The organism is Streptomyces sp. BA2, assembly GCF_009769735.1.
In the GTDB taxonomy this organism is placed as follows: Bacteria; Actinomycetota; Actinomycetes; order Streptomycetales; family Streptomycetaceae; genus Streptomyces.
Genome location: NZ_WSRO01000002.1, coordinates 7,089,338 through 7,147,008, shown reverse-complemented (window position 1 = coordinate 7,147,008; position 57,671 = coordinate 7,089,338). Strand labels below are relative to the sequence as shown.

Sequence of the window (57,671 nt, the reverse complement as noted above, 5' to 3'; positions counted from 1 at the left end):
AGCGGGTGAGCTCCTCGGCCAGTACCGGAGGTTCGCGGCGCCCGCGGTGGACCGGGGCGGCGACTGGGGGGCGACGGTGCGGCGCGCCGCGTACAAGGTGCTCACCCATGAGCTGGCCGCCGAGACCGACCGCCTCACGCGCGAGGCGACCGCGCTCTGCGCCGCGGACCCCGCGCTGCGCGACCACGCGCCATGGGCCCTGCGCACCGCGCTCCTGGAGCTGCTCGTGCGGCTTCCCGTCTACCGTCCGTACGTCGCCGGGGGCGCCGAACCGGCTTCGGTGCTCACGGTGGGTGCCGCCGAGGAGGCGAAGGCGGCCTTCGCGGTGCGGGAGGAGGCCGAGGCGGTCGATGTCGTACGGGACCTGGTCCTCGGTCGTCTCGGGTCCGGGCCCGCGGTGGACGGCTTCCGCGCGCGGTTCGCGCAGACGTCGTCGGCGCTGCGGGCCAAGGCGGTCGAGGACACGGCGTTCTACCGGCACGCGCCGCTCCTGTCGGCGGCCGAGGTGGGCGGCACTCCCGAGCGCCCCGCGGTCTCCCCCGAGGACTTCCACGCCTACTGCGCGCGCGTGCAGCGCGACTGGCCCTACGCGGGGACGGTGCTCACCACGCACGACACGAAGCGCAGCGCCGACGTACGGGCGGGCATCGCCGTCCTCACGCAGTGCCCGGAGCGGTGGGCCGACCTCCTGGTCGACGTGACCGAGCAGACCGCGCGCGTGGGCGGCACCTGCGCGCCGGATCCCCAACTGGCGTGGGCGGCCTGGCAGACGGCCGTCGGCTTCGGCTTCCCCTACGACGAACGGCTGCAGATGGCCCTGCTCAAGCACGTGCGCGAGGCGGGCCTGCACACGAGCTGGACCGAGCCGAACGAGCCGTACGAGAAGGCCGTGACGGCGTTCGTGGAGGCGGGCCCCTGCGGGCCGCCGCTCTACACCGTGGCGGAGTTCGCGGGCAGCCTGCGGCCCCACATGCGGGCGAACGTCCTCGGGGCCACGCTGCTCCAGCTGACGATGCCCGGGGTGCCCGACCTCTACCAGGGCACGGAGGGCGAGTACCGGGCCCTGGTGGACCCGGACAACCGGCGGCCCGTGCGGTTCCAGCCGCACGTCCTTGAGTACCTGGAGCAGCACCGTGACCGCTGGGACCTCTCCGAGGAGAAGCTGGCCCTGACGGCGACCGCGCTGCGGCTGCGCAGACGGCGCCCGGAGCTGTTCGGCGGCGCGGCGACGTACGAGCCGCTGGCTGCGCGGGGCCCGGGAGCGGCGCACTGCGTGGCCTTCGCGCGCTCCGGAGAGGTGATCGCTGCGGCGACCCGGCTCTCCTCGCGCCTGGCGGAGGCAGGTGGCTGGCGCGCTACGGAACTGGAGCTTCCGCAGGGGCGGTGGGCTGATCTGCTCACTCGGGGGCGGGAGTTCACGGGGCACGCGCGCGTGGAGGAGCTTTTCGGGGAGCTGCCGGTGGTGCTTCTTGAGCGGGTGCCGACGGGTCCGGAGCAGGTCTCAGGAGGGGCGGACGAGTAGCAGGCGTGGCGCCCGCGCCATGAGGCCCCGGGGCGCGGGCCTGAAGCCGGGGGCCCAGCGCAGGCCCGGCATGGCGGCGAGCAGGGCCCGCAGACCGCACTCGGCGGTGAGCGCGGCCAGAGCGGCAGCCGGGCAGAAGCTCTGACCCGCGCCGAACGCCAGGTGCGCCGGGTCCGCCGGATCCGCCGGGCCCGCGCGGAAGATGTCGTAGCGGTCGGGGTCGGCGAAGCGGAACGGGTCACGCCCCGCGGAGCCGACGAGGCAGGCCACGACGGCTCCCGTGGGGAGCGTTGTGCCGCCCAGGGATATCGGCACGAGCGCGCGGCGCAGCACGACGGGGGCGGGCGGATCACGGCGCAGGGACTCCGCCCAGGCGCCGGGTATCAGCTCCGGGCGGGCACGCACGAGGTCCAACTGGGCCGGGTGGTCGAGGAGGTTGGCGAGGAAGGAGGCCAGGGCGTGGGCGGCGGCCTCGCCGCCACCGGTGAGGAGTGTCCCGGCAAGACCGGTGACGGTGTCGTCGCGGAGCGCCTGCCCGTCCACCCGGGCGTCGCACAGGACGGAGAGCAGGCCGGTGCCGGGATGGGCGCGCCGCCGCGCGATGTGGCGGCGCAGAAGTCCGCCCAGCTCCGGGTGGCGACCGCCGGGGTGTGCGGGCCCCGTACGGCACCATTCCCGCACCCGCGCGGCGTCCTCCCAGGGCAGCCCGAGCGCGGCGACGGCGGCGGCCGCGGGCAGCCAGGCACTGAACTCGGCGACGAGGTCGACCTCGCGCCGCCCGGCTATGCGCCGTGCGAGGACGAAGGCGGTGCGCTCGGCGGCGGCCCGCAGCGCGGGCTCCAGAAGCCCCTGGCAGGCCGGGCTCGGACCGGCCCCCGACGCGCCGAGCCGGGCGTCGACGAGCGCGGCACGCACATCCGCGTACCGACTGAGCAGCCAGGCCCCGAGGAGTTCGTCGCGGACGAGGGGGAAGCCTTCGCGGAGAGTGCGGTAGAGCGGATACGGATCACGCTCCACGCCGGGGTCCAGAAGACTGGGCATCTCAGCCCGTCCGGCGTTCGAGGACGAGCTCGGCGGAGCCGGTGACAGACGGTGCCCATGAGGGGCCGAGCTCGACGACACGGTTCTCGAGGACACGGACTCAGAGCATCACCGAAGGCCCGTTCACGCAGTCCCCATGCACCCATTCGGGTGACGCTGTCGGACAAGGCCGACGTGGGGTGACATCCCTTGGGTCGCACGCTTGACACGTGCCCGACCGCGTGGCGTACTGCGGATTGCGTCAGCGGACAAGACGGGGGTGAGTCAACTGGCGGATCAGCGCTATCCCAATGTGGCCGAACTCGTGCTGTCCGCAAGGGGGTTGGCCGCCCACCGCCCCGATCTCAGCACCCTGCGCCAGGTGGGCGCCTCGCGCGCAGGAAGGCCTCTGCACCTGCTGTCCGTCGGCCGCTCCCCGCGTGCCGTCCTGGTCGTCGCGGGCGCGCACTCGAACGAACCGACCGGCGGCTCGACGCTGCTCCGCCTCGCGGAATGGACCCTGCGGGACGAGACCCTGCGCGCCGACACCTCCTGGCACTTCCTCCTGTGCGCCGACCCGGACGGCGCGCACCTGCACCGCACGCCCGCCCCGCGCACCTTGTTCGACTACCACCGGCACTTCTTCCGGCCGGCGGGACCCGAGCAGCCTGAGTGGTCCCCCTCCGTACTGCCGGCCGATCGGCTCCCTCCGGAGACGCGCGCCCTGACCGGCGTCATCGACGAACTGCGGCCCTACTTGCAGGTGTCGCTGCACGGGACCGATCTCGGCGGCAGCTGGGTGCAGTTGACGCGGGACATCCCGGGGCTCGCGGAGCCGTTCGCCAAGTCCGCCGCGGAGCTGCACATACCGGTGGAGGCGGGGGCTTCGGACGCCGCGGGCTGGCCGGTGTCGGGGCCGGGGGTCCATGTGCTGCCGGGCCCCGGTTCGGCGGCCGCCTATCCGAGCCTCCCCGAGGACGCCCGGCACACCACCTGGCACCACGCCCACCGGTACGGCGGTCTGACCGCCATCGTCGAGGTCCCCATGTGGGCGAGCGACCTCGTGGACGACGCGGCCGTCCATCCCTCCCCGGTGCTCGCGCTGCGCGGCTTCTCGCAGCGGCTGCGGCACGACGCTCGCCTGGTCGAGGACATCCTCAGCGAGGCGCTGCCGCGGCTCCCGGAGGCGCAGGGGCCGCTGCTGCGCGCGGCGCGCTGGGCGCTCGACCTGGTGCCAGGCCTCGCCCACGACTGGGCCCGGCTGCCGCCCGCGGGGACGTCGATGGCGTACATCGGCAGCGTCGACGCCTTCGGGCGCCGCCTTCCGCTGCGGGCCGCCGCGATGCTGCTGCGGGTCCTCGACGCGGCGGGCGACCGGGCAGCGCCCCGCCTCGAACGGCTCGTCATGCACTGGAGCGACGCGTTCGCCGAGCGGTTCAGGGCGCGCTGGGTGCCGCTGGAGGACCAGGTCGAGCACCAGTCACGGACGACGGTCGCGGCAGCCCGCCACGCGCGCGTGGCGGGCGACTGACCACACGCACAGCACGCGTTCTTTTCGGAGGGGCTTCACGAAGCCGAGAGCCGGAAGCCCATCTTCCCGAAGCTGACCTGATCGCCGTCCTGGACGACGGCCGCACCGATCACCCTGCGGCCGTTCACGGACGTGCCGTTGGTCGACCCGAGGTCACGCAGCACCCACATGCCGCCCTGCCTGCTCAACTCCGCGTGGACCCGGGAGACGGTCTCGTGGCTGAGCCTGAGCCCGTTCGCCGGGTCGCGGCCGATCCGCAGCGGATACGGGTTCGTCGGCACCGGCAGAAGCAGCTTCGGCAGCTTCTCGGCCTGCCAGGCCCTGCGCAGCCTGACCGTGAACCCGGAGACCGCCCCGACGGTGCCGAACACCGCACGCGAGAGACGTCCCTCGGTCCGCAGATCGGCGGTGAGCGCGGCGAGTTCGTCGGGCTGGCGGGCGGCGAGCGCCAGCTCCATGCGCCGCACGAACGTGTCGTGCGACAGCTTGCCGAGGGCAGCGCCCTCCCTGAGCACCTTCAGCGCCCTGTCGCGCTCGGCGTCGGTCAGCCGCGCGGGGTACGTGTGGATCTCAAAGGACGACGTCACCCTGGTGATTGTCGGTCAGCTCGGCCGGGGTGTCCAGAAAACGCGGAACGACCGCGAACCGATCACTTCTGCCGCACGATGGAACGGACGTCAGCGGATGTCGGAGAAGGGGGAACTGTCAGTGGAGTTCGAGGTGTGGGCCCCGGGGGCCGAACGCGTCGCCCTGCTGTGCGAGGGCGACGCGCGCGCGATGGAGCGCGCCGAGGGCCGGGCCGGGTGGTGGACGGTGCGGGCGGAGGCCGCCGACGGGGCGCGGTACGGCTTCTCGCTCGACGAAGGGCCTGTGCTGCCCGATCCCCGCTCACGACGCCAGCCGGACGGCCCCGACGGGCTCAGCGCCGTCGTCGACCACGACCGGTACGCGTGGCGCGCGCCCTGGGCGGGGCGCGGAGTGCGGGACGCGGTCCTGTACGAGCTGCACGTGGGGACGTACACACCGGACGGCACGCTCGACTCGGCGGCGGGGCGGCTCGGCCACCTGGCCGAGCTCGGCGTCACCCATGTGGAGCTGATGCCGCTCTGTCCGTTCCCGGGGCGGCACGGCTGGGGGTACGAGGGTGTCTCCCTGTGGGCCGTGCACGAGCCGTACGGCGGCCCCGATGCGCTGAAACGATTTGTCGACGCCGCGCACGCGCACGGCATCGCAGTCGTCCTCGACGTGGTCCACAACCACCTCGGCCCGTCCGGCAACTATCTGCCCGCGTTCGGGCCCTACTTCACGGAGACCCACCAGACTCCGTGGGGCGCGGCGGTCAACCTCGACGCCCCCGGCTCGGACGAGGTGCGCGCGTATCTGATCGGCAGCGCGCTCGCCTGGCTGCGCGACTACCGCCTGGACGGTCTGCGCCTGGACGCGGTGCACGCGCTGCGGGACACGCGCGCGTGCCACTTCCTTGAAGAGCTCTCGGCGGCCGTGGACGAGCTGTCCGACGAGCTCGGCAGGCCGCTCTCGCTGATCGCCGAGTCCGACCAGGGCGATCCTCGCGTCGTCATCCCGCGCGCGGACGGCGGTCTCGGCCTGCACGCGCAGTGGAACGACGACTTCCACCACGCGCTGCACGCCACGCTCACCGGTGAAGCACACGGCTACTACGAAGACTTCGCCCGCGCGCCCTTCGCCGCGCTCGCCAAGACGCTGACGGGCGGCTTCTTCCACGACGGCACGTACTCGACCTTCCGGGAGCGCCGGCACGGCCGCCCCGTGGACCGCGCCCGGACACCCGCGTACCGCTTCCTCGGCTACACGCAGACCCACGACCAGATCGGCAATCGCGCGCAAGGGGACCGGCTCTCCGCCACGCTCTCCCCCGGCCTGCTCGCCTGCGCCGCCGCGCTCACCCTCACCGGGCCGTTCACGCCGATGCTGTTCATGGGCGAGGAGTGGGGCGCCGAGACGCCCTGGCAGTTCTTCACGGACCACACCGATCCCGAGCTCTCGGAGGCCGTGCGCCGGGGCAGGCGCCGGGAGTTCGCGGCGCACGGCTGGGCCGAGGGAGACATTCCGGATCCGCAGGACCCGGCCACCAGGGACCGCTCCTGTCTCGACTGGGCCGAGCCCCTGACCGACCCCCACGCGCGCGTGCTGGCCTGGTACCGCGAGCTGATCGCCCTGCGCCGCACCCGCGGTGACCTCCTCGACCCCGATCTGGCGGCGCTCCGGGTCGCATACGACGAGGAGAGGCGCTGGTTCGCGGTCCGGCGCGGTGATCTGCGGATCGCGGTGAACATCGGCAAGGAGACGGCCGACATCCCGCTGGGCGGCCGTGGCGCGCGGGTGCTCGCGGCGTGGGAGCCGGTCACCGTGCCCGGCGCGGACGGACTGCTGCGGCTGCCCGCCGAGTCGTGCGCGGTGCTCGCGACACCGTGAGCACTACGGGATGAGGCCCGCGGGGGCGGTCAGTTGACGATCGCAAGGTCGCGCGGCGTGGAGTTGAGACGCCGTACGCCGTCCTCGGTGACCGTCACTATGTCCTCGATGCGCACTCCGAAGCGGCCCGGCAGATAGATGCCGGGCTCCACGGAGAAGCACATGCCGGGCACGAGCGGCAGTTCCTCGCCCTCGATCATGTAGGGCGGCTCATGGGTGGTGACGCCGATGCCGTGCCCGGTGCGGTGGATGAAGTGCTCGCCGTACCCCGCATCGGCGATCACCGCCCGCGCCGCCCTGTCGACGTCCTGGCAGGCGGCACCGGGCCGCACCGCGCGGCAGCCGGCCTCCTGTGCCTCGCGCACGACGTCGTGGACCCGCTGCTCCTCGGCGTCGGGCTCGCCCACGTGCACCGTGCGCGAGGTGTCCGAGCCGTAGCCGTGCAGGAGGCCGCCGAAGTCCAGGACGACCATGTCGCCGTGTCCGATGACGCGACCGCTCGCCTCGTGGTGCGGGTTGGCGCCGTTCGGTCCTGAGCCGACGACGGTGAAGTCGACCTGCGAGTGCCCGAACCGGCGCAGCAGATCGGCGAGATCGGCGGCGATGTCGGTCTCTTTACGGCCCGCGAAGGGAACCTTCTTGATTTCTTCGTACGCGGAGTCCGCGGCGGCACCGGCGGCCGCGATGCGCTCGAGCTCCGCGGCGTCCTTGACGGCGCGCAGCATGGGGAGCGCTTCGGTGAGGGACACGTAGGAGGTGTTCGGCAGCTCCTTCTGGAAGCCGAGGAGATGCATGGCCCAGGAGTTGTCACTGATCCCGAAGCGGCCGTCGACGTCCAGGAGCGGCGCGGTCGCGGCGTAGGGGTCCTTGCCGTCGGTCCAGTCCCGCAGGGAGAGCGCGCTCGCGCCCGCGGCCAGTTCCGCGTCCGGGGCCTCCAGGGTGGGCACCACGAGCACCGGCTCCTGTCCTGCGGCGAGCACGAGGACGGTGAGGCGCTCGGTGGCGGCGGTCGGCCGGTAGCCGGTGAGCCAGACCATGTCGGGGCCCGGCGCGACGAGCAGTCCGGCGAGCCCCGCGTCCGCCGCGTCGGCCGCAGCGCGGTCCATGCGGGCCTTGTAGTCGTCGGCGGTGAAGGGCGTGGGGGTGCTGCCGGTCATGAGGGGCCTCCAGGGCTGCTCGCTGGGCGCTGGGCGCGGGCACTGGGCACTTACGGCGTGGTGTGCCAGTGCTGCCGATCCTGCCCCTGCCGCGCCGCGTGCGCGACCCAGTTCTGGCCCCCCCGTCACGTCACGTCACGTCACGTCACGAAGCCCGGCGTCACCGACAGGAACTGCCGCTCTCCGCTCGCGTGGCGGACGGTCACGGTGACGTTCCTGCCCGGGTCCGCGGCGGCGACGGCCGCCGCGAGGGCCTTGGCCGAGGCGACGCGGGTCTTGCCGAAGGCGAGCAGTACGTCGCCGCGTACGAGACCGGCGGTGTAGCCGGGGCCCGGACTGTGCACGCCGACGAGCAGGGCTCCGGCGCCCTGGGGGGCGTCGACGGCCTCCACGCCGAGGGTGGGGCGCGCGGCGGCCCGCTCCCCGGGCTTGTCGGGCTCCTTCCGCGGCGGCTGCGGCAGCGGCGGGGCGGCGGGCTTCGATGCCGCACCCGGCGCGGCGGGGCCGCCGGGCCCCTTGGCTCCGGCCTGCGCTTGCGCTTCCTTCTGCATGTCCGCCAGCTTGCTCATACCGATGACGGTGGCGCTGACGGTGCCGAGCCCTATGCCCGACAGCACGAGGACCGCTGAGAAGAGCAGCCCGAAGAGCAGGGTGACAAGGCGCCGCCCGCGCCGCCGGGCAGCGTGCGGACGGTGGCCCGATCCGGACCTGCGGCCGGCGCCGGGGCCGCTTCCGCTCCCGGCGCCACTTCCGGCGCCGGACGGCCGCCCGGCACCGGCCTTCCGCCCGATGCCGAGCCTCCGGCCGATGGCGAATCTGCCGCCTCGGCCGCCTCTCCCGAACTTGCCGCCTCCGCCGGGATCCTGTCCGGGCATCGGCTTGGGACGCAACGCAGTCTGTTCCATGGCTCGCCTCCGGCCACAGCCCTACCCGGCGTGACCCGGCGCGACGATTCACGAACGAGTGACGTCCACGTGTGCGGCCACGGAACGGGACGACCGCCCGCGGGCCCCGTCAGCCCGCGTGACCTCCCCCGTGACCTCCCCCGTCATGACCTCCGTGCCCCGCCCCGTGGTCGAACTTCAGGGCCTCCTTCGGCATGACCACGAAGGGGCGCATCATGCCCATGTCCTCGTGCTCCAGGAGGTGGCAGTGGTACATGAAGCGGCCGTACGCCCCGTCGAACTTGCCCATCACGCGCAGCAGTTGGCCGCCCGGGACCAGGAAGACGTCCTTCCAGCCCCGCTCGTTCGGGGCGAGGGGGATCTCCGTCTTCGGGTCGAAGGCGATCGGGGCCATGGTGCCGCCCACGGTGACGTCGAAACCCGACACGTCGTACGCGTCGCGGCCGAGGAGCTGGAAGTCGGCCAGGTGGATGTGCATGGGGTGGGTCACCGGCGGGTTCACCGCGAGGTTCAGGAAGCTCCACTGTTCGTGGCTGCCCTCGGCGATGGTGAAGCCAAGGCCGTCGTTGAAGGTGCGGGCGGTGCGGCGGTAGGTCTTGGTCTTCCCGTCCGCGCCCCGCAGCTGGATGACCCCCTCGGTCGGGACCCGGATGTCGCCCGCGTCCTTGATCTCGGTCATCTCCCAGATCTCCGGGTGTCCTCCGCCGCCCTTCGTGGCGGGCGGCGTCAGGACGATCAGTCGGTGACCGTGGTCGATGTCATGGCTCAGCGGGCGGAACGAGCCCGAGAGGATCTCCGGCAGCGAGAAGGGGTCATCGACCTCGGTGTCCCGCACGCGGAACTCCATGACCTCCGGATAGCGCACGTCGTTCGCCGGGTCCGGCACCCCGGGCGCCTGGCCACGGCCCTTGTTCACCAGACGTACGCGCGTGCCCGCGAGGGCACGGAAGTCGATCAGGAGGTCCATCCGCTCGGCCGGGGCGACGGTGAGCGTGGGCAGCTCCTCGTCGAAGTCGACCGGCACGGGGCGCGGCAACAGGCCGCCGTCACTGCCGATCTGGTGCATGACGCCCCGCACGGGGTTGTTGTCCTCGTCGACGAGGACGAGGTCGTAGATACGGGCGTTCGACGCGTTCACCAGGCGGAAGCGGTGCCAGGCCGCGTCGACGTCCGCGTACGGCCAGATGCGGCCGTTCACCGTGCTGTACGGGCCTGTGAAGGGCAGCGAGACCGGCTTGCCCGTCTCCGGGTTCTTGGCCTGGACGATGACGGTCTTGTGCAGCAGGCGGCCGTTCAGACGCCCGTCCTCGTCCGTGTCCAGGTTCCGGTCGGCGAGCAGCAGCGGGATCTCCCGCTCCCCGCAGGGGAGATGGAGCGCGTCCTCTTCGTCGTCCCTCACCAGATACGTGCCGTACAGCCCCGCCTGCACGTTCCAGCGGGTGATGTTCATGGCGTGGTCGTGATACCACCACTGCACCGCCTGGTGGTCGTTCGGGTACTCGGAGAGCTGCGCGTCGCCGAACCCCACCGCGTTGTCCGCCCACCCGTCGTTGCCCCCGCCGGTCTGCGCGCCGTGCAGGTGCGTCACCGACCAGGCCGGCAGCGCGGCCACGTCCTTGTTCGGCTCGACGCCCCCGCGTCCGGGCAGGGTGCCGGGGCTCGGGACGGCCCGCGGCACCTCGACGGAGGTGACGGGATACTCGGCGCCCTTCGGGATGCGGTTGGTCCACGCGATCCGGATGCGCCGTCCACGCCGCACCTCGATCGTCGGGCCCGGTACACACCCGTCGTACCCCCACATCAACGTCGGCGGCAGCTGCGGGTGCAGTCGGATCCAGGCCGGGCGCAGCGCGATCTCGGTCTCCGCGGGCACGTCGGTCTCGTCGCGCACGTCGACGGAGTCGGGCCGCAGGACCGGCGGCACCGGCAACGGCGTGACGTACGGCGTCAACTCCCCCGCTGCCGACGCCGCGTCGACCTCGGACGGCGAACCCGTCAGTCGGTCCGTGATGCGCTCAATGATGTCGGTCAAGATGAACACCCCCGTGTTGATCAATGCAAATGCAATGGCCCCAGGCCTGGGGCCGAACGACCCCTGTCCTGGGGCCGATTGAGCGGCCCGGTCAGTGGCCGCCCTCTTACCTCAGAAGACTCCCGGCACCCTCGGCACAGTTCCCCGAATCTCCCATTCCGCAGTAAAAGTATCGGAAAGTGCATAGGGAATCGGGTAGTCCTGTTGTGGGTCTGCTGTCAGTGACCGCTGTTACTTTCGGAGCATGACCGAACGTGCACTCCGTCTGCTACGACAGGACCCGCGTCTGGCCGAGCTGGCCGCGTTCCCTTTCGCATTCGACCTGTCCCGCGCGGACCACGTCGAAGAGGTCCGCCTCGCGTCGGGCGGCCCGCTGGAACCGATCGCGGGGGACGATTCCGGAGGCACGTATTTCGTGTGCGGCGACGGTTCCGTGCTGTACGCCGATTCCGAGGGGTCCGCGGGAACCATCGGGGACAGCGTGGACGAAGCCCTGGAGATCCTCGTCGGACTGCCCGGCTGGCATGACTACGTAGGCCTGTCGCCGACCGACGGCGAAGCACGGATACTCGCCGAGATCGCCGACACGGAGGGCGACTTCCGCGAGGACTGCGTGCCCGATCTCGACGAGCGCCGCACCGAGCTGCGGGCCGCCCTCGGGCTCCCGGAGCGCTCCCCCGTGCAGCTCGTCGCACGCCTGCACACCGCGCTCCTGCGCACCGAACCTGACCACCTCCTCCTCAACGCCGTGGAACACCTCGCCTACAAACGCCTCGACCCCCACCCGCGCCCACCGCTGTGGGAGCAGGTGCTCGCCAAGGGCCGCACCGACCTGGCCCTGCTGCGGATGGGCAACCGCACGGTCTGGGACGGCGTGGCCGGGAACCGTGCGCGCCGGGTGGCGGTGCTGCGCGCCGCTCAGTACGACCGGCGGAACACCGATCACGCCCTCCTGCGCCACCTCCTCAAGCACGAGGCGGACGCCTCCATGTCCGACGAACTGCGGCTCGCCGTCGTCCTCGTGGGTCTCCACGGCCTGGCCGAGGACCTGCCGCTGCTGCGCGAGGTCCATGAGACGACGTACGACACCTGGTGCGGCCTTGCCGGGCTTCCGGATGAGGCCGGTCAAGTCCAGGAGTGGGCGCGCTCGTTCGACGACTCCAACTATGGGGTGGACCCCGACGACGAACCGGAATCCACCTGGCTGGAGCTCGCACGGGAGCAGGGGATGGTGGAGCAGGCCCGGGTCTATCTGATCCGCGAGCTGGACGACACCGGCCCGGACCCTGCACAACTGTCCGTGCTGCGCGACGAGTTGGAGCTCCTCGGCGACTACACCCAGGCGATACGGGCGCAGCGTCTGCTCCGGTCGCTGCAGGACACCGACCAGGGCCGGGCGGCCGCGAACACACGGCTGGCCGAGCTGGAGCGGAAGGCCGTGGAGGCCGCGGCGGCGGAATCGTAGGTTTCCCCGCACCGGTGCGGTTGCCGCCTCTAGGCTGCGGGACGGAGATCAGCTCCGAGATCAGCTCTGAGAGGTCGTTTTAACCTATGAAGCCTATTTGATCCCAACATGTACCTGTGACGGGGCGCGACTTGAGGGGCAGCAAGGGTGAAGGTGCTCCATGGGCCGCCTGTGAGGCCCGACTTGCCGGTCTCATCCTGCAAAGCCTGTCTCATCCCAAGACGTGCGCTGATGCCCTCTCCGTCTAGCGGAGGCGTGCCGGAAATCGACACGCGTGAGACCCAGGACGAGTTAAGAGATACATGAGGCGGCGCAAACCAGCTGAAAACGACCTCTGAGATCAGCTCCGGGAAGGACCGCCCACATGACCGACGCACCGCCGCTGCCCGCGGAGCTGCTCCTCGACCGGGACGCCTCTGACGACCTGCGGCGGGATCTGGTCTCCGCGCTGGAAGGCCTGGGCGTCCACACGGCTCGGGTGCGCCGCGCGGTCGATCACCGGGGCGCGGCGGACATCCCCTGGATCATGCTGGCGTCCCTGCCCCTGCAGGCGTTCCTGAGCGGGCTCGGCGCGGAAGCGGTCAAGGATTCGTATGCGGCGCTCAAGGATGTCGTACGCCGGTCGTCGCACTCGGCGGATCCCGCCGACCCTTCCTCCGGCCCCGCCCCTCGGCCGCTGGTGCTCCAGGACCGGCGTACGGGACTGCGCGTGGTCCTGGAGCCGGGCCTGCCGGGCGAGGCGTACGAGCAGCTCCTCGGCCTCGACCTGGCGCGGTTCAGCGAGGGCCCGCTGCACTACGACAGGGAGCAGGGCCGCTGGCGCTCCGAGCTGGACGAAGCGGCCGGCTGACCCGCCGGGGACCGGGGGTGGTGAAGTGGGGCCGCAGACTGATCCGACCGGCGCCGAACGGGTGTGCGCCAGCGGTGAGTTGAGCCTGTCGCGGCACGACGCCGAAACCGCAGAGAGGGACTTCCTGACTGCCCTTGCCCTGGCCGGGGGCGGGGCGGGTGCCGCGACTCTCCGGGCGCGCGCCCATGTCGGCCTCGGACGGCTCCGCCTTGCGGCGGGGGAGGCCGAGGAGGGGGCCATGGAGTTCGGGCGTGCGCACGAGTTGCGGCCCGAGGCGTCCGAGCCCCTGCACTGGCTGGGGTGCGCGGCGGCGCACCGGGCGGCGTACGAGTCGGCGGACGAGCACTTCACCGCGGCACTCGACTGCGCGACCCCGCACCGCCGTTCGCGCGTTCAACGGGCGTACGCGCGGGTGCGGTTGGGGCGGTACGGGGATGCGCTGGTCGATCTGCGCACGGCAAGGGAAGAGGGCGCGCTGGACGCGGAGGCGCGGTGGGTGATGACGGCGCTGTCGGGTGGCGGGGCGGGGGGTGAACTCGCCCTGTTGTTGCGTAAGGCAGCGCTGGCCGGGTTGGGCGAGCAGGTCCAGCTGGGTGGGCCCGGCAGGCATGGCGGGGGTTTTGGGCGGGGGGTGGTTCGTGTGGGGGTGGGGCGGGGCGCTCGGCTTGTTGACGCGTCTCTGTCGCTGCTCGGCCCTGTTGAGCGAGAGTTCGTGCCCTTGTACGCCGTCGTCCTCCTCCTCGGTGGGCGGCGTGAAGCCGCCGTCGAGCTCTTGGAGGGTGCCGCCCGGCGTGACCCCGCCGACCACCGGATCACCCACACGCTGGCCCTCGCGCTGCTCAACTCGCCCGGGGAGCAGGGTTGGGAGCGGTGCGTTGCCGCCTGGGGTGCCCTCCTGCACGACGATGCCTTCTGGGAGCACCGGCGCGCCTCGGCCGAGGCCAGGTTCGGCGTGCCCGTGGAGGCGGCTCTCGACGCGGGGCTCCGGGCCGATCTGCGGGAGATGGTCGAGCGGCGGATGCCGGAAGGGGACGCCGGTGGCCGCGTGCCGCCGGGGGCGCTGCTTCAGCGGGAGGCTGACGCCGCCAGGATTCTGGCCGAGGTGGGTGGGTTCCCGGCCGGGGGCGGCGGGGAACCCCTGATGGGCGGGCCGTTACGTATCGCAGGGCTCGGCCTGGTCGACGAGTTCGGCGCCTATGCCGCGACGACAACAGAAGTCCTCACCGCAGAGCCCCAATTGACCTACGCCTTCTCCGAACTCGGTTTTGCCCAGCTCCTGCTCAAGCAAGACAAGCCTGCGGCTGCCCTCGCCGCACTCACCGAGTTGCGGTGCCCCAACTGCCGTGAGCGCAGCAAAGCCGTCGCCGCCATCTGCGAACCGGACTGCGGCCGCTTCGACGAGCTGAACCCCGCCTACGCCGGCCACCCCGACAAGCACCACCGCCTCGCCCGCGACGCCCGCGGCCTCGCACTGCGGGCCCGGCTCGACCTGGGGCGCCGCCAACTGACCGCCGCAAGCCCCGACTTCGGTGCCGCCGCGGCGTCCTGGCGGCGCGCCCTCGTGCACGGCAGAGAGCTTGAGCGCTACCGCGAGACCCAGGCGGTCGTCGTCGACCTGGCGCTCGGCGCGGCGCGGGCGGCGCATCGCGCGGGGGATCCGACGCGAGCCGTGGACACGCTGGAGGCGGTTCGCGCCATCACCGGCGCCAATGAACGGGGGCGTCTGGAAGGGCAGTTGGCGCGACTCCTCGCCGACCGGGGCATCTCCGCGGCCAACCGCGACGGCACCTTCCTCGACGCCCCCGCCGCGGACCTGAGGCGCTCCGTCGCCTTCAACCCGCATCTGCTGCGCGCCCAGGTCAGCCTCGGTGTCGTCCTGCGCGGGCTCGCGGCGCGGCGGTGGCGTTCGGGCAGTGTGTCCGGGGCCAGGTCAGCCCTGCGGGAGGCACTGGACCAACTCGACGCCGCGCTCACCCACTTCCCCGGAGACCCCGAGCTGACCGAGCAGCGCGACGCGGCCTTGGCCGACCTGGACCATGTCGCGGCGGAACGTCAAGAGGCAGGGCGGCAAGAGACGGAGCGTCAAGAGGCAGTACAGCCAGAGAGCGGGAGGTGACGGCGGCCCGATGCTCGCCTACGAGGAACTCCGCATCCGCATCCGCCCCATAGGCACGTCCCGTTACCTGGTCACGGCCAACGGCCCCGCGACCGCCGCCGAAGTGATCGCGGTGAACGGCGAGCCCGCGGCGTTCCGCGACCAGTGGGACCAGCTGATCTCGGCCGAGCTCGGCCTGGCCCCCATGGGTGAGCAGCACACGGTGGCGCAGCTCCGGGGTCTTGGCCGCGGTGTCTTCCAGCTGCTCTTCGGAGAGCGGGATCCCGGGCCGCCCCGCCCGGAAGGTATCGGCGCCTGTGTCGGCCTCGCACTGGAGCGGGCCCAGCGGATGCGCCCGGCGCGCGGGCTGCGGATCCGGTTCGACGTGCCGGAGGAGCTGCGCGACCTCCCCTTCGAGACGCTGTGCGCGCCGCCGGGGCAACCGCAGCAGTCGCTCGCCCTCAACCACGGGTACTCGCTGGTGCGTTCACTGCCGGGCGGCCCGCTGGGCCAGCGGCTTCCCGAACCCGCGGACGAGCCGAGCCTGATCCGGCTGCTCGTGGCCTGCGCGTCGCCCGTCGACGCGGGCCTCCCGCCCCTGCGCCCGGACACCGAAGTGGCCGCGCTGCGCCAGGAGTTGCCCGAGGTCGCCGTGCGGACCACGGTGGTCGAGCGGGCGACGCGCAAGAGCCTGGAGGCAGCTCTCGGCGCGCACTCCCCGTTGCCGACCGCCCTGCTGCTGATCGCGCACGGGACGTACGACCAGGAACTCGGCAAAGGTGTGGTGGCCCTGGAGACCGAGGGCGGCGGCGCTGACCACGTACCGGCCGATCTGCTCAGCGGGATCCTCCTGAAGGCGCCGGGGCTGCGCCTGGTCGCGCTCAACCTCTGTTCCGGGGCGGACAGTTCACTCGCCGAGCCCTTCTCCGGGCTCGCCCAGGCGCTGATCGGCGGTGGCGTGCCCGCCGTGGTGGCGATGCGGGGACGGGTGAGTGATGTGTCGGCGGGGCAGTTCAGCCCGGAGCTGTTCAAGGGGCTCGCGGCGAACCGCACCATCGACGAGGCCGTGGGTGCGGCGCGCCGCCGCATCTCGCATCTGCCGGGGCACACGGCGGTGGAGTGGGCGACGCCCGCGCTGTTCCTGCACGAGTCGTGCAGGCAGGGCTGGTTGTTCAAGGCGCGGGAGGTGCGGGACGACGGTGGCGCCGTCGCCGATCCGCTGCGCGAGGGCGCGGACGCGCTGCTGGCCTTCCAGAGACCCGTGGGGCACGTCGACTCGACGGTCCTGATCGGTGCGGCGCGGTTCCAGCGCGACCTGGGGCAGTGGGCGCAGGTGCAGCGGATACTGCGGGCCGAGACCCGCCAGTTCGAGGACGAGCAGCGGCGGCTGCGCGGCGAGGCGGCGTTCGAACTCGCCTGGGAGGAGCTGGAGAAGCTGTGCGCGCTGCTTGCGGCGGAGCGGGACGCGGACGCCGTCGTAGCGCAGTTCGAGTCCCTGCGCGACGCGCTGCCCGGCCCTCCCCCGACCTGCCTCACTATGGAAGTGGAGCGGCTCCGGCATCTCACCGGGCTCGCGGAGCGGGCGCGTGCCGCCGAGGAGGCCGGTGACTGGGCGGAGGCGGTCGCGCGGTACGAGGAGCTGCTCTCCGCGCACCCCGCGGGCCTCAGGGACACGGCGTCCCGCCTCGCCGAGGCCCGCGACGAACTCCACGTGTCGGAGGCCTTCGGAGCCGCCGAGCGGGCCCGTCACCGCATGGACTGGGCGTCCGCCGCGGCCACGTACGCCGATGTCCTCGCCCGGCGGCCCGGACACCGGGGCGCCGTAGCGGGCGCGGCCTATGTGGGCGGCCGGGTCGCGCAGGACGCCGGCGAGTGGGGCACGGCGGAGGCGGGGTACGCGGCGTGCGGAGGGTTTGAGGACTCGGCGGCTCGGGCGGCGTACGTACGCGGGCGTGCTGCGGCCGAGGCGGCGGAGTGGGGAGCGGCGCGGTCGGCGTTCGCGGAGGCGGAGGCGGAGGCAAAGGCGCTGAAGGTGGGCGGCGGCGATGCGCCCCCGAGGCAGACCCCCGGCGAGACCCCCGGCCAGTCCCCCGGCCCTGATCTCGCCCGATGGGGCGCCTACGCCACCGGACGCGTCGCTGAGGGCGCGTGCGCGTGGTCCGACGCGGTCGAGGGGTTCGCCGATGCCGGTGACTTCCTGGACGGGGGTGTGCGGCTGCTGTACGTACGGGGGCGCTGTGCCGCGGACCGTGAGGCCTGGCCGGAGGCGCTCGCGGATCTGGAGGCCGCGGCCGCCCAAGGGTGGGACGCGGAGCCGTGGTTGGGCGGGCTGCGGGAGCGGATGTACCAGGAAGCGCTTGACGCGGCGGGCGTCGGGAACTGGACCGACGCCCTGACGAGCCTCGACCTGTTGCCCCTTGAGTACCGCGACGTGCGGCCACGCAGGTGCTACGTCCAGGGCCAGGTGGCGGCCTCGGGCGGCGACTGGCCGAAGGCGGCGGACGCGTTCGCGGAGTGCGTCGCCGCGGGGCCGGCCGTTGAGGGCGGCGGGCTCGACGACGCGGACGCGCTGCGGACGTACGCGCAGGGCCGCCTCTGTCAGGACGAGTCGCGCTGGCAGGACGCGCTGGCCTGTTTCGCCCGGCTGTCGTCGGACCTGCTCGACGTGCCCGACCGCCTCCTGTACGTACGCGGCCGGGTCGCCGACGCCCGCGCCGAGTGGGCGGGTGTGATCGACGGCTTCGGCCGGCTGCCCGACACGTACGCCCACGGCGAGGTGCGCGACCGCCGCCGTTATGCGCGCGCCCGCGTCGCCGCCGAACTGCGGGCTGACTGGAGCGCGGTCCTGAGCCTGCTCGCCGACGTCCCCGACACGGGCCGCGCGGGAGCGGTCGGCGCCCTGCGCCGCAAGGCGGAGGGCCGCTTGGCGGAGGCGGCGGGAGACTGGGCGGCGGCCTGCGAGATCTACGCCCGGGGGCTCCCCGCGGCGGAGCCCGAAGCGGACGGCGACGACCCCTCCCGCCAGAGCCCCGACCCCGGTCAAGAGCCCCTCCATCTCCATCTCTACGCCCTCGCCCGTACCCATGAGCTCAGCGGCGGCTGGGCCGATGCCCTCCTCGCCTACCAGGCGTTGCCCGACTGCTGGGGCGATGTCGTCGTGCGGCGGCGGTACGCGCAGGCGCGGATCGCCGAGGGCGTCGCCGCGAGCCCCGCGGAGTGGCGTGCCGTCGTGGCCGCCTTCAGTTCCGTGGAGGCCGAACCCGGAGTGTTCGAGGACGCCGCCCGTCGCCGGAGGTACGCCCAGGTGCGGCTCTCCGAGGCCGAGGGGGACTGGGGCCGCGTCCAGGAGGGAGCCGCCGCGCTCGGGGACCACCGGGACGCCGCCGCGCTCGGCGCCTATGCGCGCGGGCGCCTCGCCGATGCCCACCAGGAGTGGCAGCAGGCCGCCGACGCCTTCCGGCGGTGTGCGGGGCATCGGGACGCCGACGCCCATCTCGCCTATGCGCAAGGGCGGTTGCTGGAGACCGCGGGGCGGTGGAGCGACGCCGTCGCCGCGTACGAGCGGGCCGGCGGCGGTCTCGACCGGGCCGACGCGCGGTGCCGCAGGCTCAGGCGGCTGCTCGAACTGCTGCCGTGGGCGGACGGGCTCACCAGCGCCCCGCTCGTCGCCGATCCCTTCGCGTCCAGCGACCCGACGTACCCGTACTTCGCGCTGCGCGACGCCGGCGTCGACCCCGGCGCCACCATGGACGCCGTCAACGACGCCTCGTACACGCTCCTCGAACGCGGCGGCATGACATGGTCCGAGCGCGTCGCCTGGGACCGGCTGCGGCTTCCGGCGCGGCGGCTCCAGCTGGACGCGCTCCTGTACCGGTGGCACTCCCCCGCCGCGCTGCGCGACGCGATGGCCGGGCTCTCACCGGACGAGGGTGTGGGGGCTGGACTCCTAGGGGATCTGTGCGGGCGCTTTCCGCGGGACGCGCCCCTCCTGCTGCTGCTCGCCCGTGACCGGGAAGCGGCCGCCGCCGAGTGGGAGCGACGGCTCGCGGCGGCGCCGGGCGACATGGCCGTCGTCCATGGACTCGCCGCCGCCCGGCTCTGGCAGGCGCAGGAGCTGGAGCAGAGCGGGGCCTGGGAACACGCCGTCACCGCCTGGGAGTCCGCGCTGGCCTATTGGGCGACGCTCCTCAGCGACGACGAGTACTGGGACGGCTGGCGCGCCGAGCGTGCCGCCTGCTACGAACGGGATCTGGCGAGCGAGGACACCGCCCAGCTGCGTCTCGAGCTGAGCCGGTATCTCTTCGGGCAGCTGTCCGCCTGCGAACAGCGGCACACCGAGCAGGAGCGCCCCGAACAAGCCGCCGCCTACCTGGAGTTGGCGGCCCTCCTGGAGGCCGAGCTGGGCGCGGCCCGCGTCCTGAAGGACCTGGGCGGCCTGCGCGACGTGCCAGGCGCGGGGGCAGCCCCGCTCGCCTGCGGCCCCCGCTACCTGCGCCTGCTCCACCTGGAGGCTCCCCTCGGCGCACTCGCCGCCGCCCTGGACGCGGCGGCCGAGCAGGGAAAGGACCCCGGCGTCTACGCGGTACGCGAACTGCGCTGGGCCTTCTCGGAGTTGGCGCAGAGCTTCGTCCTCTCCGAAGTCCACAAGTTCGAGCCCGCCCTGCGCGCGCTGCCCGCCTTCGCCACCCTCACCACGCTGCCCGCCGACTGCGCGGGCCCGGCGTCGGCCACCGCACCGGCCGAGCACATCGAGGCGTGCGCGCACTGCCAGGACTTCCTGCGCCGCAATCCCGCGTACGTCCAACTGCCCGAGCGGCAGACCAAGTTGCTTCAGGACGGCGTCGAGCTGGCCGTGCGCGTACGCCTGGCCCTTTCCCGCACCGCCCTCACCGACGGCGTGGGCGGCCTCGACCGCGCCCTCGCCGAGTGGGCCGAGCTCGTCCGCGTGTCCCGGCGGGCCGGTATGCAGGCCCGCAGCAAGAAGGCGGTCGTCACCGCCGTGCTCGGCCGCGTCGAGGCCCTCGTCGACCGGGGTGGCGCAGAGCGCGGTGACTGTCTGGACGAAGCCGTGACGCTCGTCGAAGCGGTACCGCCGGTCCTGCACCCCCTCGACCGCGACCTGGTGAACCAACTCAACGCGAAGCTCTCGGCGTTGCTGTCCATGCGCGGAGTGTGGCGGGGCTACACCCGCACCAAGTACGACATGCGCTCCGACGCCTACGGGGCCGAGGCCGACCTGCGCCGCGCCCTGGCCCTCAACCCCGCGTCCAGCCACGCCCGCGACAATCTGGCGCGCGCCCTGGTCTTCACCCTCGACGCGCACACGCACACGATCCCGGGCCGCCTGGAGATCCTCCACGAGGCGCTCGGCCTCCTGGACGTGGGCCTCGGGCAGGCCCTGACGCACGGCTACCGGGAGACGCTGGGCGAGGCCCTGGACGAGATGGAGCGGCTCCTCGCCCAGGACCTCGGGGTGGACGGGCTGCGTGACCTGATGCGCAGTGACAGCGAGGAGGCGCCGCCCGACGAGAACGAACTGGGCGTCTGGGCGTCCTTGTTGACGGACCGCGCGGAGGAGTCACTCGCCCGCGGCGACATCCGGCGGGCCCTGCACCATCTGATCCGCGCCACCCGCGCCGACCCGACGAACAGCCGCATCAGGCGCGCGCTGCTGGACGCGGTGCGGCGGCGGCTCGACGGTCTCATCGACAGTGCGGCAGGAGGAGACGAACAGTGATCAAGGATCCGTCGACGAGCTGGGACGGCGGCCCGTACCCCTACGACGCGCTCGCCGAGGTGGGCGTCACCCCCGGCATGTCGCACGCCGACCTTCAGGACGTCTCCTTCGAGCTGCTCGCCCGGCGCCTGATGACACCGGCCACCCAGCAGGCCTGGGACGAGCTGCGTGTCGTACGCCGCCGCATGGTGGCCGAACTACTGCTGTACGACGTGGACTTGCCCTCAGAGCTACCGGCGGCGGACGCGGCGCTCGACGCCGCGCTCGCCGTGCGGGAATCCCTCGGGCGCGAAGGTCCGCCCCCGCAGACGCTCCCGGAGGAAATCGTGCAGCTCCTCGACGACCTCATCACCTTCGACATCTGAGACTCCCGTCCCACCCCAGACATCCGAGGAGCCCCCCTTCGATGAGTACGCAGGACCCGTCCCCCGCGACGACGGCCACCGCAGCCCGCCTCGCCTATGAGAACTCCCTGGCCCTCGCCGCGCGGGACGCCGCCCACCGCGCGCTGACCGAACAGCTCCTTCTCGTGCTCGCCGACGCCCTGGACTCCTTCGACCGGCTGCTCGCCGAGGGCAAGACGGCCACCCCGGATTCGTACCGAAGAAGCCTCGAACTGATCTCCCGTCAGCTGGAAACGGCCATGATGGGACAGGGAGTTGAGCCCGTGGGCCGGGTCGGTGAGCGCGCCGATCCCGCGACCCACCACGTCGCCGAGGTCCGCGCCGCACCGCCCGGTGCCGCCGACGACGAGGTCCTGGAGATTCTGCAGCGCGGATATCGATACCGGGGGCGCGTCCTGCGCGCCGCCCGGGTGGTCGTCGCCGTGACGGGCGGCCCCGAGCAGGGAACGGAGCGTTCATGAAGGCCATCGGCATCGATCTCGGCACCACGAACAGCGCGGTCGCCGCCCACGATCCGCACCGCGCGGACATCGCGGTGCTCACCAACAGCAAGGGCGAGCGGCTCACCCCGTCCGTGGTGGGCCTGGCCCGGCAGGACCGCCCACACCAGCCGCTGGTCGGCGAGGACGCGCTGAACTGGGCGATCAGGCAGCCGAAGGACACGGTGGTGTCCGTGAAGCGCCTGATGGGCCGGGACTTCGCGGACACGTCGGTGGCCGAGGCGCGCGGCAGGCTGAGTTACGAGATCGTCGCGGGGCCCGACGACGACCCGCGCGCCCACGTGGTGCTCGGCGACAAGACGCTGACGCCGGCCGATGTCTCGCGGATGATCCTGGAGAAGCTCGTCCAGGACGCGACCCGGACCCTGGGCGAGCAGGTGACGCACGCCGTGATCACCGTGCCCGCGTACTTCCGTGACGCACAGCGCGCCGCGACCCGTGAGGCGGCCGAGCGGGCGGGCCTGGTGGTGAAGAAGATCGTGGACGAGCCCACGGCCGCCGCGGTCGCCTTCGGCCTGCACAAGCCGGGCGGCGAACGCAGCCGGGTCCTGGTCTATGACCTCGGGGGCGGCACCTTCGACATCTCGGTCCTGAACGCGGTCAAGGACCGGGAGGGCAACAGCCAGTTCCAGGTGCTGCGTTCGGCGGGCGACATCTGGCTCGGCGGCGACGACTTCGACCTCGCCATCGTCGAGCGGATCATCCAGTGGATGCGGGACGAGCACCAGGTCGACCCGTCGGGCGACAAGGCGTTCCTCTTCCAGGCGAAGAAGGCCGCCGAGCGCGCCAAGCGTGAGCTGAACGACCTCGACGAGACGTACATCGTGATCCCGGCGGCCTACCGGAGCCAGAAGGGCGTGCTCGACGTCGAGATGACGCTCTCCCAGGGCGAGTTCAACGCGATGATCGCTCCGCTGGTGTCCCGGACGATGGACCTGGTGACGGAGACCCTCGGCCGCTACGAACTGGCGCCCACGGACATCTCCGACGTCCTCCTGGTGGGCGGCGGCACGCTCACCCGGCCCGTGTACGAGGCGGTCGAGGCGTTCTTCGGCAAGGACAAGGTCCGCAGGAACATCAACCCCATGGAGTGCGTCGCCTTCGGCGCGGGCGTACTCGCCGAGACCCTGGACGGCGTGGAGTGCCCCGATCCGCAGTGCGCGAAGGTCAACGACGACTCCGCGCAGGTCTGCGAGGACTGCGCGGAGAGCCTGGTCAACGCCCGTCCTGTCGGCTCGACGGGGCTGTACGAGTCGACGCCCATGGCCATGGGGATCGCCGCGGTCAAAGGCTCCCAGCGCGATGTGTTCGTCGAGATCATCCCGGCCGGTTCGCCCTACCCGCTGCCCGAGCCGCGGCAGCGGACCTTCCACGCGACCGACAGCCGCCGCATCCGCGTCCCGGTCTACGAGGGCGACAGCCAGGTGGCGAGCGAGAACCACGAGCAGGGTGTCGTCGAGTTCGACCTGCCGCAGGAGATCGAGATCAACCGGCACGTGGACGTGTCGTTCAACTACTCCGCCGATCGCATCATCACCGTACGCATCAGTGTGCGCGGCACTGACATGACGCTTGAGGCGACCCCGAACCGCGAGCGGCCGAGGACCCCGCCGCCGGAGACGGGCGCGGAGGTCGACAGCCATGTGCTGCGCGAGGAGCTGGGGTACGCCGAGCGGGAGGCCGACCACTTCCTGAAGCGGTACGGCACGTACATCGAGCCGGTGCAGGCGATGAAGGTGCGCCGTGACATCGAGCAGGCCCAGCGGGCGGCGGCGATGGGCGACAGCGGCGAGTACAAGCGCCTCACCGAGCTGCTCCTCGACGACGTGTTCCACCAGTGCGGGCTTGCCAGCCAGTTCCGGCAGGCCGAGCTGGCGTCGGAAGGCGCGCCGCCGGACACGGTGCGGCAGATCAACGAGGCGGTCGACTTCGTCAAGCAGGCCCACCGGCAGGGCAATCGGGTGCAGACCGCGCAGCAGGCCCGCAACCTCCGCAGTCTGGTGGCGGTGGCCCAGTCGGAGCGCCGGGTGCGGTCGCTGCCCGACCGGCCCGACTACGGCGGCATCCTCCAGGTCGGGGAAGACACGGTCGACGGATGACTTCAGCGGTGGGGCGCGCCCCTGTGTGCCTCGGGCTCGACTTCGGCGGCACGGGCCTGCGCGCGCTGTTCGCGCTGCCGGGGCAGCCCGCGCGCCGGCTCGACGCGGCGGTCGTCGACCGGTCGGACTGGCCGTGGCTGCTGTGCGAGCCCGCCCCCGCGGGGGTGCTTCCCGTCTCCTTCCCCAGCCTCAAGAGCCGGGTCGGCGGCGGGCGGCCCGTCCGGGCGCAGGGGGCGCCGTTCGAGCCGGAGCGCCTGGTGGTGCGGATGCTGCGGCTGCTGCGGGAGCGCCTTGAGGCGGAGACGTCGGGGACGCTCGCGCAGACCGTGATCAGTGTGCCCGCGGCCTACCGGTCGGCGCAGCGTGCGGCGCTGCGGGACGCGGCGCAGGAGGCGGGGCTCGCGCCCACGCGGCTCATCAGCGACGCGATGGCCGCCGTCGTCGGACACGCTTCGGAGCGGGACAGCGGCACCTTCCTCGTGTACGGGATGGGGTACGAGGGGTTCGAACTCGGCCTGGTCCGCGGTGTACGGGGGCACTACCGCGCGCTCGGCCACGAGGGCGCGGCCACCTCGGGCGGGCGCGCCTTCGACGGGGAGGTCCTCTCGTCGGCGGTACGGCTGCTTCGCAGGCACCGCGGCCCCGGGTCGGTGTCGGGGGTGGACCCCGAGGTGTGGCTCGCGCTGCGGGCGCGGGCGCAGGAGGCTCGGGAGGCGCTGAGCACGCCGGGGAGCGCGGGTGCCGCCGAGCTGTCCCTGGACGTGGGGACGGGGCCGCCGCTGGATGTGCGGATCACCCGGCCCCATCTGGACGCCTACCTAGCCCTGCATGTGCGGCGCACGGTCGACCGTGCGCGGTCGCTGCTCGACCAGTCGGGGATGACGCCCGCGGACGTCGACACGCTGCTCCTGACGGGTGGCAACACTCTGATGGAACAGATCGGTTCGGGGGTGGCCGAGCTCGGCGGGCACCGGGTGCAGGCACCGCCCGAGCTGCTCGCCCTGGGGGCGCTGAAGCACGCGGTGCGGCTCGCGGGCGGGGCAGGCGGGTCCGCCGCGCTGGAGGAGGGCCCGCTGCAGCCCGCCGACCCGGCCGAGGACACGCTGTCGGACGCGCCCGCTCTGACGGCCACGCTGGTCGGGGGCGCGGAGCAGGCGTGGGAGGCCTCGCCGCGCAGGGATGTCGAACAGGCGCGGCTACTCGCGGGGCAGGGGCGCGCACAGGAGGCGGTGACACTCCTGCGGGAGATCGTCGCGGAGGCGGGGGCGTTGCTCGACGAACTGACGTCGATGCCGCCGCCGGCCGCCCCCGACACACAGACGCCACCTCCGGCCGACCGGATCGCTCTGCGTCAACTAGCCCGCGCCGAGAACCTGTTGGAACTCGGTCGCTACGAGGACGCCGTACAGGCCTCGCACGCGGCATGGATGGGGGCGGCCACCAGACCCGCCGGGGCCGACGTGCTCGACGCGATGATCGACGTGCACTGCGCGGCCGCGATGGCCGACACGTCACCCCGCCACTTCCCCGACGCCGAGCGGTGGCTGCGGTGCGCGTACGGCCATGACCCGACCAGCGAACGCGTACGCGGACTGCTCGCGGAGCGCACCTACCGGCACGCGGTGGAAGTACAGCGTCTCGGGGGACGCGATGAGGCGATTGAGGCCCTGGGGAAGTGCCTCACATGGAATCCTGAACACGCCGATGCCGAGGCCCTGTTGCGGCGGTTGAACCGCGACGGGCACAACCGGCGAGGCCCGAGAACAGGGGGAAGCGTTTGACGCCCGCAGAACTGCTGGACAAGCAGAAACTCATCGACGAGTTGCAGCGTCTGGCAGCCCATCCGGCGCTCGCACCGCGTTCGGCCGAACTGACCGTGCTCGCCAAGGACTTGAGGCCCGCGCACCAGCTCGACCGATGGGCCGAGGTGGACCTCGTGGACGCCTACGTACGCCCCGAGAGCATCCTGACGCCGCCCGCAGGGCAGGCGGGGCGGCACGACGGCCGCCTCGAAGCTGCGCTCGGCATCCTCGTCTTCATCCCGCTCCTGGTGACATGGTTCGGACTGCGGGAGGCGGTGCGGGCGTATGGGGAGCTGAGCAAGGAGGACCCCAAGGAGTCGACGCGGCCCTTCCTCCAGCTGTGGCAGTCCGGCTTCGGCGGGCATCTGTCGACTCTGGGCCGTTTCGAGAACGTCGCGCTGATGGCGGTGCTCCTGATCGCTCTCCTCGTCCTGCTCTCCGTGTGGCACGCGCGGGTGCGGGCGCGTACGGAGCGGGAGGAGGCGGAGCAGCAGAGCGAGCGTGAACGCCTCCTCGCCGAACTCGCTTCCGTCCTCACGCGTACGCAGATGGTGCTCGTCCCGCACCGGAGCGCCTCACCCCAGCAGTTCGCCTCCGAGCTCACCAAGGCGGCCACCCAGATGCGGCAGCTCGCGTCGAAGGCGGCGACGAGCCACAAGGCGCTGACCGACACGACGACGGCGGTGAGCACATCCATCGACGCGCTGAAGGCCTCGGCGGACGCGCTCACCGTCGAAGTGCCGAAGCTGGGCGTCGCGGCCTCCCGCATAGAGCAGACCCTGCGCGACGGCCGTACGGCGGCGGACAAGGCGAGCGTGGCAGGCGCGGACGCGGCGCGCGGCATCGCCGACCGCGTCAAGGCGGCGGGCGACACGGTCGAGGCGTCCCTGAAGTCCCTGATCGCCGCCCAGCAGTCGCTGGTCACCAAGTCGGAGTCGGTGGCCGAGGCCACCGACCGGGCCTCGCAGGCGCTGGTCGCGAGCACGGGGCGTACGGGCGACGCGGTGGACGGGATGCGCGAGGCGACGGAGCGGTGGGACGCGGCGGCGGCGCACTGGCAGGACGCGGCGGCGCGGCTCGACGCTCGGATCGGGGCGCTCGCCGGGGCGTCTGGCCTGCATGGTGCACCGGCCGTGGTCGCTTCGACCCTGCTGGGGACGGAGACCGTGCCCGCTTCGGCCGGAGCCGCGGGGAACGGACATGCGTGGGGCGGCGGCTCGAACGGGCAGGCCGTCGACGACGCCGAGGATTCCGATGACACCCTCCGGAGCGAGGAGACCCTCCGGAGCGATGACATTCTCCGGAGTGAGGAGACCCGTGCCCTGCACGCCCGCGGACGTCACATCCCCTCCCCGGCGGAACCGGTCGACGCGCCGCCACGGCCCCCGCACCGGCCGCCCGGCGGGGGCGACGCGTGAGCCGAACGCGGCGCCGGGGGCGCATCAGCGTGGTCGTCCTCGCGGGGTGGCTCTTCGCCGATCTGCTCCTCGTCCTGGCCCTGGTGTCGATGGCCGACCGCCCCGACCCCCTGGCCGACCGCCCCAAGGCGTCCAAGAGGGAATCGAAGCCGCCGCCCTCCAAACCCCCCACGGGCCCCCGCTCGGTGGAACTGCGGCCGGAGGAGTTCCGGGTCAAGGGCACGGACAAGGGCGAACTCGCCACGCAGATCCACAAGAACACCGGAAAGTGGGCGGGCCGTGAGGCGGCGCTGGTGCTGACCTTCGGCGGTTCCAGGAACGGCGAGGCGTACGCGCACCGCGTCAACTCGCTGCTCGGCAAGGGCCGTCCGGACATGTTCACCAAGAAGACGGCTACGGACGACTTCCACAACCTGGGCGACCCCGTGTCGACGGCGAAGGTCAGGGTGTACTTCTACACGACGCCGGGCGGCTGACCCATGACGAACTGGCACCCCGGCGAGCGCCCGCCGGACGACGTCTCCGGGCTCCCCTTGCCGAGCCTGCCCGCCTTCCCCGCGATGCGCGGCTACGCCCAACTGCACGCGACCATCAGGAAACTGGGCTTCCGCCACGCGGCCGACGCCCTCCGCGCCCCCGCGCCCGCGCACGCTTCGGGGCAGTCGACTCAGGCGCTGTTCGGCACGCTGCCGAAGGCCGAGACCGACGACGGCTTCCGCATCCTCGACGGCCTGTGGTTCCCCGCCCGCGGCGGCCTGTGGCAGCGCGCCGATCTGGCGTACGTCCAGAAGTGCCGTGCCCAGTGGATCGCGTCGGCCTACCCGCGCGCCCTGGACGTGGCCGCCGTCGTGGACATCCTGGAGACCGTCGTACGCGACGACCCGATGGGCCTGCGCCGCATCGTCCTGTGGGAACTGTGCTGCCGGCTGAGCGACGGCACCGCGGAACGGAAGCCCGGGGCCGCCCGCACACCACCCGCCGCCGCGCACGCCGTCGCCCTCGGCGTGCACCGCGGCGAGGCGGGGCCGCTCGTGGACGCCGTCGCCGCCGTCCGTTTCCCCGCGGCCGGTGACGCCCGGCACGCCGCCGAGACCCTCAACAACATCTGGCCGGGCACCCGGCTGCGCGAGGCGGAACGGCTCGCGCAGCTGATCGCCCCTGCGCCCACGGATCACGTACTGGCCGCGCTGCTCGACACGCTCCGGGCCCGGTCCGCAGCCGTGCGTCAACTTATCGACACAGCAGAGGAGTTGAAGTCCAAGGGCGACCTCCGTGGCGCGGCCGGCGCCTGGCTCGGCGCCCTGCGGCAGGCCCGCGACGACGTGGACGCGCAGGCCGGTCTCCTGCGCGTCGCCGCGCTCCTGGCCGACGCTCCCTCCGCCGCGAGCGAGTCGGAGGTGACGGCCTCCGTCGGGGAACGGACCGTACGACTGTCCTGGCACGCCCCGAGCCACCACGACCGGGACACGGGCACAGGCGCAGGCACAGGCACTGATACTGGCACGGGCACTGGCACGAACCCGGTGTCGTACCGCGTGCTCCGGTACCCCGACGACGCTCCCGAGCTCGCCGTCGAGGTGTCGGCGGACGACACCGCCCTCGCGAGGGCCGACCTCGATCCCCCCACCGGGCGCCCGCTGCGTTACGCCGTGTTCCCGATGCGCCGGGGCCGCATCGCCGGGGTACCGCGCGTCACCGCACAGGTGCTGCTCACCCCGGACGTCTCGGAGCTGCGCGCCGAAGCGGTGCCGGACGGCGTGCGGCTGCGGTGGCGGCCGGAGCCCTCGGCCCTGGAGGTCAGTGTCGTACGCAGGGCCGAGGGCGAAAGCGGCCCGGGGCAGCGGGTGTTCTGCGAGCACGACCGGCTCCTGGACACACCACTCGCCGTGGGGCTTTACGTCTACGAGGTCCGGTGCGCCTACCCCGGTCCCGGCGGCCGGCTCGTCCGGTCACCGGGGCGCACCGTCACCGCCCGCGTCGAACGCTGGCCGTCGCCGGTGGAGGAGCTCTCCGTGCGGCGCCTCGATGACGGCCGCGTACGCGTCGCGTGGCGTCCGCCCGCACGCGGCGATGCCCATCTGGTGCCGTGGTTCGCGCACCATGTGCCGCCGGGCGCGGACGTGTCCGAGCACGTGGGCCGCCTCACTCCGCCCGACGGACCGCCGCCGACCTCCGTCGACGTGCTGCCGCCGCCCCGTGAACGGCTGCGGATGACGGCCGTGAGCGTGCTCGGCGACCGCGCGGTCTCCGGCCCGAACGTGGTCGTCGAACACCAGGGGGAGGTACGGGACCTTGAGGTGCGGCGGGTGGCCGCCGACCGCGCCGAGCTGCGGTTCGAGTGGCCCGAGCCCGCCGTCCTCACGCTCATCTCCTGGGAGGACGGCGAACGCGGCGGTGAGCGGCGCGTGGCCCGCAGCCAGCACGTCTCGGGGCGGCCCGTGGCGCTCCAGGTCTCCCCGGCGGAGTGCCGGTTCACCGTGACCGCGCTGCCGAGGCCGGATGCCGTGGCCATCGGCGCGCCGTCCGCACGAGCCGTGCTGCCCGCCGCGCCACCACCGGTACCGCCGACTCCCGCCCCCTGGTGGCGGACGTGGTGGCGGCGATGGCGTACGAAGCAGACACCCGCGCCCTCTCACAGCGCCTAGGCCCGGACCTCCGCTAGCCCCGAACCTCCGCCTCCGCCCCGCCCCCGAACTCCAGGAGCAGTCCCGCCCGCAGTGCGATCGTGCGGCCCGGCTCCACGTCCCGTACGGTCCCGTCGTCCTTCCGCGCGGTCCACACGTCCTTGGTGTGGTTGGTGAGGCCGAACCTGCCCGGGTTCTGCGGGTGTGCGGTCACCTCGCCCACGACGGCCCGGAAGTCGTGCCGGTCGGGGTACTCGACCAGGTGATGGGCGTAGACGCGCGCGCTCGGGGCGAGCCTGATGCCGCGCCGGGTGCGCGATGTCCCCGTACCGGTGACCAGTTCGAGCCGCGGCGGCAGCACCAGCGTACGACCGCATTTCCAGCAGTCGGGGGCCGCGCCGTCCGGCTGCGTGAGGTTCTGCTTGCCGCAGGAGCCGCACTGGGTGATGGCGTCGAGGACTTGGCTCAGGGCGTCGCACCACTGCGACTCGCGGACCCGCTTGACCGGTGTCCGTACCCCCTCCGTGAAGGTACGGATGAACAGGTCCCGCAGGATCGGCGGAAGGGCGCCCCAGGTGGCGACCACGGTCGGCTGCTCGCCGGGCACGGGTCGGTTGCGGGCGTCGGACGGGTCGTAGATGAAGACGGGATCGGTGCCGTAGAGGCGCCGTTTGGCGGCCTCGTCCATGCAGCGGATCTGCAGGGCCTGCGCGCCGTTGAACGGGTGGTCGTTCATGAGGAGCAGGAAGAGCAGGACGGCGAGCGAGTGCAGGTCGGTCTGGGTGCCGGGCTGCGCCCCCTTGTCGCGGCGGACCAGCTCGGGCGCCATGAAGTCCATCGTCCCGGCGACCGCGGCGGACTCGCCCTCCACCACCGCGTTGTCGTTGTCGCACACCAGGACGTCCCCGGTGTGCGGATCGAAGAAGATGTTGCCCCAGTTGATGTCGCGGTAGGCGATGCCTCTGGAGTGCAGCGAGCGGTACGCCTCGACGGTGTGCAGCGCCACGGTGACCAGCGTGCGCATCGTCGCCGCGGACACCGAGGGGTCGCGGCGGAACAGCGCGGGCAGGTCCTGGAAGCGCGCTGGGCGTACGTCCATGAGATAGCCGAAGCCCGGTTGGCTGCCCTCCGGGTCGAGGACGATCGCCGTGGGCCACAGGAAGCGGTCGTCGCTCCAGCCGCGCGCGATGAGCCCTTCGAGGATCTGCCGCTGGCGGGCGTCGGCCAGCTGCGGGTAGTACCACTTCAGCGCGCGATCGCCCTGTGGCGTCGTGACGCGATAGACCTCTCCCTGGCCGCCGGAGCCGAAGAGTTCGGCGACCTTGACCTTGTCCCCCGACTCGGCCACCAGGGTCTTTCCGGCGGCGAGCATGCCGTTCACCATGCGGTTCCTCTCTCGGCTTCCTGTTCGGCTGAGCTTTCGGTCTCAGCGGCTCCCGTGGTGGCCGCGAAGGCGCCCACGAACGTGGTGTCGTCACCGGAGTACTTGGCGGCCCGCTCCAGCCAGTCCGCGAGCTGCGCCTGCACGGCGGGCACGCCCTGCGCCGCGGCGCGTTCGGTGACGCCGGTGGCGAAGTCCAGGAATCCCTGGTGGTCGGCGAAGCTCTTGGAGAGGCCGTCGGTGGAGAGGAGCACGACCGGCGGCGCGCCCCCGGTGAAGGGCTGCCAGTGCGACCGCATCTTGCGCCAGGGCTCGGGCTCGCACAGCGAGTCCGTCTCGTCCCCCATGTCGGGTCCCGTCGAGAGCGGTGTGTGCGGGGTGCCGTCCGCGTCGACGAGGACGATGTCCCCGTCGCCCAACTGCCAGCAGAACAGCATGCTTTGAGTGACTACGGCGCCTATGAGGGTGCTCCCGTACACGGCGAGGTCGGGCTCGTCATCGGCCGGAGCCGACAGGCGGCGTCCGCCGTGCGCCGGGGAGTTGCAGTCGTGCAGGAGCGCGCGCTCGCGCCAGCGGTGCGCCACCTGCTGCGGCAGCCTGCGGGCCTCGGCGCGCAGGGCGTTCCAGCCCGTCGCGTCGGCGCCCACCCGCACGGCCTCCCGGGCGAAGCCCACCGCGCACGCGGTGAACTCCTCGACAGCCCACCAGGAGCCGAAGTCGCTGCGGAAGTGGGCGGCGGAGCCGTGGCCGTCGGCGACGGTGAGCACCGCGGCACGCCCCTGCGCCACGGACAGGGCGCCGCAGCTGTCCTGGCTGTACTTCTTGCCGACTCCCTTGACCGTGGCGCTGAGCAGGGCCCAACTGGCGGTCTCCTGCTGGGTGCTTGCCGGCGTCGAGGGCCCGCTCACCAGATGTCGTCTTCGTCGCCCTTGGTCAGCGGCGCGGGGCCGAGCGGGGACGCGGGCTTGGCGTCCTCGACCTTCGGCGTCGACGCGTCCTTGACGACGGCTGTCGACATCCAGCGGATGGCCGCGGCGAGCTGGCGGGGGTTCTTGGCCTGCAGGGGCTCGAGCTCCGGGTTGCCGAGGAACTCCTTGAGCATGCTCTTGTCCGCGTCGTCCCCGATGGCCACCGCGACCCGCACGGCACGCTTGCCCCACGGCGTCGCGTCGATCTCCCGCAGGCCCGCGCGCCAGTCGTCGGTGGGCTGCCCGTCGGAGGCGAGGGCGAGGACCGGGGGCAGCGCGCGCTGCGGCATCGGCGGGGTCTGCAGCGCGCCCGCCGCGAGCTTGAACGCCGCGCCCATGTCGGTACCGCCGTACGTGTGCACGTCCTCCCAGGCGAACCGGTCCACCGGGGTCGGCTCACCCACGTGCCAACTCGCGCCGCTGGCAAAGGAGATGGCGCGCACGAGCAGCGAGGCGGCCGGGTTGGACTCGGCGGCCTGCTGCATCTCGGGGATGGCCTCACGGATGGCGAAGTTCAGCTCGCCGATCTTGCCGTTCACGCCCATGGAGCCCGAGCAGTCGAGCATCCAGATGAAGTGGACGGGGCGGTTGGCCATGCTTCCGCCGGGGAAGTTGTCGGCGGCGCCTTGGGCCTCGACGGTCACACTGGTGTCGCTGGTCTTCCTCACGCTGGTCCTCTCGCGCGTCGTCTGTGGAGCTGGGGTCAAGAGATTGGTCCTTGCGGTCCCGTCGGGCGTTGCGGTCCCCGCGGGCCTTACGGTCCCGTCGGGCCTTACGGTCCTGGTGGCCCTAGCGGCCTCGGCGGGCCTTGTGTCTGCGCCCGCACCTGTGCCTGCCGGCTGCGCCACGCGTTCCATTCCTGTACGCGCTGCTGCCCACGCCCCTGCGCGAGGCGGGCCAGCTCCGTGGCGACCTGACTCAGCGTCCAGTCGTCGAGCGCGGGGAGCACGGGCGCCAGAATCCGCGCGAGCAGTTCGTCGGCGACCCGCTGCCACTCCACCGTCACCCCGCGCCCGTGCCGGGGGCGCCACGCGTGGTAGAGCGCGGCGATGTGTGCGGGCTGGTGCGGCAGTGCGTGGATCCGACGCTCGCGTGCGCTGTCGTCGAGGAGGTACGCGCGGTACGGCCGCAGCACGTCGCCCTCCGCCGCCATCAGGAACCTCAGGCCCCGCGAGCGGCACAGGTCGACCGGATCCACCTCGGCGATGCCTCGGGCGATCAGCTCGTCCACTCCCCTGCGCAGGACGACATGGACGGGCGACGCCTGCCGCAGGGTGACGCCGAGCCCGTCGACGGCGCGGCCCACGGGAACCTTGCCGTCGGCGAAGTCCTTGGCCAGTACGAGGAGTTCCGCGGTGGCACGCTCACGCGGTCCGAGGGACACGGACAGGAGCGCCCTGGCCAGGTCCACCAGCTCGGCGTCGACCCGTTCCGGCTCCTTGAGCAAGCCCACAAGACGGATACCGAAGCCCGCGTCGATGATCAGACGCGCCGTACAGGTCCGGGCGAGCCTCATCACGTCGACGCGGTCGGGCTGCCGGCCGCCCCACACAAGGCGCCACAGCAGCTTCAGCGTCTCGACGTCGTTCACCCGCCGCCCCGGCAGCAGCTTGGTCAGCGCGCCGAAGAGCTCGGCGCCGCGCGGGCCGCCGGGCTCCCTCCTCCAGCGCGCGGCCGCTTCGGCGAGGCGGACGGCGAGGGGCGCGTCATCGATGTTCCTCAGCAGCCACTCCCCCTGCGGGGCGTTGGCGAAGTCGCGCAGCCGGTCCAGTTTGTGGTCCGTGAGGTGCAGGGCGAGCAGCTTCAGGACCCGCCGGTTCAGACCGGTGTGGCCAAGGGCCTGAAGGACCTCGACGGCTTCGGCGCACTCCCGCCGCCCGGGGTTGAGCAGAGCCCTGGCGAGCCGCTGCATGGCCTCGTCGAGCCCGCGCCCCGCGTCCGCGCCCATGGCCAGCGCGAGCCGCAGCGGCTCGGTCCAGGTCTCCATGGGCGCGCGCAGCCTGCGGCGCAGCTCGTCGTCCGCGCGCCCGCCGAACTCTCCGCGCAGCCGCATCCGGGCCTCTGTGCTCAGCGGCAGCCGTTCACAGGCGGCGAGGTCGGGCAGCGTGCCCTGGGCCTCGGCCACGGACATGTAGTGTCGGACCAGGGCGAGGGCGAGGGGTTCGGCCGCGGCACGGTCCTCGGCGCCGAGCTCCTGGCACAGCGTGTACAGCTCGTCGATGACGGGGCTGCCCGCGCTCTGCTCGGCCACAGAAGCGGCGTGGGCGCGGACGACGTCACGGCGGGCGTCGCCGGACATCGCGACCAACTGCCGTACGTCGAGGGTGGGTCGGGCCAGTGCGAACGGATCGTCGTCGGCGCCCGGCTCGGGCGGTGTCCCCTCGATCCACTGCCGGGCGGTCACCTCGGCCCAGGTGTCGGGGACCGGCGTACTGCCCTGGCCGCCGATGCCGTCGTGCACGCGGTAGATGTGGTCGAGCGTCGGACCGTCGAAGCGGTCGAAGTCGGCGTCAGGGCCGATGCCGAGGATCTGCTGCGGCGCGCGCCGAGGCTCCGCCGTCCACGTACTGAACGTCAGCGAGGCGGCGTACGGCCTGGGCAGCGAGGCACAGGCGAGAGCCACCCAGTGGGCCACGGTCCGCGGATCGTGTTCGGCGACGACGATCTGCCGCCCGGCCCGCTCGTCGAACAGCCGGCGCACGTCGGCGAGGAAGGGTTCGACGCGGGACGCGTTCTCGCGGGCGAAGTCGACGAGCCGCTCCGTCACCAAGTCCAGTGTGGACGCCGGGAGTTCATCGAGCGAGTCCACATGCACGGCGTCGACCTGCTGTTCCGCACCGACGGTGGCGCAGAGGAGGGCGCCGCCTCCGGGGAGCCTGCTGCGGCTGAGTCCTCTACGGTGACCGACGGCGAGCACGTACTCGGCCACCTCAGCTGATTCCAGGGACTGTTCCTTCTCCTGCTCCTGCGGTCCCGCCGGTGCGGGGATCAGACGGACGGCTCCGGTGACCGGCTCCTCGTCGAGCCGATAGCTGAGTCGGCGGATGGCCATGCCACATTGTGACCACCCGCGCGCCTCGATCGCAGGCCGTCCGCCAAGTTTTCACCTTCCTCGGGAATCACTCGGCTCACGGCCCGCTCCCCGGCGGCGCCGCGCACCCTTGCGGCGCCGGAGGGTTGGGTCCAACGTGGTCCCGGGCCGCCACGAACGGCCCCTTCCTCAAGATGCCTTCCTCAAGGCGATCGGAGTCGACGTGGCCTCCTCTTCCTCCTCTTCTTCCTCCTCCCCCTCTACTTCCTCCCCGTCCTTCCAGCTCCCCCATGCCCTTGTGGGCGACGGCCCCCACAAGGTGATCGCCGTGCACGGGTGGTTCGCCGACCGGTCGGCCTACGCGCCGGTGCTCGCGGACCTCGACCTCGCCTCGTTCCAGTACGCGGTGGTCGATCTGCGCGGCTACGGGGAGGCGAAGGACGCCGCAGGCGCATACACGACCTCTGAGGGGGCCGCCGATGTCGTCGGCCTTGCGGACCGCCTCGGCTGGGACCGCTTCTCGCTGATCGGCCACTCCATGGGCGGCTGCGTCGCCCAGCGGGTCCTGGCGATCGCACCGCACCGGGTCCGCAGGCTGGTCGGCGTCTCGCCCGTGCCCGCCTCCGGACTCGAACTGCCGCCGGAGCAGTGGGAGCTGTTCTCCGAGGCCGACCGGCTGCCGGGGAACCGCCGCGCGATCATCGACGCCACCACCGGCGGTGCACGGCCCGCGGCCTGGCTCGACCGCATGGTGGAACGCTCGCTCGACGTCAGCGACGCGAAGGCATTCCGTGCCTGGCTCGACTCCTGGGCGGGCGAGGACTTCCACGACCGGGTAGAGGGCTCGACCGTGCCGGCGCTGGCGGTGGTCGGGGCGCTGGATCCCGCGCTGGGGGCGGACCTGATGCGCCGGACCTGGCTGCGCTGGTACGCGCGCGCCGAACTCACCGAACTCAGCCAGGCGGGCCACTACGCGATGGACGAGACTCCGCTCGCTCTCATCCGCGCCGTGGAGGACTTCCTGCGCAAGGACGACGAGGGTGACGGCGAGGGTGGCAGCGAGAGCGGCGACGGCTCGTCGTGAGCGTCGAACCCACCGCCGCACCGGATGTGTTCGACCCCCGGCAGTACGCGGCCGGGGTCCCGCACGAGCGCTACCGTGTACTCCGCGACCGGCACCCCGTCTCCTGGCAGCGCGAGCCGCGTGTGCTCGACTGGCCCGCGGGGCCCGGCTTCTGGGCGGTGACACGGCACGCCGACGTCGTCCGCGTCCTCAGGGACTCCGTCACCTACTCCTCGCACCTGGGAGCCACCCAGATCCGCGATCCCGACCCGGACGACCTGCCGTTCATCCGCCGCATGATTCTCAATCAGGACCCTCCCGAGCACGGGAGACTGCGCCGCCTGGTGAGCCGCGCCTTCACCCCCAGGCGTGTTGAGCGCTTCGAGACGCTTGCCCGCGACCGGGCCCGCTCCCTGCTCTCGACGGCGGCGGACCGCGCCCGTGACTCCGACGGCACCTGCGATCTCGTCACCGCCGTCACCGACGACTACGCCCTGCTCAATCTCGCCGACCTCCTCGGCGTGCCCGAGAGCGACCGCGGCCTGCTCCTGCACTGGACGCAACGCGTGATCGGCTACCAAGACCCGGACGAGGCGGGCGAGTTGACGCTCGGCCCGGACGGCAAGCCGCTCAACCCACGCTCACCGGCGATGCTGCGCGACATGTTCGGCTACGCGCAGGACCTCGCGGCGCACAAGCGCCGCGTACCCGCCGACGACATCATGACCACCCTCGCGAACGACCCCGAACTGACCGCCCCTGAACTGGAGATGTTCTTCTTCCTGCTCACCGTCGCGGGCAACGACACCGTGCGCAGTGCGGCGCCCGGGGGCCTCCTCGCCCTCATGGAGCACCCGGAGGAGTACCGCCGCCTGCGCGAGGGCGAAGTCCCCGTTGCCACGGCGGTGGACGAACTGCTGCGCCATCACCCTCCCGTCCTCACGTTCCGCCGGACGGCCACCAAGGACACCATCCTGGCGAACCGGACCATCCGCGCCGGGGACAAGGTCGTCGTCTTCCACGCCTCGGCCAACCACGACGAACGCGTCTTCACGGACCCCCACCGCCTGGACCTGGCCCGCTCCCCCAACCCCCACGTCTCCTTCGGCGAGGGCCCGCACGTCTGCCTGGGCGCTCACTTCGCGCGCCTCCAACTCCGTGTCCTGTATGAGGAGTTCCGTGACGCGGGGACTGCGCCTCTTGAACTCGCGGGGCCACCCCGGCGCCTGGTCTCCAACTTCATCAACGGGCTGAAGTCGGTGCCGGTAAAGGTGAAGTCAGTGCCGGTAAAGGTACCGAAGGCACAGTAACTCGGCGGCCCCGCGGCCATCGGATACGGTTCAAGATCTACTGCGAGCCCGCGCGCGAGCCCCGCGCGCCACCGACCACGGAGACTCCCGCATGCACGGCGCAGCCGTCCCCGCAGCCGATGACGACTACCACGACGACATCTTCCCGAACGTCGACGCCCCCGATGACGGCAGCCGCTGGCAGGCCCCCGCCGACCTCGAAGAGCACCTGTACGAACTGTGCGAGGCCGACGACCGGTACACCTACCTGCGGGCGATAGCCGTCACCGGCCTGTACCGCCCGGTGTCGGCGGCCGATATCGAACCGGGCGCGACCGAGCGCCCGGTCCTCACCGTGGACCTCCCCGACGGCCGCCGGATCGCGCAGATGTACACCGCCGGACTGCTCCCGCGCCCGCACCCCGAGGTCGTGTACGAGTTCGTCACGCTGGGCACGCTCGCCGCCGAACTGCCCGACGACATCGACATATTGGTGGTCAACGCGGCTACACCCTGTCAGCAGTTCTATCTGACGACCGATGAGGAACGGGACGTCTGGGGGGACCTGCACGCGGACCTCTACGTCGACGGCCGTCTGCACGACCGCATCGACACCCGCCGCACCGGCGCACCGGAGTCCCCCACCCTGCTGCACGGTCTGGCCTGCGGCGCCCACCTCTGCTTCGCCAACGGCGACGCCTGGAACACCCTGGACTGGCACGGCGCTGGCTACAACTCCGAGGTCGAGCGTCTGGAGGAGTGGTGGGGCGTGCACGGCCGCGAGGACTGGATCGACACGCAGGAGCGGCTACTGAACCGTGAAGTCAGCCCGTGGTACTGGGACTTCGTCCTCGGCGCCCGCACGTCGCTGATCGAGCAGTTCGGCCCGCGCGTCGACCCCGAGCTGTGGCGCCAGTGCGTGGAGGTGACGATCCGCAACCGCATGGCCGAGACCGGCGGCCACGATTCCCCGCACAAGCCGGGCGACGACCCCGACCTGGACGACTTCGTCGCCGCGCTGCGCGGCCTCGTCGGAAAGATCATCCGCTACGAGGCGCGCTTCCGCGCCGACGACCTCCTGCCGCCCGACGGTCACGTCCGCACCATCGCGGCGTGGGACATCGGGCGGGCGTCGAAGATGGCCCGCTGGGGGCGCGGCGCCCGGTACGCGACCCATGCGGAGCTGGAGGCGGCCGTCGAGCGCGCGAGCCACGCGGCCCGGTCGGCGTACACCTCGTGGGAGGAGTTCTCGGCGGGCTACGTCCTCGGCCGCTGCCTCCACTTCGACGAGGAGCAGTTCGGCGACTGGTACACGACGGTGCTCCAGGCCCACCGCGAGCTGGTCTCGGATCCGGACAGCCCGTGGCTGGCGGTGCCGTTCGCGTAGCCCGGCAGCCACTCGGCGCCCCCCGCATCCCTCCGCTCACCTGAGCGCCCCGCATCACAATCCGGTCTCGCTGACCCGCCAGGGTCTTGCCACCCACCCGTGTAATCGATTCCAATCCTCCGTGTAATCGATTCCACAAGGAGGTGGACCGGCGATGGCGAGCATCAAGGACGTCGCGGCCGAGGCAGGCGTATCCGTCGCCACGGTCTCGCGCGTCCTGAACAGTCACCCCTCGGTCAGCCCGGGGGCCCGCGCCCGCGTCCTCGCCGCGATAGAGAGCCTCGGCTACCGCCCGAACGCCGTCGCCCGCTCACTGCGCACCGACCAGACCCGCACGCTCGGCCTGGTCATCAGCGACGTACTGAATCCGTACTTCACCGCCCTGGCCCGTTCCGTCGAGGAGGCGGCCCGCGCGCTCGGCTACAGCGTGATCATCGGCAACGCCGACGAGCGGCCCGAGCTGCAGGACCACCACGTACGCACGCTCCTGGACCGGCGGATCGACGGGCTCTTGGTCTCCCCCACCGACGGCGGCTCCCCGCTGATGCTCGACACCGCGCGCTCCAGCACCCCGATGGTGTTCGTGGACCGCTGGATCCCGGGCGTGGACGTCCCCGTCGTCCGCGCCGACGGCCGCGAAGCCGTCCGTGACCTGGTGGCCCATCTGCACGCCGTCGGCCACCGCAGGCTCGCGATCATCGCCGGGCCCGCGGCCACCACCACCGGCAGCGAGCGCGTCGAGGCCTTCCGGGACGCACTCGGCGCGTACGGACTTCCGCTGCCCGGCGACTACATCGGGCAGGGCGACTTCCAGGCCGACAGCGGGCGCCGCGCCACCGAGCGGTTCCTCGCGCTGCCCGAGCCCCCCGAGGTCATCTTCGCCGCGGACAACCTGATGGCGCTCGGCGCGCTCGACGCGATCCGCGCACGCGGCCTTCGTGTGCCGCACGACATCGCGCTCGCCGCCTTCGACGACATCCCGTGGTTCGTGCACACCGATCCGCCGATCACCGCCATCGCGCAGCCGACCGGCGATCTGGGCCGGGCAGCGGTGCAGGCCTTGGTCGATCTGATCGAGGGCAGGAGCCCCCGGTCCGTCACGCTGCCCGCCCGTCTCGTCGTACGCCGCTCCTGCGGCGAGTCCCCCACCGACCAGAGGAGCAACACGTGAGCGACACAGACGAGTTGCGGCGCGGCGCCGACCGCGGGCCCGACGAGTTGCTGCGCATCGAAGGCATACGCAAGACCTTCCCCGGTGTCGTCGCGCTCGACTCGGTCGACTTCGACCTCCGCCGCGGCGAAGTGCATGTCCTGCTCGGCGAGAACGGCGCGGGCAAGAGCACGCTCATCAAGATGCTCTCCGGCGCCTACCGCCCCGACAGCGGCCGCATCCTCGTGGACGGGAAGGAAGCCCGCATCCATGGGGCGCAGGACGCCGAACGGCTCGGCATCGCCACGATCTACCAGGAGTTCAACCTCGTACCCGACCTCACCGTCGCCGAGAACATCTTCCTGGGCCGCCAGCCGCGCCGCTTCGGGTTGATCGACCGAAAGGCGATGGAGTCGGCGGCCGAGGAGCTCCTGAAGCGGGTCGGCGTCCAGGTGTCGCCGCGCGCCAAGGTGCGCGAACTGGGCATCGCCAGGCTCCAGATGGTCGAGATCGCCAAGGCGCTCAGCCTGGAGGCCCGCGTCCTGATCATGGACGAGCCGACGGCGGTCCTGACGAGCGAGGAGGTCGACAAACTCTTCGCGATCGTGCGGCAGTTGCGGGCGGACGGCGTCGGCGTCGTCTTCATCACCCACCACCTGGAGGAGATCGCGGCGCTCGGCGACCGTGTGACCGTCCTGCGCGACGGCCGCAGCGTCGACCAGGTGCCCGCGTCGACGGCGGAGGACGAGCTCGTACGGCTGATGGTGGGCCGCAGCATCGAGCAGCAGTATCCGCGTGAACGCCCCGACGCCGGGGGCGAGTTGCTCACGGTGAAGGGCCTCACCCGCGACGGCGTCTTCCACGACGTCAGCTTCGAGGTGCGGGCCGGTGAGGTCGTCGGCCTCGCGGGACTCGTCGGCGCGGGAAGGACCGAGGTGGCGCGCGCCGTCTTCGGCGCCGATCCGTACGACGCGGGCTCCGTCGACGTACGCGGCGAGCGTCTTCCCCGGCATGACGTGATCGCCGCGATGGGCGCGGGCATCGGCCTCGTACCGGAGGACCGCAAGGGCCAGGGGCTCCTCCTTGACGCCTCCGTGCAGGAGAACCTCGGCCTGGTGACGCTGCGTTCGGCGACGCGCTCCGGGCTCGTGGACCTCAAGGGCCAGCGCGTGGCGGCGGCCCGGATCGCCGAGCAGCTCGGCGTGCGGATGGCCGGGCTCGGCCAGCACGTGCGCACGCTGTCCGGCGGCAACCAGCAGAAGGTCGTCATCGGCAAGTGGCTGCTCGCCGGCGCCTTGGTCCTCATCCTCGACGAGCCGACGCGCGGCATCGACGTGGGCGCGAAGGTCGAGATCTACCAGCTCATCAACGAACTGACGGCCTCCGGGCACGCGGTCCTGATGATCTCCAGCGATCTCCCCGAGGTCCTCGGCATGAGCGACCGCGTGCTCGTCATGGCCCAGGGCCGCATCGCGGGCGAGCTCGCGGCGGACGAAGCGACGCAGGACGCGGTGATGGCGCTTGCCGTCAGCAGTACGGCAGTTCAGACAGACGAAGCAACCGAAGGGAAGGCCTCCCGTGGCCACTGAAACGCTGAAGAGCAACGCGGGTGGCGCCACCGGTCTGCGCCGCGTGCTGCTCGACAACGGCGCGCTGAGCGCCCTGGTAGTCCTCCTGGTGGCGATGTCGCTGCTCTCCGGGGACTTCCTCACCACCCAGAACCTGCTCAACGTGGGCGTGCAGGCCGCGGTCACCGCGATCCTCGCGTTCGGCGTCACCTTCGTCATCGTCTCGGCGGGCATCGACCTGTCGGTCGGCTCGGTGGCCGCGCTCTCCGCGACGGTCCTCGCCTGGTCGGCGACGTCCGAAGGCATGCCGGTCTGGCTCGCGATCATCTTTGCCGTCGGCACCGGCATAGCGTGCGGTTTCGTGAACGGCCTGCTCGTCTCGTACGGCAAACTCCCGCCGTTCATTGCGACGTTGGCGATGCTGTCGGTGGCCCGCGGTCTCTCCCTGGTCATCTCGCAGGGCAGCCCGATCCCGTTCCCCGACTCGGTCTCCAACCTCGGTGACACCATCGGCGGCTGGCTGCCGGTCCCGGTCATCGTGATGATCGCGATGGGCCTGGTCACGGCGCTCATCCTGGGCCGTACGTACATCGGCCGCTCCATGTACGCGATCGGCGGCAACGAAGAGGCGGCCCGTCTCTCCGGGCTCCGCGTGAAGCGGCAGAAGCTCGTCATCTACGGCCTGTCCGGCCTCTTCGCCGCCGTCGCGGGCATCGTCCTCGCGTCCCGTCTGGTCTCCGCGCAGCCGCAGGCCGCGCAGGGTTACGAGCTGGACGCGATCGCCGCGGTCGTCATCGGCGGCGCGAGCCTTGCGGGCGGCGTCGGCAAGGCGTCCGGCACCCTGATCGGCGCGCTGATCCTGGCGGTCCTGCGCAACGGCCTCAACCTCCTCTCCGTGTCCGCCTTCTGGCAGCAGGTCGTGATCGGCGTCGTCATCGCGCTCGCGGTCCTGCTCGATACGTTGCGCAGGAAGGCGGGGGCGACTCCTGGAGCCTCGACGGGCGCGGCAGCCGGGGGCGGCAAGAAGGGACCCCAGGCCCTGAAGCTCGGGATCGCGGCCGTGCTTGTGGCGGCCGTCGTGGGCGCCGTCTCCTTCTTCAACAACGGTTCGTCCGGTACGACGACGAAGATCGGCATGTCGCTCTCCACCCTCAACAACCCCTTCTTCGTGCAGATGAAGGAGGGCGCGCAGGCGGAGGCGGAGAAGGCAGGCATCGACCTCACGGTCACGGACGCGCAGAACGACGCCTCGCAGCAGACCAACCAGCTGCAGAACTTCACCGGCGAAGGCATGAAGTCGATCATCGTCAACCCGGTCGACTCTGACGCGGTGGGCCCCGCGGTGCGCGGCGCCAACAAGTCGGACATTCCGGTGATCGCCGCCGACCGCGGCGTGAACAAGGCGAAGGCGGCGACGCTCGTCGCCTCCGACAACGTCGCGGGCGGCAAGCTCGCCGCGAAGACCCTCGCGGAGAAGCTGGGCGGCAAGGGAAAGATCGTCACGCTCCAGGGCGTCGCGGGCACGTCGGCGAGCCGTGAGCGCGGCAAGGGCTTCGCCGAGGGCATCAAGGAGTACCCCGGCATCAAGGTCGTCGCCTCCCAGCCCGCCGACTTCGACCGCACCAAGGGTCTGGACGTCATGACGAACCTGATCCAGTCCAACCCCGGCATCGACGGCGTCTTCGCCGAGAACGACGAGATGGCCCTCGGCGCCGTCAAGGCACTCGGCAACAAGGCGGGCAAGTCGGTCTCGGTGGTCGGCTTCGACGGAACTCCCGACGGACTCAAGGCCGTTGAGGCGGGCACGCTGTACGCGTCCGTGGCGCAGCAGCCGAAGGAGCTGGGCAGGATCGCCGTACAGAACGCGGTGAAGGCGGTGCGCGGCAAGGAGGTCGAGACCATGGTGAAGGTCCCGGTGAAGGTGGTCACGAAGAAGAACGTGGCCGACTTCTCCTGACGGCACATGGCCGCGCACGGCTGCACGTGGCTGCACGTGGCCGCCGGTCGGCGGGCCCAGGCACCGGGCTACGGTGGCCGGGGCCGCCGTGCCCGCCGACGACGGAACCCGTCGACTCGCTGGGCACCCGGGGCGTCGGGTACCGGACACCACGACCGCAACCGCGCCACGGCCGGCGTGACCGCCGACGGCAACCGGCTCGGGCGCCGGGGGTGATCGCCTGATGCCAGACACCACAACCGCACCCCGCTGCGGCCACCACGCCCCCGCCCGGCGATTGCCGGGCGGGGGCGTGGTGCCGGTCAGCGTGAACCGGCACCACGCCCCCGGTGGCACAGCGTGTGAGCCGCCCGCACCACGCCCGCCGCCCCCGCCCCGCCAACACCACAACCCGCCGCCGCATCCCCGTAGAGCAGGAGCCGGACCCACAGATGCACGACCACGCCCACGCCCACGACCCCAGCCGTGACCACGACCTCGACGACGCCACGTACGACCTCCTCGTCGTCGGGTCGGCCAACGCCGATCTGGTGGTCGGGGTCGAGCGCCGCCCCGCCCCCGGTGAGACGGTCCTCGGCTCCGACCTCGTCACGCATCCCGGTGGCAAGGGGGCGAACCAGTCGGTCGCGGCGGCCCGCCTCGGCGCCCGCACGGCCCTGCTGGCGCGGGTAGGCGACGACGCCCACGGCCGGCTTCTGCTCGACTCGCAGCGCGCGGCGGGCGCGGACACGGTCGGCGTCCTGGTCGGCGGGGCGCCCACGGGCGTCGCGCTGATCACCGTCGACCCGTCGGGCGACAACAGCATCGTGGTCTCGCCGGGCGCCAACGCCAGGCTGACGCCCGAGGACATCCGCGCGGCGGGCAGCCTGCTCGCCGCGTCCCGGGTGGTCTCGACGCAGCTGGAGATCCCCGTCGAGTCGGTCACCGAGGTCGTACGCACCCTGCCGGCGACCGCCCGCTTCGTCCTCAACCCCTCTCCTCCGGCACCGCTGCCGGATGAAGTCCTCGCCGCATGCGACCCGTTGGTGGTGAACGAGCACGAGGCGCGCTACATCCTGGGCGACGACGCGGCCCCCGGAGACTCCCCCGAGGACTGGGCGCGGGCGCTGCTCACCCTCGGCCCCCGCTCGGTGGTGATCACCCTGGGCGCGCGGGGAGCGCTGACGGCGGACGGCAGCGGCTCACCCGTCACCGTGCCGAGCCCGAAGGTGGACGCGGTGGACACGACCGGCGCGGGCGACGCGTTCACGGCGGCCCTGGCCTGGCGCCTGGGCCTGGGCGAGGAACTGCCGACGGCTGCGGCGTACGCGGCGCGCGTGGGGGCCACTTCGGTCACCCGGCAGGGCGCGCAGGAGTCGTACCCGACGGCGGACGAGGTGGCGGGCCAGATGGAGGGCCAGGTGGAGGGCGCATGAAGAAGATCGGCATCCTCAACCGCCATCTCTCCGGCGCCCTGGCCGAGTTGGGCCACGGGGACACGATCCTGATCTGCGACGCGGGCATGCCCATTCCGCCGGGCCCGCGGGTAGTCGACCTGGCCTTCCGTGCGGGTGTCCCGTCCTTCGCGGAGGTACTGGACGGACTGCTGGCCGAGCTGGTGACGGAGGGCGGCACGGCGGCGACGGAGGTCCGGGAGGCGAACCCGGCGACGGCCGGGCTCCTGGCGTCCCGCGTCACACCCCTCACCCTGATCCCCCACGAGGAACTCAAGCGCCGCACGGCCACGGCCCGCCTGGTGGTACGCACCGGCGAGGCGACGCCGTACGCGAACGTGCTGCTCCGGTGCGGGGTGTTCTTCTGACCCCGCACCACCGTTCCCCACCCCCCGCGCCACCGTTCCCCTCAGCCCCACACTCCCGATCCCTTCAGCCCCGCACGAGCCCGGCCCCTCGGGGGAAGCTGAGCGTCCGGTAGACGGTCACCCCGCCCGCCAGTTCCGCGCACGCCCGCGCCGCCGCGCTGACCCGTTGCGTGTACGACGGGTCGGCGGTGTCCAGCAGGATGCCCAGGGTCGTGCCGCTGTGCGCGACGGCGACGCCCAGGCCGCCGACCTCCCGGCAGATCTCCCGCATCGGTTCCAAGGCCCATTTGTGGCGCAGGAGTTGATTCATCTGGGCGCTGCGGGTCGCGACCCGGCCGACCTCCGCCAGGTCGCGGCGGCGGACGGCGCACGCGAGGCGGTCGAGCAGGCGCGCGTACTCGTGCCGGTCGGCCAGCGTGAACGGCTTGGGGATGCGGTTGAAGTCGACCGTGTCGACCGAGCCGCCCTCGTCGATCCCCACCACGGCCATGACCGGGAGCGATCCGAGGATGCCGCGCAGGCGCACGGTGCGGTGGTGGAAGGCGACGATCGCCGGATAGAGCACCCCGTCCGTGGGCTCGATGTCCGCGAGCAGCCGCTCGATGCGCGCAGGCGGCATCTCGACGCCCAGCGCCTGCCCGACCGCCCGCGCGGTCGCGACGAGGTCGGCCGATGAGCTCGCCAGGCCCTTGCCCTCGGGGATGACGCTGTTGACGTGGAGGGTCCCCCCGGCCGACGTCAAGCCGGTGTGCCGCTCCGCCAACTCACAGATCGTACGCGCCAGTTGGAGCGCCTTGGTCTTACCCGCGGGCCGGACCGTCACGTCCCCGCAGCCGGGCTCCCGCCGGAACGTGGCCATCGTCCACCGCGCGACGGGCAACGTCACCAGGAAGTCCCCGTCCTCCTCCGGCAGCACACCCTGGAGCAGCTCACCGAAGGTCCCGAAGGCGGTACCCACTCCGGTTCCGACTGATCCCGCACCCGCCGCGCGGGGCCGCGGCCCGGCCTCCTGGGACAGCTTCACAGGTCTCCTCTCAACGTCCCGACGCCTCCAGCGCCCACAGGCTGCCACAACCCTAACCGTCTTGACAATCATTTTCATCTAGTGTGATGCTCTCGGCTCGGCGACCGAACACAGGGGGCAGAGGGCTGACATGCACGACCACATAGCCGAAGCGGTGAAGAAACCCGATCTCATATCCCTGGAGCCGGACTTGGTCTGTCTCCGGTTCGAGACGATGAAGATCTATTCGGCCTTGGGAGCGGTCCGTCACCTTCTTGACTCCGGTGCCGTGAAACCCGGCGACACCCTCATCGACAGTTCCAGCGGTATCTACGCGCAAGCGCTGGCGCTCGCCTGTCACCGCTACGGAATGAAATGCCACATCGTGGGTTCCACGACCGTGGACCACACCCTGCGCGTCCAGCTGGACATACTCGGCGCCACGCTGGAACAGGTGCGGCCGTCCAAGAATCTCCGGCTCGACCAGGAGCTGAGGGTGCGGCGCATCGCGGAGATACTCGAGGCGAATCCCTCGTACCACTGGATGCGGCAGTACCACGACAGCATTCATTACCTCGGCTACCGCGACGTGGCCGGGACGATCGACGCCGAGGTCCCCGAGGGGCCGCTCGCCCTGGTGGGCGGGGTCGGCTCGGGGGCCTCGACCGGCGCCATCGCCGGGTATCTGCGGGAGGCGGGCCGCGACGTCTCACTCGTCGGCGTGCAGCCTTTCGGCAGCGTCACCTTCGGCTCGGAGCACGTGGCCGACCCGGACATGATCATCGCCGGGATCGGCAGCGCCATCGAATTCCAGAATGTCCGGCACGAAGCGTACGACCGCGTGCACTGGGTGAATTTCGACTGCGCGGTGTCCGGCGCGGTCTCGCTCCTGAGGACCAGCGGAATCTTCGCCGGCCTTTCCGCCGGTGCCGCCTATCTGACCGCTCTCTGGGAACAGCGCCGCGACGATTCCCGTACGTACGTATTCATCGCGGCGGACACGGGTCATCGCTATGTCGAAAGCGCCTACGCGAAACACGCCGAGGCGCCGGACATCGACACCCTGAAGCCCCACGAGATCACCTCGCTCGACGAGCTGAGGCACCCCTGGTCGACCACTTCCTGGCCCGACCTCCCATAACAGCGTCCATCACCACTCCGAACCCCGAACCCCGAACCCCGAACTCCGAACTCCGAACTCCGAGGGCACACCACATGTCACACCCTGAGCCGCGCACGCCCCACAACGTCGCGGAGCTCATCGACGCCGTCCTGGCGGGCGAGCACGGCCCCGACCCCAAGGAACTCTCCGTCACCAGCGCGTTCTGGCTGTACAACACCACCCGCCTCGCGGGCAGCGAAGTGACGTACCACAACCACTACTTGCTGCTCCGGGTCGGGACGGCGTTCGGTGCCTGCTCCTTCGAGGCCGGTGAACTCGCCCCGGACTTCTGCGAGAACGCGTCGGGCCACAGCCTCGACAAGCTGCTGCGCGCCGAGTCCACGCCCGTTCGCATCGCCGCGCTCGACGCCTATCTCGCGCAGGTGAACCCGCACCGGGACGCCGCCGACGCCGAGCGCGTCACGCTGCCCACCGGCACCCCGGAGGTCCGCGCGAAGGCACGCGACGCGGCCATCGCGGGGCTGCTCGACATCGAGCCGGGCGCGAAGGTGGCGCTCATCGGCGTGGTCAACCCCCTCGTCGCGGCGATACGCGAGCGGGGCGGCGTCTGCCTGCCCTGCGACCTCAACCTCCGTACGACCCAGTGGGGCGACCGGGTCACCGACGACATGACGGAGGTACTCAAGGAAGCCGAAGCCGTGGTCGCCACCGGCATGACGCTGAGCAACGGCACCTTCGACCTGATCCTCGCGCACTGCCGCGAGCACGAGGTGCCGCTGGTGGTGTACGCGCAGAGCGGCAGCGCGGTGGCTCGCGCGTTCCTGCCCGCCGGGGTGACCGGGCTCTCCGCGGAACCCTTCGCTTTCTCGCAGTTCAGCGCCGACGAGACGCCGCTCTACCGCTACAAGGAGGCGGCGTGAGCGTCAACTCCAAGGCTCCCGCGCCGACTTCCATACCGCCGGCCGCCGCTGAAGAAGCGTTGCCGGGCGATCTGCGGATGGCCCGCACGCTGTGGCCCGTCCTGGTCGCGTCCGCGGTCGGTCTGCTGCCGTTCACCATCTTCAGCACGTATCTGGTGCCGATGGCCGAGGACGCCGACAGCAGTGTCGCCACGCTGGGCGGGCTGCGCGGACTCGGCGGTCTCGCGGCCCTGTTGGTGGGTACCGCGCTCGCCCCGCTGATCGACCGGGTGCGCAAGGAGTGGGCCGCGGCGGGCGGTCTCGCCGCACTCGGCGTCTCCGCCGCACTCGGCGCGAGCGGGGACTTCATCCTGCTCGCCGTGTTCTGCCTCCTTGTCGGCGCCAGTACGTCGGTGCTGAACCCGGCGCTGACAGCGGCAGCCGCCGACCGCTTCGGCTCAGGGAAGGCCGCGGGGCGCGCGGCGACGCTCGTCACGGCGACCCAGTCGATGACGGCGATGCTCGCGGCGCCGGTCATCGCGCTGCCCGCGCTGCTCTGGGGCTGGCAGGGCGACCTGTTCGCCGTGACCGGAGTGTCGCTGCTCCTGGCGGTGATCTTCTTCGTACACGGCAAGGACAAGCCGGTGGAGGAAAAGGACTCCACCCAACGCCTGGGCTACGTGGCCTCGTTCAAGGCGCTCGGGACAATCCCCGGGGTTGTCCCGCTCCTGCTCATCGCCCTGCTGCGCACGGCGGTGTTCATGGGCTACCTCTCCTATCTGGCGGCCTACTACGACGACCGGTTCCAACTCGACCCCGGGCTCTTCGCGTTCGTGTGGACGCTGAGCGGCGCGTCGTTCTTTGTGAGCAACCTCCTCACGGGGCGGGTCACGAACTCCGAGGAGCCGCGGATCGGCACCGAGCGGATGCTGGCCATCGGCCTCGTCGCCGCGCTCGTCTCGGTCGTGGGCTTCTACTTCACGCACTGGCTCCCGCTCGCGCTCGCGATGACGTCCCTGCACGCGGCGAGCCACGCCGTGGTGGCCGCGTGCGTGGTCAGCCTCCTGGTCCGCCGCTGCGGCACACAACGCGGCGCGGCCCTGAGCGTGAACGCCGCGGGAATGAGCCTCGGGGTCTTCGTGGGCGCAGGCCTCGGCGGCCTCGGCCTCGGCCTCGCCGGGTATACCGGCGTCGCCGCGACCTTCGGCGCGCTGGTGATCGCGGCACTGGTGGCCGCGGTTCTCGTGCTGAGGGCCGGCCCGGCGGAGGAGACCCCGGCGGACCGGGGGCCGGGCGAAGGCACGACAAAGGCGAACCAGGACCCGGCGAGCGCCGGGCCGGGGAAGGACGGCCCGGCGAAGGACGGCCCGGGGAAGGGATCCGGGGCCGTCATCTAGCACCCCGATCCGCCAGCCCCTGGGCCCCCAACCCAAAGAGCCCAACCCGCCTAAGTCCACACCGACTTGAGAGGCCCGACCACCGCCATGTCCCCGCCGCCCGCGACCTCCCCCACGGCAGCCATTGCCCTGGCCCCCGACGCACCCCCACCGGACCCGCCGCCGGCCAAGGGTGTGCGGAGCCGTCTCGCCTCCCGGGCGGGTCTGGGGGCGGTCTGCGCCGTGCTCTTCCTCGCCCTGCTCGTCTCCGTCGTCGTGGCCATCGGCCTCGGCTCCGCCGTCGTCACGCCGGGTGACACGGCCCGGCTGCTGTGGGCGGCGCTGAGCGGCGGGAGCATCGATGCGGATGAGGTGACGACGTATCAGATCATCTGGCAGATCCGCACACCTCGCGTGCTCCTCGCGGCACTTGTGGGGGCCGGCCTCAGCGCGGTGGGCGTCGCCATCCAGGCGCTGGTGCGCAACGCGCTCGCCGATCCGTTCGTCCTCGGCGTCTCGTCCGGGGCCTCGGTCGGCGCGGTCGCCGTCACGGTCACCGGCGGACTCGCGGCACTCGGCATCTACGCGGTGTCGGCGGGGGCGTTCATCGGGGCGCTCGTCGCATCCCTCCTGGTGTACGTCGCCTCGGCGAGCCGCGGTGGCGGGCTCTCGCCGCTGCGGCTTGTCCTGACGGGCGTGGCCATGGCGCTCGGCTTCCAGGCCGTGATGAGCGTGATCATCTACTTCGCGCCGGACAGCGAGGCGACCAGCATGGTCCTGTACTGGACGATGGGCAGCTTCGGCGCCGCGAGCTGGGGCGCCCTGCCCGTCGTCGCCGCCTGCGTACTGCTCGGTCTCGCGGTGCTCTACAGGTACAGCCGGGCGCTCGACGTCCTCGCGCTCGGTGACGAGACCGCGACGAGCCTGGGCATCAGCCCCGACCGGCACCGCAAGGGCCTGCTCCTGCTCGCCTCGCTGATCACCGGCGTGATGGTCGCCGTCAGCGGCGCGATCAGTTTCGTCGGCCTGGTCATGCCCCACCTCGTACGCATGGTGGTCGGCGCCACGCACGCGCGGGTGCTCGCCGTCGCGCCGCTGGTCGGGGCGGTGTTCATGGTCTGGGTCGACCTGGTGTCGCGCACGCTGGTGGCGCCGCGCGAGCTGCCGCTCGGGGTCATCACGGCACTGGTCGGGGTGCCGGTGTTCGTCGCGCTGATGCGGCGCAAGGCCTATATGTTCGGGGGGCGTTGAGATGGAACTCGTACTCGACGGCCTGTCCGTGACGATCGACGGCAAGCTCCTCGTCCGGGACCTGTCCCTGAAGGTGGGCAGCGGCCAGATCGTGGGCCTGGTCGGCCCGAACGGCAGTGGCAAGTCCACCGCCCTCAAGTGCGTCTACCGTGCGCTGCGTCCGAGTTCCGGCGTGGTCAGGGTGGGCGACGACGATCTCTCCCGCCTGACGCCGCGCCGCAGCGCGCAGGTCGTCGCCGCGATGGCCCAGGACGGCGCCGTGGACCTCGATTTCACGGTGGAGGAGGTCATCGCCCTGGGCCGCGCGCCCCATCTGCGCGGCAACCAGGCGCTCGGCGCACGCGAACGCGACCTGTGCGCGCGGACGATGGCCCGTCTCGACCTCACCCGCCTCGCCGACCGCGGCGTACTCACCCTGTCGGGCGGCGAACGTCAACGCGTCCTGCTGGCAAGGGCGTTGGTGCAGGAGCCGCGGATCCTGGTCCTGGACGAGCCGACCAACCACCTCGACGTCCGCCACCAGATAGAGCTCCTCTCGCTCCTGAAGGGCTCGGGGCTCACCGTCCTCGTGGTCCTGCACGACCTCAACCTCGCGGCGGCCGCGTGCGACCGCATCGGAGTGCTGTCCGAGGGCGCGCTGGTGGCCGCCGGTACGCCGGAAGAGGTGCTCACCACGGGTCTCGTCGACGAGGTGTTCGGCGTCAAGGCCAGCGTGATCACCCACCCCCTGACCGGCGACCCCCAACTCCTCTACGCACTCAGCCCCTCGACTCCCCTCTGACACCCGAAAGGCACCACCAAGCCATGCCCAGAACACGTACATACACCGCCGTCGGATCCGCGCTCGCGGCGGCCCTGCTGCTCAGCGGCTGCGGCGCGGAGGTCGACGCGGACTCCAAGAGCGCGGGCGGCGCGTCCGAGAAGGTCACCGTCAAGCGCTGCGGCGAGCCGGTCACGTACAAGACCCCGCAGCGCGCGGTGGTCTACGAAGGCGGCAGCGCGGACAAGATGTTCAGCCTCGGCCTGACGAAGCACGTCCACGGCTACGTGATGCCTCCGGCCAACCCGCCGGTGAGCGAGTCCCCTTGGGCGTCGGAGTACGCCAAGGTCAAGATGCTCAGCGACGACCTGCTCAACAAGGAGCTCGTCGTGGAGGCCAAGTCCGACTTCGTCGTCGCGGGGTGGAACTCGGGCTTCAGCGACCAGCGCGGCATCACCCCGAAGATCCTGGACAAGCTCGGCATCCAGAGCTTCATGCACACGGAGAGCTGCTTCAACTACCCCAAGTACCCGGAGAAAGTGACCCCGTTCAAGGCCCTGTACTCGGACCTTGACCGCCTGGGCAAGATCTTCAAGGTGGAGAAGAAGGCGGACGAGGTCGTGGGCGGCCTCAAGAAGCGTGTGGCCGCCGTCGAGTCGAAGGCCCCCAAGGGCGACCCGCTCCCCGTCTTCCTCTACGACTCCGGCACGGACCAGCCCTTCACGGCGGGCAGCCAGGTCCCGCCCAACGACATCATCAAGGCCGCCGGCGCCAAGAACATCTTCGACGGCCTCGACGAGCGCTGGACCCAGGTGAACTGGGAGGCCGTCGCCAAGGCCGAGCCCGAGGTCATCATCATCTTCGACTACGGAGACATGCCCGCCAAGAAGAAGATCGACTTCCTGAAGAAGTCCCCGCACACCAAGGAACTGCCCGCCGTGAAGAAGAACAACTTCTTCGTGCTCGACTACAACGAGGGCATCAGCGGGCCGCGCAACATCGACGGCCTGGAGAAGTTCGGGAAGTACGTGCGGGAGCTGAAGCGGTGAAGCGTCACTGAGCCCCGTCGAGAGCGCCCGTGAGGCGGCCGAGGAGTCCTTGCAGAGCCAGGATCTCCTCGACCGTCATACCGGTCGAGGCAAGGATCCGGCGCGGCACCGGCAGGGCCCGCTCACGCAGCTCGGCCCCGGCGTCCGTCAGCTGGACGGTGACGGAGCGCTCGTCGGCGGCGCTGCGCTCACGCCGGACGAGCCCTGACGTCTCCAGCCGCTTCAGGAGCGGCGAGAGCGTTCCGGAGTCCAGGCGCAGCCGCTCGCCGATCGCCTTGACGGGCTGCGGGCCGTCTTCCCACAGGACCAGCATGACCAGGTACTGGGGATAGGTCAGGCCCAGGTCCTTGAGGGCATCGCGGTAGACGCCGCCGAAGGCGCGCGAGGCGGCGTGCAGCGAGAAGCAGACCTGGTGGTCGAGGCGGAGCAGCTCGGCGTCGGGCACGTCGGGCAGCTCGCGTCCGGGGGGTAGGGCGGTCGGCGTTGACGTCATGGGTCCAGAGTACCTCGCACGCGCCATTCAGTTGTGCACAACTAAATCGTGTGCAACTATCTGGACAGGACAAACGAGCCGGACGAACGAACCGACGCCCGACGACCCACGCCCGGCCACCGACGAACCGACGAACCGAAGGACACCCCATGAACGCGCTGTACACCGCCGTCGCCACCGCCAACGGCCGCGAGGGCCGCGCCGTCAGCTCCGACGGCCAGATCGACCTCGCGCTCGCCATGCCCCCGGCCCTCGGCGGCAACGGACAGGGCACCAACCCCGAGCAGCTCTTCGCCGCCGGGTACGCGGCCTGTTTCGCCAGCGCCATGGGGGCGGTCTCCCGTGAGATGAAGGTCGACACCAAGGACGTCTCGGTGACCGCCGAGGTCTCCATAGGCAAGGACGACACGGGCTTCGGGCTCGCAGTCGTGATGCGCGTGGAGCTGCCGGACTCCCTGGCCGGCGAGACCGGGCAGCGGCTGGTCGAGGCCACGCACGCGTACTGCCCGTACTCCAAGGCCACGCGCGGCAACATCGAGGTCGAGCTCGTCATCGAGTAGCCCGGCGGGATTCGGGGCCGCGCCCGACGGGCGGGTACCGTAGGGGGACCGATCTCATGGGCCTCCTGGTGGGCTGCGTGAACCCCAGGAGGCCCAGCATGACGACGAACCGCGGACGCAAGGACGTGATCCGGAACCGGATGACGTCGACCGGCGAGTCGTACAACGTCGCCGCCCGCAACCTCAAGGCCATGAAGGACATGGGCGCCACCCGCGAGGCGATCGTCACGCAGCGCTGGCAGCCCGCCGAGACCCTGGACGTGCCCTGCCCCTGCGGTGGCACCTGCGAGCCGGGCGAGAAGTGCGACCGCTGCCACGCACGCCACCGCCACGTGGCCCGCTATCCCGGTAGCCGCACCGAGGTCGAGACCTGGGCGGACCGCTACGACTGCATGGGCTGCTCCTCCTCGTACACCATCCTCGTCGTGCTGCCGGGCCGCCCGTGGGGCGTCGCCGAGACGGTGGTGCAGGGCGCGTCCGCCGAGCCGGTGATCCGGGCCACGGTGTTCCCGGGCGTCAAGCACCCGCTGCTGCGTCCCGAGACGCCCGAAGAGGACTGAGTCCGACCCCGTATGCGAGCCCTGGCGGGGCGATCGCAGGGTGTCCGATATCCGAATCTGGCTGACCGGCATCTGACCGGTTTCCTCTCTTGACGGTGGGTCGTTCCAGCTTCAATATCAGGCAACGCACAACCGCCCCACCCTTCTGCTCAGCACAGCTCCAACGCCCTGCGGCATCCGCTCGCAGGGCGTCAGTACGTTCCGTCCCCTTCGCTGTTCGGAATTCGGAGCCCCACATGAGAATCTCCAGACCCGCCATACCCCGCACCCTGAGACGGGCCACCGCGGGCGTCGCCACCCTGGCCGCGGCCGGACTGCTCGCCGTCACCGCACCCACGGCCCTCGCGGCACCCTCCCCGACGCTCGCGGCCCCCGACATCCCGCTCGCCAACGTCAAGGCGCACCTCTCCCAGTTCCAGTCCATCGCATCGGCCAACGGCGGCAACCGCGCCCACGGCCGCCCCGGCTACAAGGCCTCCATCGACTACGCGAAGGCCAAGCTGGACGCGGCCGGATTCACCACCACCGTGCAGCAGTTCACCTCCAGCGGCGCCACCGGCTACAACCTCATCGCGGACTGGCCGGGCGGCGACCCGAACAAGGTCCTGATGGCGGGCGCCCACCTCGACAGCGTCAGTTCGGGCCCCGGCATCAACGACAACGGCTCGGGCTCGGCCGGCGTCCTGGAGACCGCGCTCGCCGTCTCGCGCGCACAGCTGGAGCCGACGAAGCACCTGCGGTTCGCCTGGTGGGGCGCGGAGGAGCTGGGCCTGGTCGGGTCGAAGTACTACGTCAACAACCTTCCCGCCACGGAGCGTTCAAAGGTCTCCGGCTATCTCAACTTCGACATGATCGGCTCCCCGAACCCGGGCTACTTCGTCTACGACGACGACCCCACGATCGAGAAGACCTTCAAGGACTACTACGCGGGCCTGAACGTCCCCACGGAGATAGAGACCGAGGGCGACGGCCGCTCCGACCACGCCAGCTTCAAGAACGTGGGCATCCCGGTCGGCGGCCTCTTCACCGGCGCGAGCCGTACGAAGTCCAGCGCCCAGGCCCAGAAGTGGGGCGGCACGGCCGGCCAGGCCTTCGACCGCTGCTACCACTCGTCGTGCGACACCACGTCGAACATCAACGACACCGCCCTGGACCGCAACAGCGACGCCATCGCCCACGCCGTCTGGACCCTCGGCACGGAGACTCCCATCCCGCCCGGCGACTCGTACGAGAACACCACGGACGTCGCCATCCCTGACAACGGCGCGGCCGTGACCTCGACGGTGAACGTGACGGGCCGCACGGGCAACGCCCCGGCCACCCTCAAGGCGGACGTCGACATCCGGCACACCTGGCGCGGCGACGTGGTCATCGACCTGCTCGCACCCGACGGCACGGCGTACCGCATGAAGAACTCCAGCGGCAACGACTCCGCGGACAACGTCATCGCGACGTACACGGTCAACGCATCGAGCGAACCGGCGAACGGCGCCTGGAAGCTGCGGGTGCAGGATGTGGCGGCGCAGGACACGGGCTACATCAACAGCTGGAAGCTGACGTTCTGACCCCGCTCCGTCCGGCGGTGGCTCCCGCGTCTACCCGGCGTCGGGAGCTCCCGCCTCCCGCGGACCCGACACGACCCGCGCCGCCAGATCCAGGAACGCCTCCGCTGTGCGTCCTCTGAGGCGGGCGAGTTCCTTGGCGCGGTGTTCGGAGAGGTGGAGGTCGAAGGGGATGAGGACGGTGCCGGCGCACTCGTCGGTGAAGCGCTCCTCGACGTCCGTATCCCGCAGGGGCTTGTCGATGCCGCCGAGGCGGGACGCGACGACCAGGGCCTGGCCGGCCAGTTCCTCGCGACCCCGCTCGCGCAGGTCGTCGAGGAGCTCGGCGGCGGCCGTCACGGAGTAGGCCGAGGTCGTGCAGCAGACGATCAGACGGTCGGCCATGTCCAGGGCCACGTCGAGCGCCGGGTCCCGCGGCGGCGCCGCCCAGTCGGTCAGCATCACGGGGTAGTGGCGGGCCGTCATCGTGAGGATGCGGCGGTACTCCTCTGCGTAGGCCGGGCTGCGGACGGCGTAGCTGGCCCGGTGCGCGAGGATTTCGAGGCCCGAGGGGGCGAGGCTGGTCAGGCGGCGGATGTCGGCGTGGCCCGCGTCCATCGGCAGCCTGGTGAGATCGCGGGGTGTCGCGGTGTTCTGCCGGACCAGGTAGCCGTTCAGGTCACCGCTGACCGGGGCGCCGTCCATGGCGAGAACCGGCTCGCCGCGCACCGCCACGAACAGCGAGCCCAGCATGAACGTGGTGGTGGACCGGCCGCAGCTCGGGTGGGCGCCGACCACGATGACGCGTCTGCTGTACGTGAGGGGGCGGCGGGCCAGGGACAGGCGGTTCTCGTGCGCGGCGCGGGCGCCTCCGATCCCCAGGTCCACGCGGAGGCTGCGACGGCCGATCCGGGAAGTGCCCGGAGCGCTCTGCTCGCTCGCCGTGGTCTGCAGGGGCGGGCGCGGAGGCACGCGGCCGGAGGAGGCCGCCGGCTGTCCGGAGGGCTTCCCGTCGCCGCGCATGGCCTGCGCGATCGCGACGTACCGGGCCAGTCTGTCGGCGACCGAAGCGGCGGTGGGCCGCCTGCCCGGGTCCGCGTCCAGGCACTGCTCGACCATGTCGCGCAGGGGCTGCCAGGTGGTTCCCTGCCAGAGGTGCATGCCGTCGGGCAGGCCGGGCAGGGAGGCCTGCCGCTTGCTGCTGATCAACCGCAGCAGCTCGCCGAGGGACTTGACGTTGTCCTCTCGCGTCGGCGCGGCTCCCGCACCGGAGAACTCACCGTCCACGACGCAGTCCGAGAGGCCGACGAGCACCACGGAACGTTCCAGGACCATCACCGAGTCCGGGGAGAGACCGGCCGGAACCAGCCCGTTGAGATGGCAGATGCTCAGCGCGCTCGCCAGGTGCCAGGCGAGCAGCAGGCTGGTGAGGATGTCGAACGCGGAGGTGCCTTCCGGCGTTTCGTACGCGAGGAGTTCATTGAGTCGGGGCGGCTGCAGATCCGTGTTCCCGGGGGCCGCGACCAGCCGCATGGCGAGCCAGGCGGGGCGGTCGTCGAGTCCGGAGGCCAGGAGCTCGGGGGCGTAGCGCCCGTTCATCCGGCGCAGCGCCTCGGCCTCGGTGATCAGCAACTGCTCGGTGGCCACGGGAAGATCGGGACGTGCCACCCGCAGGGCCGCCTCGCCGCCGCTGTCGTCCCGGCCCCGGTAGACCAAGGTGCGGGTGCCTGCCCTGCGGCCGAGCAGCTGAAAGCGGCCGAGGCGCGTGGGATCCTGCGGGGTCAAGGGTGCCCACGGCTCCGCACGGGGCCCGTCCGGCGCGTCGAAGGCCGGGACACGGGGCTGC

The 57,671-nt window shown here is 71.9% G+C and carries 43 protein-coding genes (2 of these 43 running past the window's edge); 31 read left to right on the top strand and 12 right to left on the bottom strand.

Annotated features, from left to right (window positions below):
- Positions 1-1,522, top strand: the 3' portion of a protein-coding gene (gene treY, locus E5671_RS34870) for a malto-oligosyltrehalose synthase (protein ID WP_160507829.1). The gene continues 926 nt to the left of window position 1, outside the view; the window shows 1,522 of its 2,448 coding nt (coding positions 927-2,448); the start codon falls outside the window, past its left edge; the stop codon is at positions 1,520-1,522.
- Here the strand turns inward: treY and E5671_RS34865 are convergent.
- Positions 1,502-2,563 (bottom strand): cytochrome P450, encoded by a 1,062-nt coding sequence (locus E5671_RS34865; RefSeq protein ID WP_160507828.1) that lies wholly within the window; start codon positions 2,561-2,563, stop codon positions 1,502-1,504. The genes treY and E5671_RS34865 overlap by 21 nt on opposite strands.
- Positions 2,564-2,822: 259 nt before the next feature.
- Between E5671_RS34865 and E5671_RS34860 the strand changes: the two genes are divergently transcribed.
- Complete coding sequence (locus tag E5671_RS34860; RefSeq protein WP_160507827.1) at positions 2,823-4,073, top strand: M14 family zinc carboxypeptidase; 1,251 nt, start codon at positions 2,823-2,825, stop codon at positions 4,071-4,073.
- Between the two features lie 35 nt (positions 4,074-4,108).
- Here the strand turns inward: E5671_RS34860 and E5671_RS34855 are convergent, their stop codons facing one another.
- Positions 4,109-4,660 carry an FHA domain-containing protein gene (locus E5671_RS34855; RefSeq protein WP_160507826.1) on the bottom strand — a complete coding sequence of 184 codons (552 nt, stop codon included), beginning with the start codon at positions 4,658-4,660 and terminating at the stop codon, positions 4,109-4,111.
- 121 nt (positions 4,661-4,781) lie between these two features.
- Here E5671_RS34855 and treZ point away from each other — a divergent pair, with 121 nt between their 5' ends.
- The gene (gene treZ / locus E5671_RS34850) at positions 4,782-6,527 is read left to right on the top strand and encodes a malto-oligosyltrehalose trehalohydrolase (RefSeq protein WP_160510600.1); all 1,746 of its coding nucleotides are present in this window, start codon (positions 4,782-4,784) and stop codon (positions 6,525-6,527) included.
- Positions 6,528-6,556: 29 nt separating this feature from the next.
- Here the strand turns inward: treZ and E5671_RS34845 are convergent, their stop codons facing one another.
- The 3 genes from E5671_RS34845 to phsA form a co-directional block, all read right to left on the bottom strand.
- Positions 6,557-7,684, bottom strand: coding sequence for an aminopeptidase P family protein (locus tag E5671_RS34845; RefSeq protein ID WP_160507825.1), 1,128 nt, complete (start codon positions 7,682-7,684; stop codon positions 6,557-6,559).
- Positions 7,685-7,824: 140 nt separating this feature from the next.
- Complete coding sequence (locus E5671_RS34840) at positions 7,825-8,589, bottom strand: S1C family serine protease (protein WP_237330297.1); 765 nt, start codon at positions 8,587-8,589, stop codon at positions 7,825-7,827.
- 109 nt (positions 8,590-8,698) lie between these two features.
- The gene (gene phsA, locus E5671_RS34835; RefSeq protein WP_160507824.1) at positions 8,699-10,621 is read right to left on the bottom strand and encodes an O-aminophenol oxidase PhsA; all 1,923 of its coding nucleotides are present in this window, start codon (positions 10,619-10,621) and stop codon (positions 8,699-8,701) included.
- A 244-nt stretch (positions 10,622-10,865) separates the two neighbouring features.
- On the opposite strand from phsA, the gene E5671_RS34830 reads away from it, so the two are divergent.
- The 11 genes from E5671_RS34830 to E5671_RS34780 all read left to right on the top strand — a co-directional run bounded on the left by E5671_RS34830 (position 10,866) and on the right by E5671_RS34780 (position 29,636).
- Entirely contained in the window at positions 10,866-12,086 is a 1,221-nt protein-coding gene (locus E5671_RS34830; RefSeq protein ID WP_160507823.1) for a hypothetical protein, read from the top strand.
- 364 nt (positions 12,087-12,450) lie between these two features.
- Positions 12,451-12,936 carry a hypothetical protein gene (locus tag E5671_RS34825; protein WP_160507822.1) on the top strand — a complete coding sequence of 162 codons (486 nt, stop codon included), beginning with the start codon at positions 12,451-12,453 and terminating at the stop codon, positions 12,934-12,936.
- Positions 12,937-12,961: 25 nt separating this feature from the next.
- On the top strand, positions 12,962-15,052 hold the full coding sequence (locus tag E5671_RS34820; protein ID WP_160507821.1) for a tetratricopeptide repeat protein: 2,091 nt from the start codon (positions 12,962-12,964) through the stop codon (positions 15,050-15,052).
- Between the two features lie 10 nt (positions 15,053-15,062).
- Entirely contained in the window at positions 15,063-20,768 is a 5,706-nt protein-coding gene (locus E5671_RS34815; RefSeq protein WP_160507820.1) for a CHAT domain-containing protein, read from the top strand.
- Complete coding sequence (locus E5671_RS34810; protein ID WP_160507819.1) at positions 20,765-21,133, top strand: hypothetical protein; 369 nt, start codon at positions 20,765-20,767, stop codon at positions 21,131-21,133. The genes E5671_RS34815 and E5671_RS34810 overlap by 4 nt, the downstream gene beginning before the upstream one ends.
- Positions 21,134-21,174: 41 nt before the next feature.
- Positions 21,175-21,633 carry a nucleotide exchange factor GrpE gene (locus E5671_RS34805; RefSeq protein WP_160507818.1) on the top strand — a complete coding sequence of 153 codons (459 nt, stop codon included), beginning with the start codon at positions 21,175-21,177 and terminating at the stop codon, positions 21,631-21,633.
- Positions 21,630-23,771 carry an Hsp70 family protein gene (locus E5671_RS34800; RefSeq protein ID WP_160507817.1) on the top strand — a complete coding sequence of 714 codons (2,142 nt, stop codon included), beginning with the start codon at positions 21,630-21,632 and terminating at the stop codon, positions 23,769-23,771. Before E5671_RS34805 ends, E5671_RS34800 begins: the two co-directional genes overlap by 4 nt.
- On the top strand, positions 23,768-25,552 hold the full coding sequence (locus E5671_RS34795) for an Hsp70 family protein (RefSeq protein WP_160507816.1): 1,785 nt from the start codon (positions 23,768-23,770) through the stop codon (positions 25,550-25,552). Before E5671_RS34800 ends, E5671_RS34795 begins: the two co-directional genes overlap by 4 nt.
- Positions 25,549-26,991 (top strand): hypothetical protein, encoded by a 1,443-nt coding sequence (locus E5671_RS34790; RefSeq protein ID WP_160507815.1) that lies wholly within the window; start codon positions 25,549-25,551, stop codon positions 26,989-26,991. The genes E5671_RS34795 and E5671_RS34790 overlap by 4 nt, the downstream gene beginning before the upstream one ends.
- On the top strand, positions 26,988-27,467 hold the full coding sequence (locus E5671_RS34785; RefSeq protein ID WP_336605929.1) for a hypothetical protein: 480 nt from the start codon (positions 26,988-26,990) through the stop codon (positions 27,465-27,467). Before E5671_RS34790 ends, E5671_RS34785 begins: the two co-directional genes overlap by 4 nt.
- A gap of 3 nt (positions 27,468-27,470) precedes the next feature.
- The gene (locus E5671_RS34780) at positions 27,471-29,636 is read left to right on the top strand and encodes a hypothetical protein (protein ID WP_160507814.1); all 2,166 of its coding nucleotides are present in this window, start codon (positions 27,471-27,473) and stop codon (positions 29,634-29,636) included.
- Between the two features lie 13 nt (positions 29,637-29,649).
- Here E5671_RS34780 and E5671_RS34775 read toward each other — a convergent pair whose 3' ends face one another.
- From E5671_RS34775 to E5671_RS34760, 4 genes are all read right to left on the bottom strand, one after another.
- Positions 29,650-30,999, bottom strand: a complete 1,350-nt coding sequence (locus E5671_RS34775) for a serine/threonine protein kinase (RefSeq protein WP_202121379.1) — start codon at positions 30,997-30,999, stop codon at positions 29,650-29,652.
- Positions 30,993-31,904 carry a protein phosphatase 2C domain-containing protein gene (locus tag E5671_RS34770; protein ID WP_160507813.1) on the bottom strand — a complete coding sequence of 304 codons (912 nt, stop codon included), beginning with the start codon at positions 31,902-31,904 and terminating at the stop codon, positions 30,993-30,995. Before E5671_RS34770 ends, E5671_RS34775 begins: the two co-directional genes overlap by 7 nt.
- Positions 31,901-32,560 carry a vWA domain-containing protein gene (locus E5671_RS34765; protein ID WP_160510596.1) on the bottom strand — a complete coding sequence of 220 codons (660 nt, stop codon included), beginning with the start codon at positions 32,558-32,560 and terminating at the stop codon, positions 31,901-31,903. The genes E5671_RS34770 and E5671_RS34765 overlap by 4 nt, the downstream gene beginning before the upstream one ends.
- 176 nt (positions 32,561-32,736) lie before the next feature.
- Positions 32,737-35,016: a GTPase-associated protein 1-related protein gene (locus tag E5671_RS34760; RefSeq protein ID WP_160507812.1), complete on the bottom strand. Its 2,280-nt coding sequence runs from the start codon at positions 35,014-35,016 to the stop codon at positions 32,737-32,739.
- 277 nt (positions 35,017-35,293) lie between these two features.
- Between E5671_RS34760 and E5671_RS34755 the strand changes: the two genes are divergently transcribed.
- From E5671_RS34755 to rbsD, 8 genes are all read left to right on the top strand, one after another.
- The gene (locus E5671_RS34755; protein WP_336605928.1) at positions 35,294-36,079 is read left to right on the top strand and encodes an alpha/beta fold hydrolase; all 786 of its coding nucleotides are present in this window, start codon (positions 35,294-35,296) and stop codon (positions 36,077-36,079) included.
- Entirely contained in the window at positions 36,076-37,368 is a 1,293-nt protein-coding gene (locus E5671_RS34750) for a cytochrome P450 (protein ID WP_160507811.1), read from the top strand. The genes E5671_RS34755 and E5671_RS34750 overlap by 4 nt, the downstream gene beginning before the upstream one ends.
- A 91-nt stretch (positions 37,369-37,459) precedes the next feature.
- A complete protein-coding gene (locus tag E5671_RS34745; protein WP_160507810.1) occupies positions 37,460-38,734 on the top strand; it encodes a DUF1266 domain-containing protein in 1,275 nt (424 codons plus the stop codon).
- A gap of 154 nt (positions 38,735-38,888) precedes the next feature.
- Positions 38,889-39,905: a LacI family DNA-binding transcriptional regulator gene (locus tag E5671_RS34740; RefSeq protein ID WP_160507809.1), complete on the top strand. Its 1,017-nt coding sequence runs from the start codon at positions 38,889-38,891 to the stop codon at positions 39,903-39,905.
- Positions 39,902-41,473: a sugar ABC transporter ATP-binding protein gene (locus E5671_RS34735; protein ID WP_336605927.1), complete on the top strand. Its 1,572-nt coding sequence runs from the start codon at positions 39,902-39,904 to the stop codon at positions 41,471-41,473. The genes E5671_RS34740 and E5671_RS34735 overlap by 4 nt, the downstream gene beginning before the upstream one ends.
- The gene (locus E5671_RS34730; RefSeq protein ID WP_160507808.1) at positions 41,463-43,409 is read left to right on the top strand and encodes a substrate-binding domain-containing protein; all 1,947 of its coding nucleotides are present in this window, start codon (positions 41,463-41,465) and stop codon (positions 43,407-43,409) included. The genes E5671_RS34735 and E5671_RS34730 overlap by 11 nt, the downstream gene beginning before the upstream one ends.
- Positions 43,410-43,840: 431 nt before the next feature.
- A complete protein-coding gene (locus E5671_RS34725) occupies positions 43,841-44,824 on the top strand; it encodes a ribokinase (RefSeq protein ID WP_160510593.1) in 984 nt (327 codons plus the stop codon).
- Positions 44,821-45,210 carry a D-ribose pyranase gene (gene rbsD / locus E5671_RS34720; protein ID WP_160507807.1) on the top strand — a complete coding sequence of 130 codons (390 nt, stop codon included), beginning with the start codon at positions 44,821-44,823 and terminating at the stop codon, positions 45,208-45,210. Before E5671_RS34725 ends, rbsD begins: the two co-directional genes overlap by 4 nt.
- Positions 45,211-45,274: 64 nt before the next feature.
- On the opposite strand, the gene E5671_RS34715 is transcribed toward rbsD, so the two are convergent.
- Positions 45,275-46,234: a GHMP family kinase ATP-binding protein gene (locus tag E5671_RS34715; RefSeq protein WP_443032738.1), complete on the bottom strand. Its 960-nt coding sequence runs from the start codon at positions 46,232-46,234 to the stop codon at positions 45,275-45,277.
- A 130-nt stretch (positions 46,235-46,364) separates the two neighbouring features.
- Here E5671_RS34715 and E5671_RS34710 point away from each other — a divergent pair, with 130 nt between their 5' ends.
- From E5671_RS34710 to E5671_RS34685, 6 genes are all read left to right on the top strand, one after another.
- Entirely contained in the window at positions 46,365-47,354 is a 990-nt protein-coding gene (locus E5671_RS34710) for a pyridoxal-phosphate dependent enzyme (protein WP_160507805.1), read from the top strand.
- 74 nt (positions 47,355-47,428) lie between these two features.
- Positions 47,429-48,256 (top strand): Rossmann-like domain-containing protein, encoded by an 828-nt coding sequence (locus tag E5671_RS34705; RefSeq protein ID WP_160507804.1) that lies wholly within the window; start codon positions 47,429-47,431, stop codon positions 48,254-48,256.
- The gene (locus E5671_RS34700; protein ID WP_336605926.1) at positions 48,253-49,632 is read left to right on the top strand and encodes an MFS transporter; all 1,380 of its coding nucleotides are present in this window, start codon (positions 48,253-48,255) and stop codon (positions 49,630-49,632) included. Before E5671_RS34705 ends, E5671_RS34700 begins: the two co-directional genes overlap by 4 nt.
- A gap of 87 nt (positions 49,633-49,719) precedes the next feature.
- Positions 49,720-50,862, top strand: a complete 1,143-nt coding sequence (locus E5671_RS34695; protein ID WP_160507803.1) for a FecCD family ABC transporter permease — start codon at positions 49,720-49,722, stop codon at positions 50,860-50,862.
- Position 50,863: 1 nt separating this feature from the next.
- Positions 50,864-51,643 carry an ABC transporter ATP-binding protein gene (locus E5671_RS34690; protein WP_160507802.1) on the top strand — a complete coding sequence of 260 codons (780 nt, stop codon included), beginning with the start codon at positions 50,864-50,866 and terminating at the stop codon, positions 51,641-51,643.
- Positions 51,644-51,666: 23 nt separating this feature from the next.
- Positions 51,667-52,671, top strand: coding sequence for an ABC transporter substrate-binding protein (locus E5671_RS34685; protein ID WP_160507801.1), 1,005 nt, complete (start codon positions 51,667-51,669; stop codon positions 52,669-52,671).
- A gap of 4 nt (positions 52,672-52,675) precedes the next feature.
- Here E5671_RS34685 and E5671_RS34680 read toward each other — a convergent pair whose 3' ends face one another.
- Positions 52,676-53,164 carry a MarR family winged helix-turn-helix transcriptional regulator gene (locus E5671_RS34680; protein ID WP_160507800.1) on the bottom strand — a complete coding sequence of 163 codons (489 nt, stop codon included), beginning with the start codon at positions 53,162-53,164 and terminating at the stop codon, positions 52,676-52,678.
- A 149-nt stretch (positions 53,165-53,313) separates the two neighbouring features.
- Here E5671_RS34680 and E5671_RS34675 point away from each other — a divergent pair, with 149 nt between their 5' ends.
- The 3 genes from E5671_RS34675 (at position 53,314) to E5671_RS34665 (ending at position 55,849) form a co-directional block, all read left to right on the top strand.
- Complete coding sequence (locus E5671_RS34675) at positions 53,314-53,724, top strand: organic hydroperoxide resistance protein (protein WP_160507799.1); 411 nt, start codon at positions 53,314-53,316, stop codon at positions 53,722-53,724.
- A gap of 98 nt (positions 53,725-53,822) precedes the next feature.
- Positions 53,823-54,284, top strand: coding sequence for a hypothetical protein (locus E5671_RS34670; RefSeq protein ID WP_160507798.1), 462 nt, complete (start codon positions 53,823-53,825; stop codon positions 54,282-54,284).
- Between the two features lie 236 nt (positions 54,285-54,520).
- Entirely contained in the window at positions 54,521-55,849 is a 1,329-nt protein-coding gene (locus tag E5671_RS34665) for a M28 family metallopeptidase (RefSeq protein ID WP_160507797.1), read from the top strand.
- A 30-nt stretch (positions 55,850-55,879) separates the two neighbouring features.
- Here E5671_RS34665 and E5671_RS34660 read toward each other — a convergent pair whose 3' ends face one another.
- A protein-coding gene (locus tag E5671_RS34660) for an SAV_2336 N-terminal domain-related protein (RefSeq protein WP_160507796.1) crosses the window boundary here: on the bottom strand, positions 55,880-57,671 show its 3' portion. The gene runs 1,598 nt beyond the window's last position; the window shows 1,792 of its 3,390 coding nt (coding positions 1,599-3,390); its start codon lies off the right edge, out of view — the gene reads right to left on this strand; its stop codon occupies positions 55,880-55,882.

Coding starts and splice junctions, on each gene's coding strand:
- E5671_RS34865 (WP_160507828.1), bottom strand. CDS start 2,563: ATGCCCAGTCTTCTGGACCCCGGCGTGGAGCGTGATCCGTATCCGCTC.
- E5671_RS34845 (WP_160507825.1), bottom strand. CDS start 7,684: ATGACCGGCAGCACCCCCACGCCCTTCACCGCCGACGACTACAAGGCC.
- E5671_RS34840 (WP_237330297.1), bottom strand. CDS start 8,589: ATGGAACAGACTGCGTTGCGTCCCAAGCCGATGCCCGGACAGGATCCC.
- E5671_RS34830 (WP_160507823.1), top strand. CDS start 10,866: ATGACCGAACGTGCACTCCGTCTGCTACGACAGGACCCGCGTCTGGCC.
- E5671_RS34825 (WP_160507822.1), top strand. CDS start 12,451: ATGACCGACGCACCGCCGCTGCCCGCGGAGCTGCTCCTCGACCGGGAC.
- E5671_RS34815 (WP_160507820.1), top strand. CDS start 15,063: ATGCTCGCCTACGAGGAACTCCGCATCCGCATCCGCCCCATAGGCACG.
- E5671_RS34805 (WP_160507818.1), top strand. CDS start 21,175: ATGAGTACGCAGGACCCGTCCCCCGCGACGACGGCCACCGCAGCCCGC.
- E5671_RS34800 (WP_160507817.1), top strand. CDS start 21,630: ATGAAGGCCATCGGCATCGATCTCGGCACCACGAACAGCGCGGTCGCC.
- E5671_RS34795 (WP_160507816.1), top strand. CDS start 23,768: ATGACTTCAGCGGTGGGGCGCGCCCCTGTGTGCCTCGGGCTCGACTTC.
- E5671_RS34780 (WP_160507814.1), top strand. CDS start 27,471: ATGACGAACTGGCACCCCGGCGAGCGCCCGCCGGACGACGTCTCCGGG.
- E5671_RS34775 (WP_202121379.1), bottom strand. CDS start 30,999: ATGGTGAACGGCATGCTCGCCGCCGGAAAGACCCTGGTGGCCGAGTCG.
- E5671_RS34765 (WP_160510596.1), bottom strand. CDS start 32,560: ATGGCCAACCGCCCCGTCCACTTCATCTGGATGCTCGACTGCTCGGGC.
- E5671_RS34760 (WP_160507812.1), bottom strand. CDS start 35,016: ATGGCCATCCGCCGACTCAGCTATCGGCTCGACGAGGAGCCGGTCACC.
- E5671_RS34745 (WP_160507810.1), top strand. CDS start 37,460: ATGCACGGCGCAGCCGTCCCCGCAGCCGATGACGACTACCACGACGAC.
- E5671_RS34740 (WP_160507809.1), top strand. CDS start 38,889: ATGGCGAGCATCAAGGACGTCGCGGCCGAGGCAGGCGTATCCGTCGCC.
- E5671_RS34725 (WP_160510593.1), top strand. CDS start 43,841: ATGCACGACCACGCCCACGCCCACGACCCCAGCCGTGACCACGACCTC.
- rbsD (WP_160507807.1), top strand. CDS start 44,821: ATGAAGAAGATCGGCATCCTCAACCGCCATCTCTCCGGCGCCCTGGCC.
- E5671_RS34710 (WP_160507805.1), top strand. CDS start 46,365: ATGCACGACCACATAGCCGAAGCGGTGAAGAAACCCGATCTCATATCC.
- E5671_RS34705 (WP_160507804.1), top strand. CDS start 47,429: ATGTCACACCCTGAGCCGCGCACGCCCCACAACGTCGCGGAGCTCATC.
- E5671_RS34695 (WP_160507803.1), top strand. CDS start 49,720: ATGTCCCCGCCGCCCGCGACCTCCCCCACGGCAGCCATTGCCCTGGCC.
- E5671_RS34690 (WP_160507802.1), top strand. CDS start 50,864: ATGGAACTCGTACTCGACGGCCTGTCCGTGACGATCGACGGCAAGCTC.
- E5671_RS34685 (WP_160507801.1), top strand. CDS start 51,667: ATGCCCAGAACACGTACATACACCGCCGTCGGATCCGCGCTCGCGGCG.
- E5671_RS34680 (WP_160507800.1), bottom strand. CDS start 53,164: ATGACGTCAACGCCGACCGCCCTACCCCCCGGACGCGAGCTGCCCGAC.
- E5671_RS34675 (WP_160507799.1), top strand. CDS start 53,314: ATGAACGCGCTGTACACCGCCGTCGCCACCGCCAACGGCCGCGAGGGC.
- E5671_RS34670 (WP_160507798.1), top strand. CDS start 53,823: ATGACGACGAACCGCGGACGCAAGGACGTGATCCGGAACCGGATGACG.
- E5671_RS34665 (WP_160507797.1), top strand. CDS start 54,521: ATGAGAATCTCCAGACCCGCCATACCCCGCACCCTGAGACGGGCCACC.